The following is a 54,418-nucleotide window of genomic DNA, read 5'->3' as shown; positions in this document are numbered from 1 at the left end:
GCTCGATCCCGCCTTCGCCAAGGCGCTCGATCGGGCGGCCGATGCGGGGGTCGAGGTGCTGGTCTATGGCTGCGAGATGGGCAGCGAGGCGATACGGCTGTCCCGACGCATGGTCTGGAAGCGCTGAGAACGACAAGCGCGCCCTGAAATCCGCCCGCCACGGCGCGGCCCATCCGCGAGGGCGCATGGGGCCTTCCGTAAGGCGGACCTTTTAGAGGTCAGCCATAGCGTGGAAAGCGGAACGGCGGCTCTGGTTCTGCGCATTGCGATAGGAGACATTCCATCGATGCAGTGTTGCTCGACCCGACCGACCAATATAGACAGGCTGCGTCCTCGGGAGTTTTCGAAATGATCCAGCGTCACCGCTAAAGCGGCAAGAATTCACCCGCGGAGCAATCCGCCGACTGGACTTTGTTTCGAGATTATTATGCAACGACTAGATGGTAAGACATGCGTCGTCACCGGCGCTGCGCGTGGCATCGGCCGCGCAATAGCTGCCTGCTTTCATAACGAAGGCGCTACCGTCGTAGTTACCGATCTTGACGAAGCCGCTGGCGCGGCAACGGCCGCCGAGATCGGGTGCCAGTTCGAAAAGCTCGATGTGCGGGAGGAAGCTGATTGGCTACGGCTGGCTAGCCTCGTTCCAATAGCCGATGTTGTGGTCAACAATGCCGGCGTGACGGGGTTCGAGCAGGGCATGGTGGCCCACGATCCCGAACATGCCAGCCTCGAAGATTGGCGGGAAGTCCACCGGGTAAATCTCGATGGAACGTTCCTCGGTTGTCGCTACGCGATTGGCGCAATGAAGGGGAAAGGCACAGGCTCCATCATCAATATTTCGTCGCGCTCTGGTCTGGTTGGCATCCCTCTCGCGGCGGCCTATGCCTCGTCCAAGGCGGCTATCCGAAACCATAGCAAGACGGTCGCGCTCTACTGCGCGCAGCAGGGATGGAAGATTCGATGTAATTCGATCCACCCGGCCGCCATACTGACGCCGATCTGGGAGCCAATGCTGGGAACCGGCCCCGATCGCGACGCTAGGATGCAGGCGCTGGTCGCCGATACGCCCTTGAAGCGGTTCGGGATGCCCGATGAGGTCGCGGCGATCGCGGTCACTCTCGCATCGGACGAAGCAACCTACGTGACAGGCACGGAGGTGAATATCGACGGCGGGCTGCTAGCCGGGTCCGCGGCATCACCCGGCTGACAGGGCCCGCCCGCCCTTCTCAGTCCTCTTCCCAGTCCACGTCGCTCTTGTCGTACATCAGGTCCTCGGCGACGAAGTCCAGCGCGTCCTCGGGATCAGCGAACGACAGCTCCGACACCGTCTGGTCGCGCACCGACACCCCGGCCTTGTGGACGCTGTCGGGGTCGCCGGTCAGCAGCGGGTGCCAGCTGGGCAGGGTCTTGCCCTCGTGCAGCCGGCGATAGGCGCAGGACGGCGGCATCCATTCGAGGTTTTCGATATTGTGCGGCGTCAGCTTGATGCAGTCGGGTACGGTCTTGCGGCGGTTCGCATAATCCTTGCAGGTGCAGCGGTGCTCGTCGAACAGCTGGCAATGCACGCGGGTGGGGATGATCTCGCCGGTGTCTTCGTCCTCGAAGCGAACCAGGCAGCAAAGGCCGCAGCCGTCGCATAGACTTTCCCACTCGGGGACGGTCATCTGGATCAGGGACTTGGTTTCCCAGAAAGGTTTGCGCGCGGACATCGCGGCGTCCTAAACCCAAAACGCCGCCACCACAAACCTCGGCTCCAACGGGACCCCGCCACGACCGTGAACGACTGGACGCTGCCGCCCTACCGGTTCGACGACAAGCCGACGGGCCCAAAACCCGCCAGGCCGGGCGAGTCCGGGTCCGGGCCGCCGCCGCCCGGGCCGCCGCCGGGCCGGCCGGAGCCCGAGCCGGAGGAGCCGTTCCGCGCGGATTTGAAGCACGCCAGGGCCCTGGCCCAGGGGCGCCGGCGGCGCTGGATCCTGGTCGCCGCCCTGCTGGCCCTGCTGCTGCCGGCCATGCTCGCGGCCGGCGGGGCCGGCTATGTCTGGTGGAGATATCTGCGCGACACCCCGCCCCTGCCCTCGCGCGAGGCGTTGTTCGCGGTCAACCGCGCGCCCGGCATCCGCTTCGAGGATCGCAACGGCCAGGTGATCGCCAGCCGCGGCCCCCGCTACGGCCAGCGCATCACCCTGGCGTCGGTGCCCGACTACGTGCCCCTGGCCTTCCTGGCCGCCGAGGACAAGCGCTTCTACAAGCACGGGGCCATCGACCCCTACGGCATCGTCCGCGCCGCCTGGGTCAACCACCGGGCCGGCCGCACCGTGCAGGGGGCCTCGACCCTTTCCCAGCAGCTGTCCAAGGGCCTGTTCCTGACCCCCGACCGGACGATCCGGCGCAAGCTGCAGGAGATCGTGCTGGCCCACCGGCTGGAGCAGGTGCTGTCCAAGGACGAGGTGCTGGAACTCTATCTGAACCGGGTGTTCTTCGGGGCCAACACCTTCGGGGTCGACGGGGCCAGCCTGACCTATTTCGGCAAGCCGGCCAGCCAGCTGACCCTGTCCGAAGCCGCGCTGCTGGCCAGCCTGCCCAAGGCCCCCTCGCGCCTGGCCCTGACCCGCGACATGGGCGCGGCCCTGGCCCGCTCGCGCCTGGTCCTGGCCAATATGCGCCAGGAGGGCTGGATCACCGCCGAGCAGGAGCGCCAGGCCCTGGCCGACACCCCCCGCCTGTCGCCGACCGCGAGCCAGGACGAGGGCGACTACGGCTGGGCGCTCGACTACGCCACCACCGAGGCGGTGCGCATCGCCGGCCAGAACGCCCCCGACCTGGTGGTGCGCCTGACCATCGACCCGCGCCTGCAGCGGGCCGGGGCCCAGACGGTGCGCGAGGCGATCCGCATCGGCGGCGACAGCGCCGGGGCCGGCCAGGCCGCCCTGCTCTCGCTGTCGGCCGACGGGGCCGTGCGGGCCATGGTCGGCGGCGTCGACTATGACGACAGCCCGTTCAACCGCGCCGTCCAGGCCCGCCGCCAGCCGGGCTCGACCTTCAAGCCGTTCGTCTACGCCGCGGCCCTGGAGAAGGGGGTGCTGCCCACCGACATCCGCGTCGACGGGCCGGTGCGGTTCGGCGACTGGAAGCCCGAGAACTACGGCGGCGGCTATCGCGGGCCGATGACCGTGCAGGACGCCCTGGTCAATTCGATCAACACCATCGCCGTCAAGCTGGCCCAGGAGGCCGGCGGCCCGGCGATCGGCGACCTCGCCCGGCGCTTCGGCATCACCACCCTGCCGTCCAACCCCGACCTGTCGGTGGCGCTGGGGGCCTACGAGGTCAACCTTCTGCAGCTGACCTCGGGCTTCCAGGTGTTCCAGCAGGGCGGCCAGCGGATCGAGCCCTATGTGATCGAGAGCATCGCCACCCAGGACGGCCGGCCGATCTTCGCCCATGCGGCCGCCGCCCCGGTGGGGGTCTATGACGTCGTCAAGGCCAGCATGATGGTCAAGATGATGAAGCGGGTGGTCGAGGTCGGCACCGCCCGGCGCGCCGCCTTCGGTTGGCCGGCGGCCGGCAAGACCGGCACCAGCCAGAACTGGCGCGACGCCTGGTTCGTCGGCTTCACGCCCGACTATGTCACCGGCGTCTGGGTCGGCAATGACGACGACCGGCCGATGAACAAGGTGGTCGGCGGCGACATTCCGGCCAGCATCTGGCGGCGGTTCATGCTGACGGCCCACGAGGGCCTGGCGGTGCGCGACTTCCCGTGGCTGGTCGCCGACCCGGCCCCGCAATCCTCGCCCGACCCGCGCAACGGCTTCTACGAAACCCTGTCCGCCGAATTCGCCCGCGCCGCCGCGGAGCTGGAGCCGCCGCCTAACCCGGACGAGGCGCCGCCGCCGTCGCAGCCGCTGCCGTATTAGCGGCCAGCCCCCGTCTCCCGGCTGCTTTCACGCCGACGACGGTTCTGAGCCCTTACCGCCCCGCCGCCTTGCTGATCATGTCGAGGTCGTCGTCCAGGGCTCGCGTCGCCTGGACCACGGTGGCCACGGCGCGCTTGAAGAAGTCCTGCGGCAGGGTGTCGAAGTCGTCGGTGGGCTGGTGGTATTCGGGGTGGTCCTCGACGCCGAAATAGACCCACGGCACCCCCTGGGCGGCGAAGGCGCCCTGGTCGGACTGCAGGGTCCAGTTGTCGGCCTTGCCGGTCGCGTCAGTGTCGTGCCCCTGCTTCAGGGTGACCTGGGCGGTCCGGACCACCTGGTCCAGCACCGGCTTCAGATAGGGCTGCGGGCCGGCCCCGCTGACATAGAGCTCGCCCTTGGCGTTCTTGCTGATCATGTCGAAATTGACGTCCAGCCCGATGGTCGCCAGCGGCGCGGGCGGATCGGCGACCAGGGCCTTGGCGCCCTTCAGGCCGCTCTCCTCGCCGTCGAGGGCGACGATCAGCACCGTATGGGCGGGCGGCCGGGCCCTGAACGCCTCGGCCACGGCCAGCAGGCCGGCCACGCCCGAGGCGTTGTCGTCGGCCCCGTTATAGATCTGGCCGCCCTTGATCCCCAGGTGGTCGTAATGGGCCGTGACCACCAGCACCTTGTCGGAACTGGACGCCCCCGGGATGCGGGCGACCAGATTGACGCCCTGGACCGTCTTGCCCCACTTGGTCTTGAAGCTGAACGGCCGCTCGAACCGCCCGCCCTGCGGGGCCAGGCCGATCTGGCCGAAACGTTGCAGGATATAGGCCCGGGCCTTGGCGCCGCCCGGCGTGCCGACGCCCCGCCCCTGCATGTCGTCGGCCGAGAGGATGCGGACGTCGTCGAGAGCGTGGGCCCCGGGACCGGGCGCGACCGGGGCGGCGGCGGCGAGGCTCGAAGCCAGGGACACGGCGGCGGCGGACAGGAGAATCGAGCGCACGGAATCCTTTCGCGACGATTTGTCCGACCCTAAGTGCCGCGACAGCCCTGTCCCCGCAAGCGGAGCCGTGCCGGATCCCCGCCGCCGTACGCCCGTTCTTAAGGTTTACGCGGCATAGACGAGGGGGAGAGATTCGGAGTTTTCCGCCGTGCCCATGTCCTTTCCCGACCTCGAAGCCCGGCTGCACGCGGCCTTTCCCGACGCCGAGATCGTGCTGACCGACCTGGCCGGCGACGGCGACCACTATAAGGCCCGGATCGTCTCGCCCGCCTTTCGCGGCCTGAACCGGGTCAAGCAGCACCAGATGGTCAACCGCGCCCTGGCCGACGTGCTGGGCGGGGCCCTGCACGCCTTGGCGCTCGAGACCGCGGCCCCGGCGGACTAGGGCCGATGCGCTACCGTCCCTTCGGCGTCGCCGGCGTGGCGGTCTCGGCGATCTCGCTGAGGCTCGAGGACCAGCCGCGCCTGCGGGCCGAGGACTGGCGGGGCCTGGTCTATGCGGCGCTGGAAAACGGCATCAACACCTTCGAGATCGACGGCGCATCCCCGGCCCTGATCGACGGCGCGGCCCAGGCGTTCGGCTCGGTCGAGCGGCGGCTGCTGTTCATCAACTGGCGGCTGCGGGCCCGCGGCGAAACGCCGCTGAACGCCCAGGCCGTCCACGCCCTGATCGAACAGGCCCTGGCCCGCACCGGCCTGGGCTATCTGGACGTCGCCACCTGGGACGATCCCGACGCCAATCCCTGCTCGGCCAAGACGGTGGAGCACCTGAAGGCCCTGCGCGCGGCGCGGCGGGTGCGGCTGCTCGGCGTGGCCGGGGCCGGCGAGCGCTTCGACCAGTATGCGGCCACCGGCGTGTTCGAGGCCATGGCCACGCCGTTCAACCTCGCCTCGGGGTGGGGCGAGCGCAACCGCGTGCGGCTGGCCATGAGCCGCGAGATGGCGGTGATCGGTCAGGACTTCTGGCCCGAGGCCCTGCGCGACGACAAGCGGGCCTTCCTGCCCAAGCCGTCGCTGTGGCGCCGCCGGGTCGACCCGCTGGCCGGGGTCGGCGGCTACGACTTCCTGCGCAACACCCATGGCTGGACCGCCGAGCAGATCTGCCTGGCCTACGCCCTGACCGAGCCGTCCCTGGCCACCGTCCAGATCACCGCCGACTCGCCGGCCCAGATCGAGGCCCTGGCCGCCGTCGCCGAGCGCGAGCTGCCGACCGGCTGCGCCGCCCAGATCGAAATGGCCCGCTTTTCGGCCCAGCAGGCCGAGCGAAACCAGCGTCACGCTTGACCCAGGGGGTCGCGGCGCCTAGCTGAGAGACTACGCCAAGGATCGCCTCCCATGAACGACGTCGCCTCCACCCCCGCCCTCGACTTCATCGCCAAGACCGTGGCGGAAAATCCCGTGGTCCTGTTCATGAAGGGCGTGCCCGACCAGCCGCGCTGCGGCTTCTCGTCGATCACCGTCCAGATCCTCGACCATCTGGGCGTGTCGTTCGTCGGCGTCGACGTGCTGCAGGACGACGAGCTGCGCCAGGGCGTCAAGACCTTCACCGACTGGCCGACCATTCCCCAGCTCTACGTCAAGGGCGAGTTCATCGGCGGCAGCGACATCGTCCGCGAGATGTTCCAGTCGGGCGAGCTGAAGACCCTGCTGGCCGAACAGGGCCTGATCGCGGCTTGAGCCGGCCCGGGCGCGCCGGCGGCCGCCTGAGGCGGCGCGCGTGAGCCGGATCTTCGTCCCGGCCGGCGACGCTTTTTCGCGGACCTTCACGCCCACGCCGTCGGACATCGACGACAACGGCCACGTCAACAACGTGGTCTATCTGGCCTGGGCCCAGGACCTGGCCATCGCCCACTGGGAAGCCTGGGCCAGCCCCGGGGAGCGGGCCGGCTGGAGCTGGGTGGCCCGCCGCCACGAGGTCGACTACCGCCGCGCCCTGCTGCCCGGCGAGACCGCGACCGGCTACACCTGGGTGGGCGAGCTGAAGGGCCCGCGCTTCGAGCGCTATGTCCGCATCGACGGCCCCGACGGCGAAATGTGCGCCCAGAGCCGCACCGACTGGGTGCTGGTCGACATCGCCGCCAAGCGCCCGGCGAGGGTTCCCGACTGGATGGTCGAGCGGTTCACGCCGAAGGGGTGAGGCTAACGGTCTTCGCTTTCGATCGCTTTCGCCCTCATTTACAGCCGTCATCCCGGGCCTTGTGCCCGGGACCCATGGTTCAGCTGACGGTGAAGCAAAATGGCGCGCCTGCGCGCCACACCCCTGCCCTTGCGGCGGACGGATGGGTCCCGGGCACGAGGCCCGGGATGACGAGATCAAAGGGAAGCGAGAGGTCGAACTCACGCTGTGTATGAAGCCGGCTAACGCCCCTCCCCCACCGGATTGAGCACCACCAATCGCCCCTGTCCGGACACCCCCAGCTCCGCATAGCTGAAGGCCAGCACCGCCTCGCCGGTCTCGAGCGCGGGACAGACGTCCAGCCGCTTGCGGGCGAAGGCGATGGTCGGCTGGAGACCGGTGCGGTCGACATAGAAGGCGAAGTCGGCCTTGCGGGTGCAGCCGTGCGAGGCGACGCGGATCGTCAGGCCGGCGGCGTCGGCGGAGATCGCCTTTAGCGTTTCCAGCTCCCCCGGCCCGGTCGCCGTGGCGACCAGCCGCACCCCGCCCCGCCCGGCGCAGCCGCCCAGCCCCAGGGCCAGCCCGGCCGCCAGCAGTCCGCGTCGATCGAGGGTCATGAAAGCCTTTGGGCGCGCCGCGCCGAAAGGCGGCGCTCGGCCCTAGTTTGCGCAAGGCTTGGCCGCGCGCAACCTACCCCGCCGCCAGCGCCTCGCGCAGCCGGTTGGCGACGTCGCCGAGGGTGATGCGCGACAGGGCCGCCTCGACGTCCAGCGCGACGTCGTCGGCGGCGACCTGGGCCAGGCCGGCGGCGAAGTCGGTGATGGCGGTGATGTGCTGGGCCAGCATGTCGACCATGTGCAGCTCCTGCATCACCTGCATCCGCGCCTCTGGCGGCACGGCCTCCAGGATCTGACCCAGGGCGCTGTCGAGGTGGCCGCAGGCGACGGCGGCGATCGACATCTCGGCCGACAGGGCCTCCAGCACGGTCGCCAGGCCGGCGGCCGGCGGTTTGGTTTGCGGCAAGCTCATGAAGTTCCCCCAGGCGTTTCAACTGGATAACGCCTGGGGCCTTGTCGCATGGTTAAGGCCGCCGGCTCAATGCCAGGGTCCGGCCCGGCGATCGCGCTCGCCGCCGGTCGGCACGGCGGTGGCGACCCGGCCGCGCGTCGCCTGGGCGACGCCCAGCCGCAGCAGGGCCTCGACCCGGTTGCGGGTGGCCGGGTGGGTCGAGAACAGGTTGTCGGCGCCCTTTCCCGACAAGGGGTTGATGATGAACAGGTGGGCGGTGGCCGGGTTGCGTTCGGCCTCGTGGTTGACCGCCCCGCCGCGGGCATAGGCCTCGATCTTCTCCAGCGCCCGGGCCAGGGCCCGGCCGTCGCCGGCGATGCCGGCCCCCACCCGGTCGGCCTCGTATTCGCGCGAGCGGCTGATGGCCATCTGCACCAGCATGGCGGCGATCGGGGCCAGGATGGCCAGGGCGATTGTCCCGACCAGCCCGCCGGGCCGGTCCTCGTCGTCGCGCGAACCGCCCAGGAAGAAGGCGAAATTGGCCAGGGCCGAGATGGCGCCGGCGATGGTCGCCGTCACCGTCATGGTCAGGGTGTCGCGGTTCTTCACATGGGCCAGCTCGTGGGCCATGACGCCGCGGATCTCGTCGCGGTCGAGCAGGCCCAGCAGGCCGGTGCTGGCGGCGACGGCGGCGTGGTCCGGGTCGCGGCCGGTGGCGAAGGCGTTGGGCTGGTCGCTGTCGATGACGGTGATGCGCGGCCGCGGCAGGCCGGCCCGCTCGGCCAGGTCCTCGACGTCGCGGACATAGGTCCGCACCACCGGATTGGGGTCGGCGGCGTCGACCTCGACCGCGCCGTACATCCGCAGCACGATCTTGTCGGCGTTCCAGTACGAGAACAGGTTCATCCCCAGGGCGAACACCAGGGCGATCAGCATGCCGGTCGGGCCGCCGATCATGTAGCCGGCCCCGACGAACAGCGCCGTCAGGCCGGCCAGCAGGACGAAGGTCTTGAGGTGGTTCATGGTCCTATCGCTTGGCTTGGATCAGTCGAAGATGTCGAACAGGTCGAAGCGCTTCTTCTTGCCGTGATGGCCGCGGTGACGGTCGTCGTCGTAACGGTGGGAGGGCCGCTCGTCGCGACGCTCGCGGGGGCGGTCATAGTCGGGCAGGCGCGGCGGTGCGGCCTGGGCCTCGCCCCGCTCCATCGACATCAGCTTTTCCAGCTCGCCGCGGTCCAGCCACACGCCCCGGCACTGGGGACACATGTCGAACTCCACGGCCGCGCGCTGCACGGCCTGCATCGAAACATCGCAATTGGGGCACATCAGAAGCGGCATGGTCGGTCCCTGTCCTGTTGATGGACGGGTGTTCCCGACGCTGGATCCGGTACGAGGGAGGGGACAACCGGACCCAGACATCGAGAACACCCGATGCGGTCCGACATCACGAACGCCTGAGCGCTCGCCAGAGGGGCCCGGCCCGCGACTAGAATCTAGGACGGCCGCCGGGGCGTTCAAGGGCGCCGCGAACAGCCGGGCGCAAACAAAAAGGCCCCGGATCGCTCCGGGGCCTTTGATCGTCTCGAAAAGAACGCGTCTTACGAGGCGTAGAATTCGACGACGAGGTTGGGTTCCATCTTCACCGGATAGGGCACTTCCGACAGTTCCGGGATCCGGACGTAGGTCGCGCTCATCGCCTTGGCTTCGACGGTGATATATTCGCAGAAGTCGCGTTCCGACGAGGCCAGGGCCTCGATGACCAGGGCCATGTTGCGCGACTTTTCGCGGACGCTGACGACGTCGCCCGGCTTGACGCGGTAGGAGGCGATGTTGACGCGCTTGCCGTTGACCAGCACGTGGCCGTGGTTGACGAACTGGCGGGCGGCGAACGGGGTCGGCACGAACTTGGCGCGGTAGACGACGGCGTCCAGGCGCGATTCCAGCAGGCCGATCAGGTTTTCCGAGGTGTTGCCCTTGCGGCGGGCGGCTTCCTCGTAGGTGCGGCTGAACTGCTTTTCGGTCAGGTTGCCGTAATAGCCCTTCAGCTTCTGCTTGGCGCGCAGCTGCAGGCCGAAGTCGGAAACCTTCTGCTTGCGGCGCTGGCCGTGCTGGCCGGGGCCGTAGGACCGCTGGTTGACCGGCGACTTGGGCCGGCCCCAGAGGTTTTCGCCCATGCGGCGATCGATCTTGTACTTGGCGCTATGGCGCTTGGACATAAGTCACTCTTCATTCGATCCGGGCCGGCGCCCTCGAAAGGGTGCGATCTCAACGGCGGCGTCGGGTCATTCCGTCATGCGGTTTTCGCGCCAGCCGGCAAGCCGGTGGCGAGAAGGGGCGGTTTATGACGGAGGGGATGCGGGGAGTCAACGGCGGGAGACTCAGTCCGTTTGCTGAGCGCCATGGCGTATACGCACGATGACCACCGCCTCGGGCGTTACGCGATAGCGCAGAATGTAGGGCGGGATCGCCGTCAGCTCGCGCAAATCCGGTCCTGCGGATCGCGTCCGTTCCGGGTGCTCGTGCAGACTGTCGCCCGCTCGCTTGAGCCGCATGGCCATGCGCTGCGCGGCGAGCGGACTAAATTGACCGATATAGGCTCGAATGGCCGTCAGGTCCGACAGCGCGCGGCGAGTCCAGACTACTTGAACCACGAGGCGGGCGCGGGCTTTTCGTCGGGCGTTCCCCAGGTCTCAAGCCAGGCGGCGACGTCGGCGTGAGGAACGACCCGACCAGCTTCAAGATCCGCCAGACCTTGGGCGTCAGCGGCCGTTTCCGATTGGTCGTCGACCTGATCGAAGATGGAGGGTTCGGGGGTCATGGCGTTGAACCTACCACAGGCGCCAAGCGCCTCAAAGCCGGCCTACAGCCGTTCCGCGTGCCAGGCCACATGGTCGCCGATGAAGGTGGCGATGAAGAAGTAGCTGTGGTCGTAGCCTTCCTGGCGCCGCACCGTGATCTTCAGGCGGGCCTCGGCGCCGGCCTCCTCCAGCAGTTCGGGCTTCAGCTGGCTGTCCAGGAAACCGTCGGCCAGGCCCTGGTCGACCAGGATCTCGTCGAAGCTGGTCCCCGCCCCGTCCTCGACCAGGGCGACGGCGTCATGGCCCCGCCAGGCGGCGCGGTCGGGGCCCAGATAGGCGCCCAGCGCCTTCTCGCCCCATGGGCAGTTGGACGGCGAGACGATCGGCGAGAAGGCGCTGACCGACTTGAACAGGCCGGGGTTCCTCAGGGCGATGGTCAGCGCCCCGTGGCCGCCCATCGAGTGGCCGAAGATCCCGCGCCGGGCGGGGTCCAGCGGGAAGGCGGCGTCGACGGCCTGCAGCAGGTCCTTGGTGACGTAGGCGTACATGCGAAAGTGCGGCGCCCAGGGCGTTTGCGTGGCGTCGACATAGAACCCCGCCCCCTGGCCCAGGTCATAGGCCGGATCGTCGGCGACGGCATTGCCTTGAAGATCGGGTCCGCGCGGCGAGGTGTCGGGCGCCACAATGGCGATCCCATGCCGGGCCGCGTGGGCGTAGACGCCCGACTTGGTGGTGAAGTTGTCCTCGGTGCAGGTCAGGCCCGACAGCCAGACGAGGTAGGGAAACGGGCCCACCCCGTCCGGCGTCCAGACGGTGAACTTCATCGCCGTGCCGGTGCTGGCGCTGTCGTGCCGGCAGTAGCGCAGGGTCCCGCCCTGGGTCCGGTGGGCGGCGAGGGTTTCGATCATTTCGCCTCCGGCGACGGCGTGACGGTGCGCACGACCTTGCCCGTCGCATCGAGGAACTGGATCGTCGCCTCGCCTTCTGGCGTCACCGCCAGGATCAAGCGCTTGCGGCCTTCGCCGTCGCGCAGGGACAGTTGCGAGACGCCGTCGTCGGCGCGTCCCAGGAAGGCCCGCTGGACGCCGCCGAAATGGCCCGCCTTCAAGGCCGCAGGCCGGTCGGCCTCTGGGATCGCGTTCAGCCGACTCGGCAGGGTGAAATCCATCGGACCGTCGGGCCGGTCGGTGACGATCAGGCCCGCATGGCGATCGGGACCGTCTTCGTCGGAGATGATCTGGATCGTCTGATCCTGATGATAACGATCGAAGGTCAGGCTGCCGCTGTTGGTGCGGCGACCGTCCTTCTCGCGGCCGTCGAAGATCAGTCCGCCATTCTCGCTGCCTTCCTCGTTGAAGAACAGCAGGCCGGCGGTCTTGCGGTTGGGATGGGGATATTCGTGGCCCTTGATGATGAGCCCAGGCCACAGGGCTTGGTTCGAGATCACCATCCGCAAGACGCCGTCCGGCTCCCGGACGTTGATCCGCTGGACGTCGATCTCGGTGAAGGCGGCCTTGCCCGGCGCCCGCGCGGCGCCGGCGACCAGCAGGCCGACGACCACGGCGGTCAGGACCCCCGAATAGGCGATCAGAGCCTTCTGCGCATCGAACTTCATGCCACGCCTCCTCCCCTCCTGCGGGGATCAAATCAGAACGTCACCACCGTGCGGATGCTCTCGCCGGCATGCATCAGGTCGAAGGCCTTGTTGATGTCTTCCAGCGGCAGGACGTGGGTGATCATCGGGTCGATCTGGATCTTGCCGTCCATGTACCAGTCGACGATCTTGGGGGTGTCGGTGCGGCCGCGGGCCCCGCCGAAGGCCGTCCCGCGCCAGACCCGGCCGGTGACCAGCTGGAACGGGCGGGTGGCGATCTCTTTCCCCGCCTCGGCCACGCCGATGATGATGCTCTCGCCCCAGCCGCGATGACAGGCCTCCAGCGCCTGGCGCATCACCGTGGTGTTGCCGGTGGCGTCGAAGGTGTAGTCCGCCCCGCCGTCGGTCAGCGCCACCAGGTGGGCGACGAGATCGCCGTCGAGGGTCTTGGGATTGACGAAGTGGGTCATGCCGAACCGGCGGCCCCAGGCCTCGCGGTCGGGATTGAGATCGACCCCGACGATCATGTTGGCGCCGACCAGCTTCAGGCCCTGGATGACGTTGAGGCCGATGCCGCCCAGGCCGAACACCACGGCGTTGGCGCCCGGCTCGACCTTGGCGGTGTTGACCACGGCCCCCACCCCGGTGGTGACGCCGCAGCCGCAGTAGCAGGCGGTCTTGAACGGCGCGTCCTTGCGGATCCTGGCCACGGCGATCTCGGGCAGCACCGTGTAGTTCGAGAAGGTCGAGCAGCCCATATAGTGGTGGATGGCCCGGCCCTTGTTGGAAAAGCGGCTGGTGCCGTCCGGCATCAGCCCCTTGCCCTGGGTGGCGCGGATCGCCGTGCAGAGGTTGGTCTTGCCCGACAGGCAGCTTTTGCACTGCCGGCATTCGGGCGTGTAGAGCGGGATCACGTGGTCGCCGACAGCGACGCTGGTGACGCCGGCCCCGACCTCGACCACCACGCCGGCGCCCTCATGGCCCAGAATCGAGGGGAACAGGCCCTCGCTGTCCAGGCCGTCCAGCGTGTAGGCGTCGGTGTGGCAGACCCCCGTGGCCTTGATCTCGACCAGCACCTCGCCGGCCTTGGGGCCTTCCAGGTCGACCTCGACGATCTCCAGCGGCTTCTTGGCCTCGAAGGCGACGGCGGCGCGGGTCTTCATGGCGAGGTCTCCGGAATTGAGTCGGGCCGGACTTTGCCTTTGAGGCGGGACGGGGTCGAGCCCCTCTTCTCCTGGCCCTCTTCCGGCGGGAGAGGGCTACTCTTCTGACTTCGCCGCCTTGGCCGCCGCCAGCTTGGCCAGCACCCGGCCTCGGCCCTTGGACAGCGCCGTGACCACGCCGCGGAAGGTGCGCACCTCCTGCTCGGTCAGCCGGGCCCGGGCCAGGGGGGCGCGGAGATTGCGGACCATCGACGGCTTCTTCTCGGGCGGATGGTAGAAGCCGGCCTTGTCCAGCTCGTCCTCCAGGTGGGCGTAGAGGCCCAGCAGGCTGGACTGGTCGGCCGGCTCGGCGACATTGTACTCGAACCTCGACCACGGCCGGTCGTCGACCGTCATCTTCCATTCGTAGGCGTTGATCGACACCGCCTGGGCCAGGTTCAGCGACCGGAAGCGCTCGTCGATCGGGATGCTGACGATCGCCTGGCACAGGGCGATGTCGTCGGTCTCCAGCCCGGCCCGCTCGCCGCCGAACAGCAGGCCGACCGCCCGGCCCTGGGCGACGTCCGCCGACAGGTGGGCCGCGGCCTCGCGCGGGGTGTAGACCGGCAGGCGGGTCTCGCGCGGGCGGGCCGTGGTGGCGAACACCAGCTTCAGGTCGGCGATCGCCGCCGCCAGCGTGTCGAACACCTTGGCGTTGTCCAGCGGCCAGTCGGCGCCCGAGGCGCTGGCCCAGGCCCGCTCCTGCGGCCAGCCGTCGCGCGGCTTGACCAGGCGCAGGTCGGACAGGCCGAAATTGGCCATCACCCGGGCGACCGCGCCGATGTTCTCGGCCAGTTGCGGCTGGTTGAGGATCACGCAGGGCGGGGCGGGGTTCTGGCTCATCGCCTCCCTTTGCCGCCGGACGGCCGCGCGGCGCAAGCCCCCCGATGGCCGGCGGGCGTTTAACCGGATCCGGCGGTCACGACGGATTACGCGCCTGGATCCGCCAGCAGGCGGCGGTGAACCGCGCCGCGCCGTCCGACACATGGACGTCGAACGCCCGTCGAACCGCGGCGGCGACCGCGTCGCGTCTCTGCGGCTCAAGGTCGGGCAGCAGCAGGGCCACCGGCCCCATACGGGCGGCGTAGACGTCCAGGTCCGCCAGCGACAGGGTGCAGGCGACGTCGAGCGGGGCCAGGTCGATGTCGCCCCAGCCGGCCGCCGCCAGGATGGCGCGCACCCGCTCGGCGTCGGCGAAGGCGAACTGGCCGGGCGCGGCCGGATCGCGGGGCGGCAGCTCCGGCAGCAGCGGCGCGGCCGCCCGCTCGGCCGTGGTCATGAACGGGTTGTCCTCGGGGCCGCGCCAGGCGATCAGGGTCAGGCCGGCGTCCGGACGCATGGCCCGCCGAAGATTGGCGAAGGCGGCGGCCGGGTCGTCGAAGAACATCACCCCGAACCGCGAGATCATCGCGTCGAAAAGCCCGGGCTCGAAGGCGTGGCGCTGGGCGTCGGCGGCGATGAATCGGCTGTTGTCGAGGCCGGCGGCGCTGGCCCGGCGCCGGGCGGCCTCGATCATCGGGACGGACAGGTCAAGGCCGGTGCAGCGCCCCCGCCCTTGCAAGCTGCGGGCGACGGCCAGGGTGGTCGCCCCCGTCCCGCAGCCGACGTCGAGCACCTCATGGGCCCCGGCCGCCTGGACGGCCTCCAGCAGCGCCTGCTCGAAGGGCAGGAACAGGCGGTCCAGCATGGCCTGCTGCTCGACCCACGTCTGGCCCGCTCGGGCGTTCCAGAGCCGGGCCTGGGCTTCGTTGGGCTGGGTTTGGGGCTGCGTCATCGGATCCGCCTTGCTTTGCATCATCGCTGCGGGACAGGCTACGACTTCAAGTCAGGTTGAGGTCAATGGTCGAATTTCTCGATATTGCGGAGGTCGCCCGGCGCTCGGGCATGGCCGCCTCGCGGCTGCGGTTCTATGAGGACAAGGGGCTGATCGCCTCGGTCGGCCGGCGCGGGCTCAGGCGCCTGTTCGAGGCCGGGGTGCTCGACCGCCTGTCGCTGATCGCCCTGGGCCAGACGGCGGGCTTCTCGCTCGACGAGATCGGCGGCATGCTCGACGGGAACGGTCAGCTGCGTCTCGACCGCGGCCTGTGCGCGGCCAAGGCCGACGCCCTGGACACGATGATCCGGCGCCTGAGCGCGCTGCGCGACGGCCTTCGCCACGCCGCCGCCTGCCCCGCCCCCAGCCACATGGAATGCCCGACCTTCCGGCGGCTGCTGAAGGCGGCTATCGCCCGCGGCCGCGGGCCGAGGCGGAGGGCTGTCGGGAGGGCCTAGCGCATTCGCCACCAATATTGACCCACACTTCCGCTCATCCCGGCGAATGCCGGGACCCAGATGGAATGGCTCTGGGGCTGACGCCAAGGGCTTTGAGTCCGTCCAATCATCCTCGACGCCATAGGATCTGGGTCCCGGCATTCGCCGAGATGAGCGGAGATTTGACTTCGCGCCTGCTCAGCCGACGAAGGCCCTAGGAGCTGTGGACAGTTAGGCGTTTGGCGGCGGTGGGTGAGCCCTCGTCCTTCGACAGGCTCAGGATGAGGGCTATTGGCAGCGCGGTTCAGTAGAATTCCTCATCCTGAGCCTGTCGAAGGACGAGGAATTCGGCCCAAGATCGTCAACTGTCCACAGAGCCTAGCGGGCGAACAGCAGGTCCGACCACCGCCATCGGTCCGAGCCCAGGGCCAGGCGGACGCCGCCGGGCGAGTCGTTCAGCGAGATCAGCACCAGGCCGCGCACCGGATCGGTGCGGCACGCCTTGGGCGCGAAGGCCACCTCCAGGATGATCGCCTCGCGCAGGCCGGCCAGGCCCTTGCCCTCCTGGCCCGGGCTCTTCACCCAGTCGCCGTTCCACAGCATCACCGCCTTGCCCGAGGCCACCGCGCCCGGATGGGCCTGGACGACGGCGGCGCGGACCCGCGGGTTCTTGCGCAGGGCGTCCTGCAGCAGGCGGACCATGTCGCAGGCCCCGCCGCCGCCGGCTCCGGAGCCATAACCGCCGCCGCCCCCTGCAGTGGTCGCCCCGACCAGTTCGGCCTCGCCCAGCCCGTCGGCCAGGGGCGGCGCGGGCGTGTCGCTGGCCGCCAGGGTCTCGACATCGGGCGGCGGCGGGGTGCGCGGCGGCCGCAGCTTCGGGCGCGGGCGGTTCTTGACCGGGGCGGCCTTGGCCACGGACGCCTTGGCGGGAGCCGGCGGCGCAGGCGCGGCGGGGGCCTCGACCTTGGCCGGCGGGGCCGGGGGTAGCGGGGGCGGCGGCGGCGCGACCAGGGCCACGGTCATCGGCACGGATTCGGGAACCTTTGGCGGCTCGACATGAGCCGACAGCAGGGCCAGCAGGACCAGGGCGTGGCCGATCACGCTCAGCGGCCCGGCCAGCAGACGGCCCGGCGAACGTCGCCGGCGGGGGGCCGGCGCGCCGCTATGCGGTGCGCTTTGCTGCGGTCGCCGGTTCATCGCACTCCACAAGCTTACCCATACACAGCGTCCTGAAGACCATCCGCCCGCGTCAGGAACGTGGCGGTGGTCTTGAGAAATGTGGCGGGCCGGCGCCCGTCCGCCCTACTCCGCCGCCGGAACCGCCGGCTGGCCGCGCCGGGTCCGCACCCGGGCCAGGGCTTCGATCAGCTGGGCCGGGCGCATCGGCTTGGACAGGTGCAGATCGGCCCCGACCGCCTTGGCGGCGGCGACGTGCTCCTCCATGGCGTTGGCGGTCAGCATGATCAGCAGCACCGGCGCGGCGCCGGCGGCCGCCTCGCGCTCGCGGATCAGCCGGGTGGCGGTCAGGCCGTCCATCACCGGCATCTGCATGTCCATCAGCACCACGTCGAAGGCCCCGGGCGCGAAGGCCGCCAGGGCCGCCTGGCCGTCGTCGACCATGGTCAGGACCACGTCGAAGGGCTCGAGCACGATCCGCACCACCTTCTGGTTGGTCGGGTGGTCCTCGGCGACCAGCACCCGCAGGCCCTCCAGCGACACCGCCTCGCCGTCGTCCTCGGCCTCGGTCTCGACCGCCTGGACCCGCGGCAGCGGCAGGTCGACCCGGAAGGTCGCCCCCACCCCGACCATGGCCCGGGCGTCGATGCCGCCGCCCATCATCTCGGCCAGGGCCGCGCAGATCGACAGGCCAAGGCCCGTGCCGCCGAACTGCCGGGTGATCGACTGGTCGGCCTGGACGAAGCGCTTGAACAGCCGCTGGCGCACCTCCTCGTCGAAGCCGACGCCGGTGTCCCTGACCGTGAAGCCCAGCCCGCGCTCGCCGCTGTCGACGGTCAGGCTGACGCCGCCCAGGCTGGTGAACTTGACGGCGTTGGCCAGCAGGTTGTTGAGGATCTGGCTGATCCGCCCGGCGTCGCCCAGATAGGTCCCCTCCAGGCCGGGCTCCAGCCGCCAGTGGAACTCCAGGCCCTTGGCCTCGGCCGCGGCCCGATGCAGCTCGGCGACCCCGGCGACCAGCCGCGCCAGGTCGAACGGCGCGGGGGTCAGTTGGAACTGGCCGGCCTCGATCTTGGAGACGTCGAGGATGTCGCCCAGCACCTGCTCCAGCAGCCGGCCCGACGAGGTGACCAGGGCGGCCAGCTCGCGGCGGCGCTCGGGATCGGCCTCCTCGGCCAGGCGGTCGCCGATGGCGATCACCCCGTTCAGCGGCGTGCGCAGCTCGTGGCTCATATTGGCCAGGAACAGCGACTTGGCCTGGTTGGCGCGCTCCAGCTCGACGGTGCGCTCGGCGACGCGCTCCTCCAGCGAGCGCAGCAGCTCGACATTGCCGTCGCGCTGGCGGCGCAGGGTGCGGGCCAGGGCCCCGATCTCGTCGGTGCGGGCCTCGATCGGTCCGGCCTCGGCGAGATCGCCGGTGCGATGAGCGTCGGCCAGCACCCCCAGCGGCCGCTCAACCGTCAGGCGCATCACCCGATAGAGCAGCGCCACCTGCACGACCACGCCCAGCACCCCGAACAGCAGCACCCAGGAGGCGGTCTTGACCGCCGCCCACACCAGGTCGCCGGACGGGAAGCTCATCAGGAAGTACCAGTTGGGCTCGCTGAGCCGGCCATAGGCGATCACCCGGTCGCGGTGGCGGATCGCCCCGGCGTCGTCGCCGCGGGCCCGGATCCGGGCGACCAGCTCGGACACCCCCTCGCGGGCCTGGGCCCGGGCCAGGGCCCCGGCGTCGACCACCCCGTCGCGGGCCAGGCCGGGGGCGGCGATCAGCTCGCCGTCCGAGGTGGCGATCATGTTGCGGCCGCCCGGCAGGGCGTCCTCGATGGCGCGCAGCAGGTAGGAGTCCAGCGACAGGCTGGTGCCCCAGGCCCCCAGCTGCCGGCCGCGGAAGTCGAACGGCGTCACGCAGGCCGCGTTCAGTCCCCGGCCGCTGGGGTCGGAGATCAGCTTGCGCAGCTTGGTGCACTTCATCACCCGCTTGGGATTGGTGGCCGGCAGGGTCAGCTGGGCCATCTCCTCGTGACTGATGTCCAGGGTCGGAGGGGCGTTGTGGCGGTAGTAGGTCAGCCGGTCTGGCCGCCGCGGCCCGAACATCACCAGCCGGGTGTCGGGCGTGAAGAAATAGAAGTTGTCATAGCGGTTCAGCTCGGCCTCGCCGGTGTGGGCCACCACGTGGGCGGCGGCCACGAACATCATCTTCTGGGCCGGGGTCAGTTCGGCCTCGTGCTTCAGATAGCCGCCGATGCCGTAGGTGTAGGTCCCGTCGACCACGCCGCCGTCATAGAGCTCGTCGCTGGTGCGCCGGGTGCCGTCGCCGCGGCGCGGAAACAGGGCGTCGAAGCCCTGGTCGACCTTGGCCGGGTCCAGGGCCGCCATCCGCCGGGCCAGGGAATCGGACGCCGCCTCGTGCACCTTGACGAGGTCCGAGAACAACCGGTCCTCGGTCTTGACCCGCTCGGCGGCGTATTCGGTCAGATGGCTGATCTGGGCGTCGGCGGCGCTGCGCTGGACGAAGACGAAGGTGACGGTGGTGGCCACGCCGGTCACGGCGATCGACAGGAGGGCGACGATGGCCAGCAGCCGGCGGGCCAGGGGCGAGGTCACCTCGGTTATGGCTCGTCGACTCTCCACGCCCGTCCCTACTCCACAACCCCCGATACGCTAGCACGCGGATCGTCGCACCCCTCGGAAATCGGCGCCGGCGCGCCTCGCCTTTCCCAGCGGGCCGCAACAGTCTATAGCCACGCCGTCCGCGCCGCTCCTTGGCCCTGTGCGCCAAAGAGTCACAGGCGCGCCACCGCCAGAGGAAAGCCCCCGCAATGGCCAAGATCAAAGTCGCCAACCCCGTCGTCGACATGGACGGCGATGAAATGACCCGCATCATCTGGAAGCTCATCAAGGATAAGCTGATCTTCCCGTACCTTGACCTGGAGCTCGACTATTTCGACCTCAGCGTCGAGAACCGCGACGCCACCAACGACCAGGTGACGATCGACGCGGCCGAGGCGACCAAGAAGCATGGCGTCGCCGTCAAGTGCGCGACCATCACCCCCGACGAGCAACGGGTCGAGGAGTTCAAGCTCAAGAAGATGTGGAAGTCGCCGAACGGCACGATCCGCAACATCCTGGGCGGCGTGATCTTCCGTGAACCGATCATCTGCCAGAACGTGCCGCGCCTGGTGCCGGGCTGGACCCAGCCGATCATCGTCGGCCGCCACGCCTTCGGCGACCAGTACAAGGCCACCGACTTCCTGTTCCCGGGCAAGGGCACGCTGTCGATCAAGTTCGTCGGCGACGACGGCCAGACCATCGAGCACGAGGTGTTCAAGAGCCCGTCGGCCGGCGTGGCCATGGGCATGTACAATCTCGACGAGTCGATCCGCGACTTCGCCCATGCCAGCTTCGCCTACGGCCTGGGCCGCGGCTATCCGGTCTATCTCTCCACCAAGAACACGATCCTGAAAGCCTATGACGGCCGCTTCAAGGATATCTTCCAGGAGATCTACGACGCCGAATACGCCGACAAGTTCAAGGCCGCCGGCATCCACTACGAGCACCGCCTGATCGACGACATGGTGGCCTCGGCCCTGAAGTGGTCGGGCGGCTATGTCTGGGCCTGCAAGAACTATGACGGCGACGTGCAGTCGGACATCGTCGCCCAGGGCTTCGGCTCGCTGGGCCTGATGACCTCGGTGCTGATGACCCCGGACGGCAAGACCGTCGAGGCCGAGGCCGCCCACGGCACCGTCACCCGCCACTACCGCCAGCACCAGAAGGGCGAGTCGACCTCGACCAACTCGATCGCCTCGATCTTCGCCTGGACCCGCGGCCTGGCGCACCGCGCCAAGCTCGACGACAACCAGGCCCTGGCCGACTTCGCCCACACCCTGGAGAAGGTCTGCGTCGACACCGTCGAGAGCGGCTTCATGACCAAGGACCTGGCCCTGTTGGTCGGCGACAAGCAGTCCTGGCTGACCACCGAGGGCTTCCTCGACAAGATCGACGAGAACCTCAAGAAGGCGATGGCGGCCTAAGCCCCCTCTCCTTTCGACGATCCGCGAGCGCCTCTCCCGCCAGGGAGAGGCGTTTTGCGTTGCAGGGACCGTTCAGTGGGCGGCCGTCCTGTCGCGGTTCTGCGCGTCCAGCGCGGCGATCTCCGGCGTCAGCAGCTCGCCGAAGTCGGCGGCCTCGAACACCGGGCGGATCTCCAGCTCGCTCGGGCCCGGCATCGGGTTGGGGCAGCGCTTGGCCCAGGCCACGGCCTCGGCCATGTCCTTGACCTGCCAGAGCCAGAAGCCGGCGACCAGCTCCCGCGTCGCGGCGAACGGGCCGTCGATCACCGTGCGGTTCGGCCCGTCGAAGGCCACCCGCTTGCCCTTGGCCGAGGGGTGCAGGCCCTCGCCCGCCAACATGACGCCGGCCTCGATCAGGGCCTGGTTGAACCTGCCCATCGCCTCCAGCAGCTCGCTCGTCGGCATCACCCCTTGTTCGCTGTCCGTCGTCGCCTTCACCAGAACCATCACGCGCATCGGTCTTCTCCTCTGATCGCCGAGGCGCGGAGCGGCCTCGTTGAGCCAAGGACGCACGGCGCAGGCGGAACCCGACATTGGCGCGAGGATTACAACCGTCGAGCGCCTCGCCCCCGGTCCCGAGGCGCGAACGGTCTTGCCGAGGGCTCGCGAATAGGCTGTCTAGAGCATCGCGCGGAAAAGTGGACACCGGTTTTCCGCAACAGCGATGCGAAAACACAAACCTAGAGCCGGTCGCGCGATAGGAATCGCACGACCGGCTCTAGGCGGGGATGGCCAATCCGGGGACGACGATGAGCGTTCAGAAGCGGTTGTGGGACCTGGTGGTGCTGGCCATCGTGATCTTCGCCGCCGCCTTCGCCGCCGCCCCCTGGTTCGCCTTCCGCGCCCTCAAGGCCGCCGCCCAGGACGAGGACGTGCAGGCGATCGGCGAACTGGTGGATTTCCCGGCCGTGAGGGCCAGCCTGACCGGCCAACTGAAGCCCCCGCCGCCGGCCGGGGCCGCCGCCGAGCCGCCGTCGATCTGGCGCGATCCGCTGGGGGTGTTCCGGCGGGCCGTGGCGCCGATCGCCCCGCCCGAGCCGCGGGTCGACCGCTACCTGACCGTGCCCGGGCTGGCGGCCCTGACCGCCGGCTACCGGCCCGGCGCGGTCCCGCCCGTCCCCGCCGAGCCGCCCACGACGGCCGAGCGGGTCCGGCAGGCGGTGACCGGCCCCTATCCGACCATCGCCTATTGGGACCCCAACCGGGTGCGCATCGCCGTGCGGCGGCCCGGCCACCCGGCCAAGGTGACGCTGTTCACCTTCCGCCGCGACGCCCTGTTCACCTGGAAGCTGGCCCATGTGCGCCTGCCGCCGGACGAGCGGTGAAACCCCATGGTCAAGCCTGGCCCTGGACCGGCCGCCCGCCGCAATGGTATCGACGGCGCGCCCCGGTGGGCGGAGATCGCCGCTCTGTGTCATCGTCCCGTAGCTTCGTGGTAGCGCCGTGATCCCGCTTCTGCTCGATGTGCCGCAACGCGTGCTGCCGTTCTTCCTGCTGGTGGGGATCGGCGTGAGCCTGGCCCGCCTGCGCCTGTTCGACGCGCGGATGTCGACCGGCCTGTCGGCCTATGTCTACTGGATCGGCTTTCCGGCCCTGCTGCTGCACGCCCTGTCGCGGGTCGGAACGCCCGACCGCGCCCTGTCGCTGGGCCTGGCCGCCTACGGGGCCTGCGCCCTGGTGGTGGTGGCGCTGATGGTCGGCATCGGCGTCGCCGCCCGCTGGACCCGCGAGGAGCGGGCCGGCGCGGCCCTGTCGGCCAGCCTCGGCAACAGCGCCTTTCTCGGCCTGCCGATCGCCGCCGCCGTGCTCGGGCCCGAGGCCGCGCGGCTGTCGGCCGGCGTGGTGGCGGTGGACTTCGTGGTCGTCGCCGCCATCGGCGTCGGCCTGCTGGGCTGGGCCGGCGGCCGCTCGACCTGGCGGTCGCTGATGCAGGCCCTGCGCAACCCGATCGTGCTGGCGGCGATCACCGGCACCGCCCTGGCCTTGGCCGGCCTGGCCCTGCCCGGGGTGCTCGACCGCGCCGTGGCGGCCGCGGCCGCCTCGGGCAGCCCAGTGGCCCTGGTCGCCCTCGGCGTCGCCCTGGGCCAGACCGGCGTGCCCGCCGCGGGCGTGCCCTGCGACCCGCCGGCCGAGCCGCCGGCCCCGATACCGCCCTGGCCGCCGATCCTGGCCGCCGCCTTCGCCAAGCTGGTGCTGATGCCGGCCGGGGTCTGGATCGCCGCCGGCCTGGTCGGCGCCCCGCCGGCCTTCCGCCTGGGCGCCACCCTGCTGGCCGCCACCCCGACGGCGGTCAATGTCTTCATCCAGACCAAGGCCTACAGCGTGTTCGAGCGCGGCGGCGCCCGCACCGTGGCCCTGACCACGGCGCTGTCCTGCCTGACCCTGTCGGCGATCGCCATGGCCTTGGCCGGGATGGCGGATTAGGCGTCCGCCACCGACCCACACTTCCGCTCATCCCGGCGAATGCCGGGACCCAGATCCTATGGCGTTGAGGATGATTGGATAGGCTCGGCGCCGTTGGCGTCAGCCCCACAGCCATTCCACCTGGGTCCCGGCATTCGCCGGGATGAGCGGAGATTTTTGTGTTCGCGCCTGCTCATTCGACGAATGCTCTAGCGGCGGCGGCCGTCACCCCGCCAGCGCCGCCTTGATCGCTTCCAGCCCGTCCTGGGCCTTGGTGGCGTCGGGGGCGCCGCCCTGGGCGAAGTCGGCCTTGCCGCCAGCCCCCTGGCCGCCCATGGCCAGGACCGCGGCCTTGGCCAGGTCGGCGGCGCTGAACTTGCCGACCAGGTCGGCGGTCACCGCCACGGTGACGGCGGCCTTGCCGTCGGTGGTGCCGACCAGGGCGACGACGCCGCTGGCCAGCTGCTTCTTGAACTCCTCGGCCACGCCGCGCAGCTCCTTGCCGCCGACGCCGTCCAGGATGCGGGCGATCAGGGCGGTGCCGGCGATGTCCTCGGGACCCGAGGCCGCGCCGGAGCCGCCGCCCAGGGCCAGCTGCTTCTTGGCCTCGGCCAGCTCCTTCTCCAGGCGCTTGCGGTCGGCGATCAGGGCCTCGACCCGGGCGCCGACCTCGCCGACCGGGGTCTTGAACTGTTCGGCCAGGGCCTTGGCGACGCCGGCCTGGTCGAGCAGGAAGCGGCGGGCCGCCTCGCCGGTCAGGGCCTCGATGCGGCGGATGCCGGCCGCCACCCCCTGTTCGGAGACGATCTTGAACAGGGCGATGTCGCCGGTGCGGGCCACGTGGGTGCCGCCACACAGCTCGACCGAATAGGCCTTGCCCTCGTCGGTCAGCGAGCGGCCCAGGGTCAGGACCCGGACGCTGTCGCCGTACTTTTCGCCGAACAGCGCCACGGCCCCGGCCTCGATGGCCTCTTGCGGTGCCATCTCCTGGGTCTCGGCCGGGACGTTCTGGCGGATCACCGCATTGACCTCGGCCTCGATGCGCTCGATCTCGTCGGCGGTCAGCGGCGCGCCGTGGCTGAAGTCGAAGCGCATGCGCTCGCCGTCGACCAGCTGGCCCTTCTGCGCCACGTGCGGGCCCAGCACATGGTGCAGGGCGGCATGGACCAGGTGGGCGGCCGAGTGGTTGGCGCGGGTGGTGGTGCGCTTGGCGGCGTCGACGCAGGCCACGACCTGGTCGCCGACCTTCAGCGGCGCGGCCAGCTCGACGCGATGGACGTGCAGGTCGCCGGCCTGTTTCTGGGTGTCGAGCACCCGGCTCTCGACGCCATGGGCCTCGATCACCCCGGTGTCGCCGGCCTGGCCGCCGCTCTCGGCATAGAAGCTGGTGCGGTCGAGCAGGACCTCGACGGTCGCCCCGGCCTCGGCCGACGCGACCTCGGCGCCGTCCAGCACGATGGCCTTGACGGTTCCGGTGGTCTCGGTGGTGTCGTAGCCGACGAAGTCGGTGGCCCCGGCCCGCTCCTTGATCGCGAACCAGGCCGCGGCCGCGCCCTGCTGGCCCGAACCGGCCCAGTTGGCGCGGGCCATGGTCCGCTGGCGGTCCATGGCCACATCGAAGCCGTCGGTGTCGACCTTGATGCCCTTGGCGCGCACGGCGTCCTGGGTCAGGTCGAGCGGGAAGCCGTAGGTGTCGTAGAGCTTGAAGGCGGTCTCGCCGTCCAGCACGCCGCCGGCCGACAGATTGGCCGTGGCCTCGTCGAGCAGGCCCATGCCGCGGCCGAGGGTGACGCGGAAGCGCTCCTCCTCCTGGCGCAGGGTCTCGACGATCGAGGCCTCGGCCCGGCGCAGCTCGGGATAGGCCTGGCCCATCTCGGCCACCAGGGTCGGGGCCAGGCGGTGCATCAGCGGCTCGCTCGCGCCCAGCAGATAGGCGTGGCGCATGGCCCGGCGCATGATCCGGCGCAGCACATAGCCGCGGCCTTCGTTGGAGGGGGTGACGCCGTCGGCCAGCAGGAACGAGGACGAGCGCAGGTGGTCGGCGATCACCCGGTGCGACGGGGCCTGGTCGCCCTCGGCCTTGACCCCGGTCAGCTCGACGCTGGCGGCGATCAGGGCCTTGAACAGGTCGATGTCGTAGTTGTCGTGCACGCCCTGCAGCACGGCGGCGACCCGCTCCAGCCCCATGCCGGTGTCGATCGACGGCTTGGGCAGCGACACCCGCTCGCCGCCGGCCAGCTGCTCGAACTGCATGAACACCAGGTTCCAGATCTCGATGAACCGGTCGCCGTCTTCATCGGGGCTGCCGGGAGGGCCGCCGGCGATATGGGGGCCGTGGTCGAAGAAGATCTCCGAGCACGGGCCGCAGGGGCCGGTGTCGCCCATCGACCAGAAATTGTCGCTGGTCGGGATGCGGATGATGCGGCTGTCGTCCAGCCCCGCGATCTTCTTCCACAGGTCGGCGGCCTCGTCGTCGGTGTGATAGACGGTGACCAGCAGCTTGTCCTTGGGCAGGGCGAAGTCGCGGGTCAGCAGAGTCCAGGCGTGAAAGATCGCCTGTTCCTTGAAATAGTCGCCGAACGAGAAGTTGCCCAGCATCTCGAAGAAGGTGTGGTGGCGGGCGGTATAGCCGACATTGTCCAGGTCGTTGTGCTTGCCGCCGGCCCGGACGCACTTCTGCGACGAGGTGGCGCGCGGATGCGGCGGGGTCTCGGCGCCCGTGAACACGTTCTTGAACGGCACCATGCCGGCGTTGACGAACAGCAGGGTCGGGTCGTTCTGCGGCACCAGCGGCGCCGACGGCGTGATGGCGTGATCGGCCGCCCCGAAATAGTTCAGGAAGGTGGCGCGGATCTCGTTCAGGCTAGGTCGGCTGGTCATCGGCGTCTCGGGTGGTTGCGGCGTCGGGTCCGGGGAAACCGGAGGTCGGCGCTGCATAGCGCGGTTTCAAGCGGAGAGGAAACCGAGTCGGTGTTCGTTGCGCTTTGGGGGCGGCGGGCGGCGGTGGAGTCCTGGTCGAGGCGATGATCGGCGAGGCTGCCTCGCGGTTGCGGTCGACGCCCTGCGGCCCCGCCGGCGGAACCGCCGCGCGGTGCGCCGCCCACGCTCTGCGATCCTTCCCGCGAAGGCTCGATCTTCGCCGCGTCGCCCGCGGATCGACGGGCGCCAATCCCCCCAGCCCCTTCTCTCTCCCCCTTTCTTACCTTCCCTCCCCCTCGTGGGGAGGGTGGCCCTGGCAGCGCCAGGGTCGGGTGGGGCCTGCTGAGCCGGCCGGCCGAACGCCCTGCACTGGGCCCCACCCGACCCCTTCGGGGCCACCCTCCCCGCAAGGGGGAGGGAAAGAAAGGGGAGGGAGGGCTCTTCCGGGTCAGTAGTCACCCGCATCTCCGGCGAAGGCCGGGGATCCGGATTCAGTCGTCGTACTGGCCGCTTGTCCGAAACGCACAGCCCTATGATCTGGGCCCCGGCCTTCCCCGGGGAGACGGGGGTGGGATGCACCGGGACCTGAAATCCAAGCCCCCCCAAACGAAGTCGGACGCCTGGCATGGGGTCCAGGCGTCCGGGGATCGCGGCCGGCCGTGGCGGGGTGCACGGCGGGCTATGAGGCGGGGTCGCCCGCTGTGGGCGGCGGCCGCGAAACCTGTGTCAGGCGGGTCAGGCCTATTCCTCGTCGCCCTCTTCGGGACCGCCGACCAGCAGCTCTTCCTCGATCTTCTGGGAAGACTTGCGCACGGCCAGCTCGATCTCGTTGGCCATGTCCTTGTTGGTCTTCAGGAACTCGCGGACATTGTCGCGGCCCTGGCCGATGCGCTGGCTGTTGAAGGAGAACCACGAGCCGGCCTTGTCGATCACCCCGGCCTTGACGCCCAGGTCGATGATCTCGCCCAGCTTGGAGATGCCCTCGCCGTACATGATGTCGAACTCGACCTCGCGGAACGGCGGGGCCACCTTGTTCTTGACCACCTTGACCCGGACGTTGTTGCCGACGATCTCGTCGCGGTTCTTGACCGAGCCGGTGCGGCGGATGTCCAGGCGCACCGAGGCGTAGAACTTCAGGGCGTTGCCGCCGGTGGTGGTTTCCGGGCTGCCGTACATCACCCCGATCTTGTGGCGGATCTGGTTGATGAAGATGACGATGGTGTTGGTCTTGTTGATCGAGCCGGTCAGCTTGCGCAGGGCCTGGCTCATCAGCCGGGCCTGCAGGCCGGGCAGGCTGTCGCCCATCTCGCCCTCGATCTCGGCCTTGGGGGTCAGGGCCGCGACCGAGTCGACGACCACGATGTCGACGGCGCCCGAGCGCACCAGGGTGTCGGTGATCTCCAGGGCCTGCTCGCCGTTGTCGGGCTGCGAGACCAGCAGATTGTCGAGATTGACCCCGAGCTTGAACGCATAGCCGGGATCCAGGGCGTGCTCGGCGTCGACGAAGGCGGCGGTGCCGCCGGCCTTCTGGACCTCGGCCACCACGTGCAGGGCCAGCGTCGTCTTGCCCGAGCTTTCCGGGCCGTAGATCTCGATGACCCGGCCCTTGGGCAGGCCGCCGATGCCCAGGGCGATGTCCAGGCCCAGCGAGCCGGTGGAGACCGACTCCATCTCGACCTTGCCCTTGTCGCCCAGCTTCATCACCGAGCCCTTGCCGAACGCCCGGTCGATCTGCGCCAGCGCCGCCTCGAGGGCCCGCTGCTTGTCGCCTTCTTCTTTGCCCACGAGTCTCAAAGCCGCCTGGTTGTTCATGAAGATGCGCCCTTATTTCATGATTCCGACCATCGGATCGGAGGTTCGCGGCCGGCGCGTCCATCCGCCTGTGGAATGATCAAGGCGTACATGGTTTGTTCCACGTTCGCAAGATGTTCTTTTTCGCCTTCCCGGCAAAACCGCGTTCCAAGCGCAACCGGTCCTTAAGATCGGCCTGACATGGTGGTTTCTTCGAGGGGGACTCCATCTTGTCGATCGATCCACGCCGCCTTCTGGGCCTGGCCTTCGCCAGCGCCGACCTGTTGCTCGAGGTCGAGGACGGCCGCGTGACCCTGGTCCTGGGCGCGGCCCAGCGGATCATGGGCCAGGACGACCACGCCCTGATCGGGCGCGCCTGGCGCGAGCTGTTCACCGAGGCCGACCGGCCGATGATGGACGCGGCGCTCAGGACGCTGGACGACGGCTCCCGGCGCGGCCCCCTGACCGCCCACATGGCCGGGCCGCCGGCCCGCCACGTCAGCCTGACCCTGCGGGCCCTGCCCGAGAACCGCGGCCGGGTCTCGGTCTCGGCCACCTCGGCCGCCGCCCCGGCCGGAACCCTCGACGCGGTCGGCCTGCGCTCGCGGGAAAGCTTCGAGGACATCGCCCGCGGCCTGCTGGAGGTCGCCCGCACGACCGGGCTGGAGCTGGAGCTGGCGATGGTCGACTTCGCCGGCCTGGACCTGCTGCGCGAGCAGCTGTCGCCCAACGAGGCCCAGGCCCTGGACGCCCGGCTGGCCGGGGCCGTGCGGGCCGAGTCGCATGGCGGCGACGTGGCCACCCGGCTGTCGGCCGAACGCTACGCCCTGGTCCGGCCCCGGGCCAACGGCCCCGACGACATGGCCCGCCGCCTGACCCGCGCCACGACCATGGAGGCCAGCGCCCACGTCGTGCCGATGGACGGCGGCTTCACCCCGGCCCGCGGCCTGAAGGCCCTGCGCTACGCCCTCGACGACTTCCTGCGCGAGGGGCTGAAGGACGGCGCGCCCAACACCCTGTCCGAAGCCATGAACCGGTCGGTCAAGCGCACCCTGGCCCGGGCCGGCGCCCTGGGCGTGGCGGTCAGCCAGCGGCGCTTCACCCTGGCCTACCAGCCGGTGGTCAACCTGGCCAACGGCCTGGCCCACCACTACGAGGCCCTGGTCCGCTTCGAGGACGGGGCCAGCCCCTTCGCCCTGATCCGCATGGCCGAGGAGTTCGACCTGATCGAGGAGCTCGACCACGCCATCGCCGAACAGGCGGTCAAGCGGCTGGTCAGCGACCGCGGCGGAGCGCTGAAGCTGGCGATCAACATCTCGGGCCGGACCATCGTCAACGAAACCTTCGTCGACCATATCGACCGGCTGCTGGCCCGGCACGACACCGCCAAGGGCCGGCTGATCTTCGAGATCACCGAGAGCAGCGCCATCGACGACCTGCCCCGCGCGAACCAGCACATCCAGGCCCTGCGCGGCCTGGGCTCGCTGGTCTGCCTGGACGACTTCGGGGCCGGGGCGGCCTCGTTCGCCTATCTGCAGGAACTGAACCTCGACATCGTCAAGATCGACGGCCGCTATGTGCGCGAACTGGCCGGCAACGGCCGCGACGGGGCCATGGTCCGCCGGCTGGTCGAGCTGTGCCGCGACCTCAACATCCGCACCGTCGCCGAGATGGTCGAGACGGTCGAGGTCGAGGACGTGGTCCGCCGGGCCGGGGTCGACTTCGCCCAGGGCTGGCTGTTCGGCAAGCCCAGCGAACAGCCGCAACCGGCCCTGAAGATCGCCGCCGCCGTGACCCCCGCCGCCCGGCGGGTGGGGGTGTCGGAGGGCTGGGCGTAGGACGACTTCCCTTCTCCCGCAAGGGGAGAAGGGAGCAGACGTCTACTTCCCCGCCTTGGTGTCGGCGATGTAGGTGTCGATCACCCGGTCGAGCACCGTCAGCGGGGTCATGCCCGACAGCAGGCCCGCGTCGTGGAACTTGCGGATGTCGAACTTGCTTCCCAGCGCCTTCCTGGCCCGGTCGCGGGCCCGCAGCCAGGTGATCTTGCCGACCATGTAGCTGCAGGCCTGGCCCGGCCACACGCAGTAGCGCTCGATCTCGGTGGTGACGCCGCTTTCCTCGTCGCCCATGGTCTCGGCCATGTACTTGATCGCCTGCTCGCGGGTCCACTGCTTGTGGTGCATGCCGCTGTCGACCACCAGCCGCACGGCGCGGAACAGGGCGTCGTGCAGCATGCCGATATGGCCGAAGGGGTCGTCCTTGTAGACGCCCATCTCCACCGCCAGCTGCTCGGTATAGAGCGCCCAGCCTTCGGTGTAGCCGGAATTGCCGATCGTCTTGCGGATCAGCGGCAGGCCCTGGGCCTCGTTCGACAGCGACAGCTGCAGGTGGTGGCCCGGCACGCCCTCGTGCACCGTCAGGGTGGTCAGGGTGAAGCGCGGCTGCTCGGCCGTGTCGCGCAGGTTGATCCAGTAGATGCCCGGCCGCTTGCCGTCCAGCGAGGGCGAATTGTAGTAGCCGCCCGGGGCCCCGGCCTCGATGGCCTTGGGCACGCGGCGGATTTCCAGCGGCGCCTTGGGCAGCTGGCCGAAATAGGCCGGCAGCTGCTTTTCGATCCATTTGACCTTGGCGTTGAGGTCGGCGATCAGCTGTTCCTTGGCCGCATCGGTATTGGCGTAGATCTGCTTGGGATCGGTGCCCAGGGCCCGCATCCGCTCGCCGACCGAGCCCTTGGTCATGCCCTGCGACTTGAAGATCTTGTCGGCCTCGGCCGAGATCGACTTGACCAGGTCCAGGCCCAGCTGGTGGATCTCGTCGGGGGTGATGGTCGCGGTCGTGTAGTTCTTCAGCGACACCGCATAGTAGTCGGCGCCGTCCTTCAGCCGCCAGACGCCGGCGTCGTGCGTGGCCTTGGGCCGGACGCTTTCCAGCAGGGCGATCTGGCGCTTGAGGGCCGGCAGCACCGAGCCCTCATAGAGCTTGGCCGCCTCGCCCGCCCAGTCGCCGGGGATGTTCTTGTCCTTGGTCCGGCGGGCGACCGACAGCACCAGCGGGGCCTGGGCCGTGGGCGTGCCGGCGAAGGCCTTCATCTGGATCAGGGCCTTGTCGAGGATGAAGTCGGGCGGGACCACGCCGTCGGCGAAGTCGCGCTGGGCGATCGCCGATTCCTGGTCCATCAGCCGGGCGAAGGCCTCCAGCCGGGCCAGATAGGCGTCGGCGTCGGCCTTGGTCTCGATCGAATGCTGGGTGTCGAGGAAGTCGGGATAGGACTGATAGGAGCCGGTCAGCTGGCTGAGCACATAGGGCGCGCCCGAGCCGCCGCCGGCGTAGCTGAATTTCTGATTGCCTTCGTCCTGCACCGCCAGGGTGAACTCGACGGTGTCGTAGTTGACGGCGTCCATGCCCGACAGCGCCTTGCGATCGAGGGCGCGCAGGTCGGCCAGCTGCTGGCGGGTCTGGGCGACGCCGGCGGCGATGGCGGCCTGCGAGCGGTCGGTCAGCAGGGCCTTGGTCCAGGCCAGGTCGCCGACGTCGAGGCCCAGGCCGGTGGTCGATTCCGGCTGCTGGCGCAGCTGCTTGGCCATGATGGCGTCGAACAGGGCGTTGAGCTTGGCGGCCTCGCCGCTGGCGGCGGCCGGGGCGTTCTGGGCCGAAGCCAGGCCCGGGGTCGAGGCGGCCAGGCCGGCGGCGACGGTGGACAGCAGCATCTGACGACGATTTTGCAAGGCCTGGGCCCCCTTCCCAAAGTTCGGTTGGCCCAGGCGTAGAACCCCTTGCCGGGCGCGGCAACCGGGCGGGGATTAATTCTCCGTCATCTTGCCGCGCTTGAGCACGTTCATGCGGCGAGAACGCCTAGCCGAGGGTCACGAACAGTTCGGATTCGATCAGCCACTGGCCGGTGACCTTCCTCCACACCGCCAGATAGGCGCCGCTCTGCGGACCGGCCGTGCGCCAGGTCCCCACCCAGGTCCCGCGTTCGGCGGCCCGGGCCCCCTCGGCGTCGAGCTCGACGCCGGTGGTGGTGCGCACATAGGCCACGAAGTCGGGATCGGCGAACTGGCCGGCGAAGGCGGCCAGGACGTCGGCGGCCCCGAGGATCAGCGACCCGTCGCCGGCGATCACCTTGACGTCGGAGGCCAGGAACGGGGCCAGGCGGCGGGCGTCCTTGCCGGCGATGAGGCGGTTGGTCAGCTTGCGGCGGGCGGCGATGGCGTCCTGCGGCGTGGTCATCGGGACAGGCTCAAGCTGTGGCTGGCTGAGGGGACGATCGCCGGTATAGGCTGACCGCGCCGCCCGCCGCAAACAGGGCGACCGCAAATGGATGCCTCGCCCTTGTCCCTGCCCGTCCTGACCACCGCCCGCCTGACCCTGACGGCGCCGGCCCTGTCCGATTTCGAGGACAGCGCGGCGATGTGGAGCGATCCGCTGGTCACCCGCCATATCGGCGGCCGCACCTCGACCCCGGAGGAGAGCTGGGCCCGGCTGTTGCGGGCCCGCGGCCTGTGGGCCCTGCTGGGCTACGGCTACTGGGCGGCGCGCGAGACGGCCACCGGCCGCTATGTCGGCGAGGTCGGGTTCGGGGACTTCCGCCGCGCCCTGACCCCGTCGATCGACGGGGTCCCCGAAATGGGCTGGGTCCTGGCCGCCTGGGCCCACGGCAAGGGCTTCGCGTCGGAGGCCGTGGCCGCCGGCCTGGCCTGGGGCGAGGGCCAGTGGGGCGCGGGCCCGGTGATCTGCATCATCGACTCGAACAACGTCCCGTCGCTGAAACTGGCCGAGCGGATGGGCTTCAGCCTGATGGCGCGAACCACCTACAAGGACACCCCGACGCTGCTGCTGCGGCGGGGGTGAGGAAGGGTCGAGACGACTACCCCCCGCTTCCCCCAATCCGATCACCCCCGCGAAGGCGGGGGTGATCGGGGATGGGCTCAGTCCGCCGCCAGCATGTCGATCAGCTGCAGGCGGAACACCATCACGCTGTTGGGCGGGATCGGGCCGGCCGGGCGGTCGCCGTAGCCGAGGGAGGCGGGCAGGTAGAGGGTCCACTCGTCGCCGACATGCATCAGCGGCAGGGCCTCCATCCAGCCGGGCACCAGGCCGTCGGCGGGCATGATCGCCGGCTTGCCGCGCTCGAACGAGCTGTCGAACACCGTGCCGTCGAGCAGCTTGCCCTCGTAATGGACCTTGATGATGTCGCCGACCTTGGGCGACTTGCCGGTCTTGGGACCGCTCTTGACCACCTTGTACTGCAGGCCCGAGGCGGTGGTGACCACGCCCGGCGCCTTGGCGTTCTGGGCCAGGAAGGCCTGGCCCTCGGCCAGGGTCTTGGTCGAATCGACGGCGGCGACCAGCTGCGGCGGGGCGGACGCCTCCTGGGCCAGGGCCGGGGTCGACAGCAGGAAAAGGCCCAGGGCCAGGCCGGCGATACGGTTCATCGGAAACTCACAGTCGAATTTGAAGCGAAAGACATCCGGTCGGACGCCTCCTGGCGGGGCGAAGCGTGAAGCTTGGGTTGTCTTCCACGGAACCGATGGCGGCATCAAGACCGCCGGTTCGCAAAATGGGAGGACGCCAGGGCCGCTGGAATCGTCGCGGTGGCCAGGGGCGAGAGCACCGTCCAGCCGAGCCTGGCGTAGAGGCTGCGCCCTTCTTCGGTCGCAACAAGCAGCGGCGTCGCCGCGGGCGAGGTCCTTGTGGATCCGAGCGCCGCCATCACCACCGCGCCCAGCCCCTTTCGCCTGTGCTCCAGGGCCGTCTCGATGCGATCATAGACGAAGGCGGCCGCGGTTTCCGCAGCCTGCCCGCTTGCCGCCAGCTCGCCGTCCCGCGCGAGGATGCGAACCTGGGTCACAGGTCCGGATTGTTGAAGCTCGAGCCGATATCCGTCCGCCAGGGGCTTCGGGTCGAAGACGATGTCCGTCGCCGTCATGAGATAGGCCGCGGGCTGGATCTCCCAACCCGGCGGGAGCGCACCTTGCAACGCGTCCTCGTCGCCGCACAGCTTCAGATAGCACCCCGGCTCCGTGACGCTGCAAGCGACGGCGTGCAGGCCGCCACAGGGTTGTGGAAACACCCAGCGCATCCGCTCGTTTTCCGAACGGGTATCGACCCGGAAGCCGCCGTGATCGTGAACCGGAGGCGGGGCGCCGCGCGCGACCGAATGCGCTTCTTGCCAAGCGAAGACCAAGGCTGGATCGACACGGGCGCTGGTCATTCTGGCTCGCAAGGGGTTCTGGGTTGCGCAGGGTCGCTGGCCTGTCCGACATGCATGACGGGTGCGCCAGGACCGGACGCAACGGCCTTCGCCGACAGCGAGAAGGCCGCCGACGTCTCCGCCGGCGGCCCCTTCACCGTCTCTGGCTCGAACGCCTATTTCCGCGCCGCCAGGATGTCGTCCAGCCGCGCCGGCGTGCCCTCGATCCGCTCCAGCCGCGGGTAGCGCGCGCCGCCGGTGTAGTCGATCTTGACCGTGCGGTAGCGGTCGCCGTCCTTGACCAGCAGCTCGATCGGTGCTGCACCGGCCTTGGCCGTGGCCTTGACCGCCTCCTTCAGCAGGTCGTCGGAATAGGCCGTGCCGTTGACCGCGACCAGGGTTCCGCCCGCCGTAAGGCCCGCCTTGAAGGCGGGCGTGTCCCAGTTGACCACCGACAGCGCGCCGCCGGTCCCGACTGTGAAGCCCAGGGAATAGTTGAAGACCAGGCTCTTGCTCTTGGTCTCCAGGCCCTTGAAGTATTCGGTCGGGGTGTCGGTATAGACCAGTTTGTAGCCGCCGCGGGTCAGGCCATCGAGCGGCGCATGCTCGGACAGGCCCTCGACCCGGGTCTTCAGGAAGCTCGCCCAGTCGTTCTCGACCACGCCGTTCAGCGTCTTGACCACGGTGTCGAAATCATAGGTCAGCGGCACATAGGAGCCGTTCTCGACCCCGAAGAAGGCCTTGGCGAAGTCGTCCAGCGACTTCTTGCCGCCGGTCTTCTCGCGGATCAGGGTGTCGGCGTCGAGCCAGATCAGCTGGCCTTCCGAATAGTAGTCCTCGCTGCGCTGCCAGCTCAGCCAGGAGGCCGGCTTGCGGTTGGCGATGATCGGGTCGTTGGTGGTGTCGAGCACGTTGCGCCAGCGGCGGCCGGCCCGGGTGTCGTAGAGGGCGGCGGTGGCGGCGATCGAGTCCAGGGTCTGCTGCTTGGTCATCAGGCCCGAGCGGGCCGACAGCACATAGCCCCAGTACTGGGTCTGGCCCTCATAGACCCACATCAGGCTGTCGCGCATCGGCTCGTTCAGCGTCGGGGTGTAGAGGTCGGCGGCGCGGCGGAACTTGCCGTTCCACGAGTGGGTGTATTCGTGGGCCAGCAGGTCGCGGCCGGCGAAACCCTTGTCCCAGTCGGTGAAGTACTTGGGCGGCACGCGGTTCTCGCTGGAGCGGTGATGCTCCAGGCCGATGCCGCCGAGGGTGTCCGACAGCGCCACCAGGAAATCGTAGTGATCGTAGTGATGCGAGCCGTAGAGCTTGTAGGCCTGCTGCACCAGGTTCTTGTGGATCTGCAGCTGCTCGGGCTTGATCTCCAGGTCCTCGGGCCGGTCGGCGACCAGGTTCAGCCGCACCGGCGCCGGGCCGCCCGGGTCCAGCTCGACCTGCTTGTAGTAGCGGCCGGCGAATATCGGCGAATCGACCATGGTCTCGAAGGTGGTGGTCTTGAAGGTGGTGACCTGGCCGGCGGTCGAGGCCTTTTCCAGGGCGGTGCCGAAGCCCCAGCCCTCCGGCAGCTTGACGCTGGGCTCGATCTGCACGCCGCGCAGGTAGTAGCCGGCCGGGTAGAAGCCCAGCTGCAGCCACTGCAGGTTCAGCATGTCGGGCGTCACCTCGATGCGGCCGACGTCGGGCTTCACCGCGGTCAGGAACTGGTAGCTGAGCTCGACCTGGGTCGCCCCGGCCGGCACCTCGAAATGGAAGGCGTGGACGGCGACCGGGTCGCGGGTCCAGGGCAGGGTCTGGCCATTGGCGGTGATCACCAGGCCGGCCAGCTTGTCCAGGTCGTTGCGCGGCGAGTGGCCGCCGGGCACCCATTCCGGATAGAGGATGGTCATCGGACCGGCCTTGGCGACGGGGATCGTCTCGCGGACCTGGAAGATCTTGCGGTCGAGGTCGGTGGTGTCGACCGACAGCTTCAGCACGCCCGGATAGGGGACGTCCTGGGCGGCGGCGATGGCCGGGGTCGGCGGGGCCTGGACCGGGACGCGGTCCTGGGCCAGGGCGGCGCTCGAGGACAGGACCGCCAGCGACAGGGCGGCGGCGGAGACGGAGAAGAACAGCGTTTTCAAGAAACGACCCCAGGACGACGCGCGGGCGGGCTCCCGCCGCGAAAGAGGGGGCAACTTCTCCGCTAAAGCCGCGGTTGTCGAGATCGTCTTTCGCGCCGGGGCGCCTTTCCCGCCGACGCCCGTCGGCTGGGCGCCGCCGCTTCAGGCCGCCGCCATCGGCCCGGCGCCGAAGCGCGCCTCCAGCGCCCGCACCGCCCCCAGCAGGCCGGCCGGCGAGATCGGCTTTTCGAGGCGGGCGTCGCCGCGCTCCTCGTCGGTCAGCAGATGCTCGTCGCGGGCCGAGGCCAGCAGCACCGCCGTCCGCGCGCCGCGGCGCAGGCGCACGGCCTTGATCAGGTCGCCGCCGCTCATCCGCGGCATCAGGAAGTCGGTGATCAGCAGGTCGGGATCGAAGGCGTCCATGGCCTCCAGGGCCTGCTGGCCGTCGCGGCAGACCAGCACCTCGAAGCCCGCTTCGCTGAGGGTGATCTGGTGGATGGCCGCCAGCAGGGCGTCATCTTCCGCGACCAGAATCTTACGCACCATCCGCCCCATCCGACATGCTTAACAACCCGTGAACCGGCTTAGCGCGGCCGGGCGGGCGCCGTCGCCGTGCGCTATCGTCGCAGGTCGCAACCCAGAATTCGCCGCCTCCGGAGACGAACCCAGGCGTGCGCCGGGAACGCGCCGGAAGGCCTTGCATTTGCAAGTCGTTCTCAAGTATGAGCGACAAGCTGCGCCCTGCTCCGCTCCCGCCCCCGGATCCCGTGAAACCCGCCCCCGACCAGCATCGCCGCTCGTTCTGGCTCAAGCAGCTGCACCAGTGGCACTGGATCAGCGCCGCCGTCAGTCTGGTGGGCATGCTGCTGTTCGCGGTCACCGGCTTCACCCTCAACCACGCCGACCAGATCGAGGCCAAGCCCAGGGTCGTCGACCGCAAGGCGACCCTGCCCGCCGACCTGCTGGCCCTGCTGGCTAAGGGCCCGCAAGAGGGCAAGCGGCCGCTGCCGATCAAGGTCGAGGCTTGGCTCGACAAGGCGGTGGGCGCCGACATCGCCGGCCGCGAGGCCGAATGGTCGCAGGACGAGGTCTATGTCGCCCTGGCCCGGCCCGGCGGCGACGCCTGGATCAGCATCGACCGCCAGACCGGCGCGGCCGAGCACGAAAAGACCACCCGCGGCGCGATCTCGCTGCTCAACGACCTGCACAAGGGCCGCAACGCCGGACCGGCCTGGGGCTGGTTCATCGACCTGTTCGCCGGGGCCTGCACGATCTTCGCGGTCACCGGCCTGATCCTCCTGCAGTTCCACGCCCGCTCGCGGCCGCTGACCTGGCCGCTGGTGGCCGGCGGCCTGGTGGTCCCGCTGCTGCTCGTCATCCTGTTCGTCCATCTGTGAGGCGCCCCGCCATGAAGCATTCCCCCACGAAGCTTTCGATGTCCCTGCTGACCTTCTCGGCCCTCGGCGCCGGCGCCGCGGTCGCCAACCCCGCCCTGGCCTCTGACCTCAACGTCAGTTTCGACGTGCCCCGCCTCTCGGTGGCCGAGTATCACAGCCCCTTCGTCGCGATCTGGATCGAGAACACCGCCGACTCCAGCGCCGCCGGCACGCTTTCGGTCTGGTACAAGCCCAACCACGAGAAGTGGCTGAAGGACCTGCGCCAGTGGTGGCGCAAGGCCGGCCGCGAGATGAGCTTCCCGGCCGACGGCCTCACCGGCGCGACCCGCGCGCCCGGCCCCCAGAAGCTGACCTTCAGCGGCGCCAAGGGACCCCTGAAGGACCTCAAGCCTGGGCAGTACGCCCTGGTGGTCGAGGCCGCCCGCGAAGCCGGGGGCCACGAGTCGGTCCGCGTGCCGTTCACCTGGACCGGCCCGGGGGGCAAGCCCGGCAAGCCGGCCTCGGCCAAGGGCTCGACCGAGCTGGGCCTCGTCACCGTCTCCGTCAAATGAGCAGGAAGATCGCGATGGCCTTCAACAAACGCCTGATCGCCGCCGCCCTCGCCGCGGCGGTCATCGTCCCGGCGACGGCCCAGGCCGCCCGCAGCTGGGTGGTTCCGTCGACCACCGTGCTGTCGGGCTCCAACGCCTGGGTCACGGTCGACGCCGCCAGCTCCGACGACCTGTTCTTCCCCGATCTTCGCCCCCTGCGCCTGGAGACCATCCAGGTAACCGCCGGGGACGGTCAGGCCGATGCGCCCCAGAACGGCGCCAACGGCAAGTTCCGCTCGACCTTCGACGTCCAGCTGACCAAGCCGGGCACCTACAGGATCGCCTCGGTGTCGACCATGGTCCTGGCCAGCTGGACCGAGAACGGCGAGGTCAAGCGCTTCCGCGGGGCCGGCGAGGAGTTCGCCAAGCAGGTCCCGGCCGGGGCCGCCGACCTCAGGACGATCCGGATGCTCGGCCGCTACGAGACCTTCGTCACCCGCGACAAGCCCACCGTGGAGGCGTTGAAGCCCTCCAACCAGGGACTGGAGCTGGCGCCGATCACCCACCCCGCGGACATCGTCGCCACGGAGCCGGCCCGCTTCAGGTTCCTGCTCGACGGCAAGCCGGCGGCCGGGCTCGACGTGGTCTTCGCGCGGGGCGGCGACCGCTGGCGCGCCAAGCCGGTGGAGGTCACCGCCAGGACGGGCGCCGACGGTGCGCTGTCGGTCACCTTGCCGGAAGCCGGGATGTGGTGGCTGAGCGCCGTCGTCCAGACCGGCGAGACCGGCCGCGGTCCCGGCGGGCCCGGGGGTCCGAACAGCCCGCCGCAGCCCCTGGCCGGCGACGGCTACAGCGCCAGCTACACCGCGACGATCGAAGCCCAACTGCCCTGAGGTCCCATCCTGTCGCCGCTTCCCGGCGGCGACAGGTCTCGCCCATGACCCGCGTCCTCGTCCCCCTGCTGGCCCAGCCGCCCGCCCGCCCGATCGGCGGCGCGGTGCTGGCGCTTGGCGGACGGAGCATGGGCGCGACCTGGTCGGTGAAGCTGGTCGCCCCGCCCACCGCCTCGGCCGAGGCCCTGACGGCCATGGTCCAGCGCGAGCTCGACACTGTGGTGGCGCAGATGAGCCCCTGGGAGCCCGGGTCCGACCTGTCGCGCTACAACGCCGCCGCGGCCGGAACCTGGACCGCCCTGCCCGCCGCCTTCGCCCAGGTGCTGGCCTGCGCGATCGACGTGGCCGAACGCACCGGCGGGGCCTTCGACCCGACCCTGGGAGCGCTGGTTTCGCTCTGGGGCTTCGGCCCCCGGCCGTTCTCCGGCGGCCCGCCCGCGCCGGCGGCGATCGCCGGGGCTCGCGCCACCGCCGGCTGGCGGCGGCTGGTCCTCGACGGCGACCGGCTGCTGCAGCCCGGCGGCCTGCACCTGGACCTCAACGGGATCGCCAAGGGCTTCGCCGTCGACCAGGTCGCCGCCGCCCTCGACCGGGCCGGGGCGCGGTCCTATCTGGTCGAGGTCGGCGGCGAGCTGCGCGGCCTCGGCGCCAAGCCGGACGGCCAGCCGTGGTGGGTCGAGCTGGAGCGGCCGCCCAGCGCCGACCACGCCCCCGCCCCGCGCACCCTGGTCGCCCTGCACGGCCTGGCGGTCGCGACCTCCGGCGACTACCGGCGGTTCTTCGAGCATGACGGCCGCCGCTACGCCCACACCCTCGATCCGGCCACGGCGGCGCCGGTCGCCGACGGCGCAATCAGCGTCACGGTGCTGGACGAAAGCTGCATGCGGGCCGACGCCTACGCCACCGCCCTGACGGTGATGGCCCCCGACGCCGCCCTGGCCTTCGCGACCGACCATGGCCTGGCGGCCCTGATCCTGACGCCGGGTCCCGACGGCCTGGAGGAGCGGCTGTCGCCGGCCCTGGCCGCCATGCTCGACCCATGAGCGGCTGGCCGTCCCCGCCGCCCGAACGCCTGTGGGCCGCCGTCCTGGTCGCCGGCGCCTACGCCCTGTTCTGCCTGGCCATCGCCGCCCGCGAGGCCCTGCGCCGCCGCCGCGCTCGGCGCGAGGCCCAAGCCCTGGCGGCCGGAACCGGCGCGCCGATCCTGCTGGCCTACGCCAGCCAGACCGGCTTCGCCGAGGAGCTGGCCCTGGCCACCGCCCGGCTGCTGGGCGAGGCCGGCGCGCGCGTGACCCTGAAGCGCCTGGCGGAGGTCGCCGCCGCCGACCTGGCGACCGCTTCGCAGCAGGGGGGCGGCCGGGCCCTGTTCGTGGTCAGCACCACCGGCGAGGGCGACGCCCCCGACGACGCCCGCCGCTTCCTCCGCGACGTCATGGCCGCCCGGCCCGACCTCAGCGGCCTCGGCTATGGCCTCCTTGCCCTGGGCGACCGCGGCTACGACCGGTTCTGCGCCTTCGGCCGAACCCTGGACGCCTGGCTGGCCCATCAGGGCGCCGCGCCGCTGTTCGACCGGGTCGAGGTCGACGACGGCGATCCGGCCGCCCTGCGCCACTGGCAGGCCCATGTCGGCCTGCTGGCCGGCGTCACCGACGCCCCCGACTGGACCCGTCCGCGCTATGGCCGCTGGCGGCTGGCCGAGCGCCGCCTGCTAAACCCTGGCAGTCCCGGCGGCGAGGCCTTCCATCTGCGGCTCGAACCGCTCGACGGTCCGGTGAGCTGGGCGGCCGGCGACATTCTCGAGGTCGGGCCGCGCAACGCCCCGGCCGAAACCGCCGCCCTGTTGGCCCGCCTGGGGCTGGACCCTGCGGCCCCGGTCGCGGCCGAGGACGGCGCGACCCTGGCCGAGGCCCTGTCCTGGCGGCGGCTGCCGCACGATGCCGCGCCGCCGCCGCCGACGCCCCAGGCCCTGGTCGACGCCCTGCCGCCCCTGCCCCACCGCGAATATTCCATCGCCTCCCTGCCCGCCGACGGCGGGGTCGAGCTGCTGGTCCGGGCCATGCGGCGGGCCGACGGCCAGCCGGGTCTCGGCTCGGGCTGGCTGACGCGCCACGCCGCGCCAGGCAGCGAGATCGCCGCCCGGGTGCGGACCAATCGCAGCTTCCACGGTCCCGAGGACGATCGGCCGCTGATCCTGATCGGCAACGGCACGGGCCTGGCCGGCCTGCGCGCCCACCTGAAGGCCCGGGCCGCAGCCGGCTTGCATCGCAACTGGCTGGTGTTCGGCGAGCGGACGGAGGCCCACGACTATTTCCATGGCGAGGAGATCGAGGCCTGGCGGGCCGCCGGGGTGCTGGCGCGGCTGGACCTGGCCTTTTCGCGCGACCAGACCCGCAAGCTGTATGTCCAGCACCGGCTGATCAAGGCCGCCGACACCCTGCGCGCCTGGGTCGCCGACGGCGCGGCGATCTATGTCTGCGGTTCGCTGGACGGCATGTCGGGCGAGGTCCATGCGGCCCTGGTCTCGGTGCTGGGGGCCGAGACGGTGGAACGGCTGAGCGACGAGAGCCGCTATCGGCGGGATGTCTACTGACCCTGTCGAATGACGAGGACGAATGTGGCGAGCATGAACGATGACGCCCGGGCGCCGCAGACGCCGGGCGCGATCCGCAAGGCGGGCTTTCCGGCCGTCGTCGACGCACAGACCCGGGTGCTGGTGCTGGGCAGCCTGCCGGGCGACGCCTCGCTGGCGGCCGGCCAGTATTACGGCCATCCGCGCAACGCCTTCTGGCCGCTGATGGAGACGGTGCTGGCGACGCCGCTGGTTTCCCTGCCCTATGCGCAGAGACTGGCGGCCCTGCTGGCCCGGGGCGTCGGGCTATGGGACGTGGTGGCGCAGGCGCATCGGCGCGGCAGCCTCGACGCCGCCATCCTCGATCCGGTCGCCAATGACCTCGTCGCCCTGGTCCACACCCTGCCGCGCCTGCGGGCCGTGGCCTTCAACGGCGGGACGGCCGCGAAGCTGGGCGGCCGGCTGCTGGCCCCGGTCGCCGACCGCCTGGCCCTGCTGCCCCTGCCCTCCTCCAGCCCGGCCCACGCGGCGCGGTCGTTCGACGAGAAGGCGCAGGCGTGGGCGGCGATCAGGGCGTGGCTGGACTAGAGCCCTTCGCCTTCGGGCGTGTCGGTCAGTCCGCCAAACACACGTTTTGGCCGGGCGGACGGCGGCGGCATGGGCACGAGGCTGGCCACCGGCTTGCCATCTACCGTGATGACGACTTTTCCACCCGCCTCGACTTCAGCGACCAAGCGCTCGAAATCGGCTTCGGCTTCCTGGACGGTGACGACGGTCATCTGACCTCGCTGAGTTAGGGTCCGCGACAAGACAATCGTCCCATCCTGGCCAACATTACGCGTTTTTCATCTGCGCCCGGGCGTCAACTGAGGCAGCATCCCCGCTTCAAGGGGAGCTTTCCACATGCGCATCGTCCTGCTGGCCGCCGTTTCGGCGCTGAGCCTGTCCGCCGCCGCCTGGGCCGCCGAGCCGATGAGCGCGCCGGCCGGCAAGCCGATGTACGGCGCCTGGGGCGTCGACCTGACGGCCGGCGACGCCACGGTCTCGCCCGGCGGCGACTTCGACCGCTACGCCAACGGCGCCTGGGCCGCGCGCACGACGATCCCCGGCGACCAGGCCTCGGCCGGGGTCGGCTATGACGTCTACAACCGCGCCCAGGACCAGCTGCGCAGCCTGATCGAGACCGCCGACGCCAAGACCCCCATCGGCGCCCTCTACAAGAGCTTCAGCGACGAGGCCAAGGTCGAGCAGGTCGACGACAGGCCGCTGAAGGCCGACCTGGCGGCGATCGCGGCGATCAGGACCAAGACCGCCTTCGCCCAGGCCCTGGGCCGGGCCCACGGCGGCTTCGGGGCCGACATCTTCTCGCTGGACATCTATCCCGACGCCAAGAACCCGGAGGTCAACATCCTCTATATCGGTCAGTCGGGCCTGGGCCTGCCCGATCGCGACTACTACCTGACCGACGGCTTCAAGCCGCAGCTGGCGGCCTATGCCGCCTTCGTCGAGCGGGCCCTGAAGATGGCCGGCTACGCCGATCCGGCCAAGGCCGCCGCCGAGGTCGTGGCCTTCGAGACCGCCATCGCCAAGGTCAGCTGGGAGGCCGACAAGCGCCGCGACGTCGTCGCGACCTACAACCCGGTCACCGCCGCCGAGCTGGTCGCCTACGCCCCGTTCCCGTGGTCGGACTACCTGGCCGCGGCCGGCATGCCGGGCCGGGCCAAGGCGGTGCTGGGCGAGAAGACCGCGGTGCGCGACATCGCCAAGCTCTATGCCGACACCCCGCTGGAGACCCTGAAGGCCTGGCAGGCCTTCCACCTGGTCGAGGAGGCCTCGCCCTACCTGTCCAAGCGCTTCGTCGACAGCCGCTTCGCCTATGTCAAGGTGCTGACCGGCCAGGAGACCATCCGCCCGCGCTGGAAGCGCGGCGTCCAGCTGGTCGACGGCAGCCTCGGCGAGGTGGTCGGCCAGGCCTATGTCGCCCAGTATTTCCCGCCCTCGTCCAAGGCCCAGATGGTCGACCTGATCGCCCACCTGAAGACCGCCATGGCCGCCCGTATCGACCAGGCCGCGTGGATGAGCCCGGCCACCAAAACCGAGGCCCAGACCAAGCTCTCGAAGATGCAGGTGATGGTCGGCTATCCCGACAAGTGGCGCGACTATTCGGGCCTTAAGCTCGAGGCCGGCGACCTCTATGGCAACGTGCTGCGCAGCCGGGCCTTCGAATGGGCCTATACGCTGAGCGACCTGGGCAAGCCGGTCGACCATGGCAAGTGGGGCATGACCCCGCAGACGGTCAACGCCTACAACGGCGGGCTGGAGAACAAGATCGTCTTTCCGGCCGGCATCCTGCAGGCGCCCTATTTCGACCCGGCCGCCGACCCGGCGGTGAACTATGGGGCGATCGGCGCGATCATCGGCCACGAGATCAGCCACGGCTTCGACGACCAGGGCCGCAAGATCGACGCCGCCGGCGCCCTGCGCGACTGGTGGACGGCCGAGGACGCCAAGCGCTTCGAGGCCCAGGCCGACACCCTGGGCCGGCAGTACGACGCCTATGAGCCGGTGCCCGGCTCGCACATCAACGGCAAGCTGACCATGGGCGAGAACATCGCCGATCTGGCCGGGCTGCAGGTGGCGCTGGACGCCTACCACGCCTCGCTCGGCGGCCGGCCGGCCCCGGTGATCGGCGGGCTGAGCGGCGACCAGCGATTGTTCCTGGCCTTCGCCCAGGCCTGGCAGGACAAGACCCGCCCCGACTCCCTGAAGCAGCAGATGGCCTCGGACCCGCATTCGCCCTCGGCGTTCCGGGTGATCGGTCCGACCCGCAATGTCGACGCCTGGTACGCCGCCTTCGCGGTCAAGCCGGGCGACACCTACTATCTGAAGCCGGAAGACCGCTCGCGGGTCTGGTGACGGCAAACGACCCGCGTCGCCGTGCCGATGGGGGCGGCAGGCGGCGCGGGCCCGGGCCGTCAGGCGATCGCGATCAGGCGATCTTCTTGACCGGCACGTGCTCGACGTGGGTGTTGAGGTAGTTGAAACCGCCCGAGCCGTTCCAGGCCTGGTCCACCGACAGGGCGGCGGTGAACCGCGCCAGGAACGAGCCGATGGCCGGGGGCGGCACGCTGTAGACGAACTCGCCGGCCAGCGACACCAGCTGGTGGTTGGGGCCAAAGCCGGTCTGATAGATCTGGCCGTTGACCGGGAAACGGTGCTGACCGCCGACGATCGCCTGGTTGATCTCGGCGATGCCGCTGACATGGCCCGAGGCGGCCTGCACGGTCAGGGCCAGATTGACGATGGGCGCGCCGGGCGTGCCGACATTGCCGACCACCGCCTTGACGAAATAGAGGCCGATCTCTTCGCCGGCCTTCTGGGTGTGAAGCGTACCGATGTCGTCCGCCATGGGGCGTCCTCCTGGTGCTGACGACCCTGCTGGTCGCCTTGCGGGAGAGTGATACATCCACAGGTGGGCGCCGCCCAAGGAAACCTCAGCGCGCTATCCGATTTTCTATCTACCTATGCGCGCAATCGATCCGCAGGCGTCGCGTCGGCGGTTGCGGACTCCAGAGACGACAAGGCCCGGCGACGGCGAACGCCGCGGCCGGGCCTCGTGGAGCGATTAGAATAATTCCGGTCCGTCGCTTCGGCGGCTACTCGCCGGCGGCGATCTGGCCGCGGGCCATGGCCAGCAGCTCGTCCATCTTGCGACGGACCTCGCCCTCGCTGACATTGACGCCCGAGCCCTTGAGGTCGCCGGCGACCTTGCGCAGCACGTCCTCGTCGCCGGGCTGCTCGAAGTCGGACTTGACGACGGCGCGGGCGTACTCGTCGACCGTCGCCAGGCCCATCAGCTCGGCCGCCCACTCGCCCAGCAGGCGGTTGCGGCGGGCGGTCGCCTTGAATTCCTGCTCCTGCTCCAGGGCGAACTTGCGCTCGAAACCCTGTTCGCGTTCGTCGAAGGTGGTCATGAAAGCCCCAATAGTCTCTGAGCGGGCTGCATATCCCGTGGCGAGCCGCCGCACAATCGCAAGCAGCGCCGCAGCGCCTCCGAGGCGGTCACAATCGCGAGGCCGCGCCGCCGCCGTTTGCGCCGGGGCCCGCCTTCAGCTAGTTTCCAGGGGACATTTTTCGTGAGCGGCCTTGAGTCGAACGCCGCGCGCAGCTATCCGCCGCGCGCGCTTTTCGTTTCTTCGGGTCTTCGGAACATCTTCCGGGGAAATCGGCGCTCGCAACCAGAAGGGCCTCGACGAGAGCCATGACCACCCGCCGCAAGAAGATCTACGAAGGCAAGGCCAAGATCCTGTACGAGGGCCCCGAGCCGGGCACCCTGATCCAGTATTTCAAGGACGACGCCACCGCCTTCAACGCCCAGAAGAAGGCCGTGCTCGAAGGCAAGGGCGTGATCAACAACCGCATCAGCGAGTACATCATGACTCGCCTGAACGGCATCGGCGTGCAGAACCACTTCATCCGCCGCCTGAGCCTGCGCGAGCAGCTGATCAAGGAAGTCGAGATCATCCCGCTGGAGGTGGTGGTGCGCAACATCGCCGCCGGCTCGATCGCCACCCGCCTGGGCCTGGCCGAGGGCACGCCGCTGCCGCGCTCGATCATCGAGTTCTACTACAAGGACGACAAGCTCGGCGACCCGATGGTCTCCGAGGAGCACATCACCGCCTTCAACTGGGCCGCCACCCAGGAGATCGACGACATGATGGCCATGGCCCTGCGGGTGAACGACTATCTGTCGGGCCTGTTCAGCGGCGTCGGCATCACCCTGGTCGACTTCAAGATCGAGTTCGGCCGCGTCTATGAAGGCGACTTCAGCCGGGTGATCCTGGCCGACGAGATCAGCCCCGACAGCTGCCGGCTGTGGGACTCGACCACCAACGAGAAGATGGACAAGGACCGGTTCCGCCGCGACCTGGGCAATGTCATCGAAAGCTACACCGAGGTGGCTCGCCGCCTCGGCATCATGAAGGAAATGCCCACCGTCATCCAAGGCGGCGTGCATTAGCCTTAAAACCCCTTCTCCCAGCGGGAGAAGGAGGGGCCCGCGCGCCGCTCGGCGCGTGAGAGGATGAGGGGTTAAGCCTCGTCCGGAAGCCCCGCACCCCCTCACCCTCCCATGCTGCGCATGGGCCCCTCCCTCTCCCCCTGGGAGAGGGTGAAGAAGGTCAGGACGACGAAATGAAAGCCAAGGTCCAAGTGTTCCTCAAGCCCGGCGTGCTCGACGTCCAGGGCAAGGCCGTCGAAGCCGCCCTGCACGGCCTGGGCTGGGCCGGCGCCTCGCAGGTGCGGGTCGGCCGCACGATCGAGTTCGACCTGGCCGAGACCGACCCCGCCAAGGCCGAGGCCGAGGTCAAGGCCATGTGCGACAAGCTGCTGGCCAATACGGTGATCGAAAGCTACCGCGTCGAGATCGCCTGAAGATCAAGGTCGACCCAAGATCAGGCGCCCTCCCCCTGGAGCGGCGCTTTTTCTTCGTGTGACGCCTTCCGCTCCCGCTTGGCCGCCCCATGTTCGGTGGACACGGAGGGACCCCCATGAGCGCCAAGTTTCATCTGGCCCAGGTCAATATCGGCCGCCTGCGGGCCCCGGTCGACCACCCGATGATCAAGGACTTCGTCGACAATCTCGACCGGGTCAACGCCCTGGCCGACGCCTCGCCCGGCTTCGTCTGGCGATTGGTTGGCGAGGGCGACAACGCCACCGACCTGGCCCCCTACGAAGACCCGCTGATCGCCATCAACATGTCGGTCTGGACCGACATCCCCTCCCTGGGGGCCTTCGTCTATCGCGGCGACCACGTGCAGATCATGCGCCGCCGCCGCGAATGGTTCGAGCACATGGACGTCTACATGGTGCTGTGGTGGGTCCCGGCCGGCCACCGCCCGACCATCGACGAGGCCAAGGCCCGGCTGGCCCGGCTGGAGGCCCATGGCCCGACCCCGGAAGCCTTCACCTTCAAGGCTCCGTTCCCGGCCCCGGACGCGGTTCCCGTGGAGCCGGTGCTGGACGAATGCGGGGCGTGATCTCCACCGCCCCGTGATCCCCCGCCCCGTCATCCTCGGACTTGTTCCGAGGACCCCTGCCGCAGCTGTGAAGAAGGAAGATCCGTGGAGCGGCGAGGTCGCGGACAAACTCGGTCCTCGGAACAAGTCCGAGGATGACGAGCGTAGTGGGTTCGCTGCGCTTGACCGCTGACATCCCCCGCGAACGGTGCTACAGGCCCGCGCCATGAAAGCCGCCGTCGTCGTCTTCCCCGGTTCCAATTGCGATCGTGACTGCAAGGTCGCCATCGAGCGCTCCGCCGGCGCCCGCGTCGAGATGGTCTGGCACCAGGAGACGGCCCTGCCCGACGACCTGGACCTGATCGTCCTGCCCGGCGGCTTCTCCTATGGCGACTACCTGCGCTGCGGGGCCATGGCCGCCCAGAGCCCGGTGATGCGCGAAGTGATCGCCGCCGCCAACAGCGGCGTCGCCGTGGTCGGGATCTGCAACGGATTCCAGGTGCTGTGCGAGGCGGGGCTGCTGCCCGGCGCCCTGCTGCGCAACGAGAAGCTGAAATATGTCTGCAAGCCGGTGGCCCTGGACATCGTCAACGGCCAGACCCGCTTCACCGCCAGCTATGGCGAGCAGCGCCAGGCGGTGATGACGGTCGGCAACGGCGAGGGCAACTTCTTCGCCGACGCGCAGACCCTCGACCGGCTGGAGGGCGAAGGCCAGGTGGTGTTCCGCTACCAGGACAATCCCAACGGCTCGGCCCGCGACATCGCCGGCATCGTCAACGCCGGCGGCAATGTCCTGGGCCTGATGCCCCACCCCGACCGCTCGTTCGACCCGGACCTGGGCTCGGAAGACGGCGCCCTGCTGTTCCGCAGCATCTTCGCCAGCGCCTGACCGCGAAGGGGCTAGGATGGGTCGCCAGCTGATCGTCGCGGCCGCCCTCCTCGCCAGCCTGTCGGCCTCCAGCGCCTGGGCCCAGGAGGCGTCGGCCCGCTGCGACGAGGGCGGCTTCGTCGAACGGGCCCAGGACAGCGGGGCCGAGGCCTATCGCGTCGCCGTCCCCGGCCGTTCCCATTTCCGCCAGGACGGCGAGGGCTGCCCGGCCGCCGCCGCCTGCCAGCTGAAAAGCTATCTGGTCGAAAAGGACCCGGTGCTGGTCAGCCAGGTCGAGAACGGCTGGGCCTGCGCCTGGTACAGCGGGACCCCGCGCGACACCGTCGGCTGGCTGCGGGCCGCGGACCTGGCCAGGATCCCGGCGCCGCCGACGACCCAGGCCGACTGGCTGGGCCGATGGTCGTTCGGCGAAGACACCACCGTCACGATCACCCGCGACGCCCGCGGCGGCCTGCAGGTCGAGGGCGACACGGTCAATACGGGCCGCCCCTCCCCGCCGACCGGCCATTTCGCCGGCGCCCTCTTGGTGGACGGCCCCAGCGGCCGGTTCTCCGATTTCGACGCCGAGGCGGCCGCCCAGTACAAGGCCCAGTTCCCGGACGCGCCGCCGCCGCCCCACTGCGCCGTCCGGTTCCGCCGCGTCGACCGCTACCTGGTGGTCAACGACGGCGACGCCGACAGCCCCTGGGGCTGCGGCGGCATAGGCGCCAGCTTCCTGGGCGTCTATCGCCGTTAGCCCCCGCCCCGTCTCCCTGGCGAAGGCCGGGGAGACGGATGAAAGAAGGATTCAGCCCTCAACCACGGCGCTCCAGACGCGGAACCATGCCGAGCGCTGTTATATTATAGCGCCGCTCAAAAACCGCCCCTAAGGTGACTCCACCCTAGGGAGCCCTTCGATGAGTCTTGCCTCTTCCCTGCGCGCCGGCCTGCTGGCCGCCGCCGCCCTGACCGCCTTCGCCACCGTCGCCCACGCCCAGGCCGCCGGGCAGACCCCGCCCCTGACCCCCGACATCGACGGCAAGTATGTCGCCCCCAAGGTCGGCTACGACTACGACAAGCGGGTGGTGATGATCCCGATGCGCGACGGGACCAAGCTCTACACGGTGATCGTCGTGCCCAAGGGGGCCAAGAACGCCCCGATCCTGCTGACCCGCACCCCCTACAACGCCGCCAAGCGCGCGGCCCGCAACGACAGCCCGCACATGCTGGCCGCCCTGCCGCAGGGCGACGAGGTGTTCGTCCAGGACGGCTATATCCGCGTGTTCCAGGACATCCGCGGCAAGTACGGCTCCGAAGGCGATTATGTGATGACCCGCCCGCTGAAGGGGCCGCTGAACAACAGCGAGGTCGACCACTCCACCGACGCCTACGACACCATCGACTGGCTGACCAAGAACGTGCCCGAGAGCAACGGCAAGGTCGGCATGCTGGGCAGCTCCTACGAGGGCTTCACGGTGGTGATGGCCCTGGTCCATCCGCACCCGGCCCTGAAGGTCGCCGCGCCGATGAGCCCGATGGTCGACGGCTGGATGGGCGACGACTGGTTCCACTTCGGGGCCTTCCGCCAGGTCAATCTCGACTATTTCACCGGCCAGACCACGGTGCGCGGGGCCGGCGACGACGTCGTGCGCCAGGGCTATGACGACTACGACAACTTCCGCCGGGCCGGCTCGACCGGCGACTACGCCAAGACCAACGGCCTGGACCAGCTGCCGTGGTGGAAGAAGCTGACCGAGCACCCGGCCTATGACAGCTTCTGGAGCGAGCAGGCCCTCGACAAGACCATGGCCAAGCAGCCCCTGACCGTGCCGACCATGTGGATCCAGGGCCTGTGGGACCAGGAGGACATGTGGGGCGCGGTCCACGCCTACGCCGCCACCGAGCCCAAGGATACGGCCAACGACAAGAGCTACCTGGTGCTGGGCCCCTGGCGCCACAGCCAGGTCAATTATGACGGCTCCAGCCTGGGCCCGTTCAAGTGGGACGGCGACACCGCCCTGCAGTTCCGCCGCGACGTGCTGCTGCCGTTCTTCGACCAGTACCTGAAGGACGGCGCGCCCAAGGCCGACACCCCGCCGGTGCTGATCTACGACCCCGGCCAGAACCACTGGGACCGCTACAAGTCCTGGCCGCAGGGGGGCGCCAAGCCGCTCTATCTGGCCCCGAACGGCGGGCTGTCGTTCAGCGCCCCGGCCCCGGCCAAGGGCGCGGCGGCCTATGACGAATATGTCTCCGACCCGGCCAAGCCCGTGCCCTACGTCCCGCGCCCGGTGCGCTTCGGCGACAGCGACCGCTGGAAGCCCTGGCTGGTCACCGACCAGCGGGCCGTGGCCGACCGCACCGACGTGCTCTCCTACGTGTCCGAGCCCCTGACCGCGCCGCTGAAGATCGCCGGCGTGCCCAAGGTCAACCTGACCGCCTCGACCAGCGGCACGGACAGCGACTGGGTGGTCAAGCTGATCGACGTCTTCCCCGACGAGGTCCCCAGCCAGCCGGAGCTGGGCGGCTACCAGCTGGCCGTGGGCATGGACATCTTCCGCGGCCGCTACCGCGAGAGCTTCAGCGCCCCCAAGGCGCTCAAGCCTGACACGCCGCTGAAGTACCAGTTCATCCTGCCGACCGCCAACTACACCTTCCAGCCGGGCCACCGGATCATGGTCCAGGTGCAGTCCAGCTGGTTCCCGCTCTACGACCGCAACCCCCAGACCTTCACGCCCAACATCTTCTTCGCCAAGCCGGCCGACTACGTCAAAGCCACCCAGCGGGTCTACCACGCCGGCGACGAGGCCAGCTTCATCGAGCTGCCGGTGGTGGGGCGGTAGGGGCTGTTCCGAAGCTTTTCTAACCCAAACCCGTCATCCCGGGCCTCGTGCCCGGGGCCCATCTGTCCGCCGCAAGGGCGGCGAAGTGGCCCACCTACCCCGTCTCCCCGGCGAAGGCCGGGGCCCAGATTCAGCCGTCGCATTGGACGCTTATCCGAAACACACAGTCCTGTGATCTGGACCCCGGCCTTCGCCGGGGAGACGGGTGAAGGGAAGCGAGGGGTGGAGCTCAGGAGCCCTTGGCGGCCTTGGCCGCTTCCTTGGCCGCATAGTCCTGGGCCGCGCGCAGCACCCGCAGCACGTTGCCGCCCCAGATCGCCGCCACGTCGGCGTCGCTGTAGCCGGCGGCCTTCAGGCGGGCGGTGACCTTGGGCAGGTCGGCGACGTCCTCGAAGCCGATCACCCCGCCGCCGCCGTCCCAGTCGGCGCCGATCCCGACATGCTCGGGGCCGACCAGCTTCAGGGTGTGCAGCAGGCTGGCCATGAAGTCCTCGAACGAGGCCCGAACCGGCGGGAATTTGGCGTCGACCTGGGCCCGCTTCTGCAGATAGGCGACCATCTCGGCCTCGGTCGCGGTCTCGCTGTCGGGCGCCGTTCCCAGGGCCTCCAGCGCCGCCTTGCGCTCGGGACTGGCCTTGGTGTCCTTCAGATAGACCGAGTTGATGCAGATCACCCCGCCGGCGTCGGCGATCTTTTTCAGCCGGCCGTCGTCGAGATTGCGGGGGTGGTCGAAGATGGCCCGCGCCCCCGAATGCGAGGCGATGATCGGGACCTTGGACAGGACCACGGCCTGGTCGACCACGTCGTCGGAGGCGTGGCTGACGTCGATGACGATCCCCAGGCGGTTGGCCTCGGCCAGCCAGCGCAGGCCCAGCGGCGAGAAGCCGTGCCAGATCGGCTTGTCGGTCGAGCTGTCGGCGAACTGGTTGTTCTTGAAGTGGACCGGTCCAGCCAGCCGCACGCCGGTCTGGTGGAAGGTCTGCATCAGGGTCAGATCCTCGCCCATCGGCCAGCTGTTCTCGATGCTCTGGAAGACGAACTTCTTGCCGGCCTTGTTGATCCGCTCGGCGTCGTCGGCGGTGTAGGCCAGCTCGAACTGGTCGGCATGGGCCGCGACCATCTCGCGGATCTCCGTGGCCCGCTCCAGGGCGAAGTCGCGGGCGAAGCGGTAGCCCTCGGCGGTCAGCGGCCCCTGGGCGGTGTAGATCACGAAGAACCCGCCATCCAGCCCGCCCGCATTCATCCGCGGCAGGTCGACCTCGGTGCCGTCGACGGCGACCGCATGGCGCTCGACCATGCTCCAGCCCTGGCGGGCGAAGTGCTCGGGGGTGTCCAGGTGGGTGTCCAGGGTCAGGACCCGCTCGTGCAGGGCGCGGTCAGCCTTGGAGACTTCGGCCTTGGAGACGGGCGCCTCGGCGGCGTGAGCGGAAGGGACGGCGGCGAACAGGGCGGCGGAGCCGAGCAGGACGGTCAGCAGGCGGGACATCGGGGCTCCGAAGTTTGGCGAGCGGCCACGCTCGGAGATTGTGGGGGAACGGTCAAGGCGTGGCGGGGTGGGAGTCTGCCGGTTCCTGACGGTGGGGATCTGAAGGTCCGCTGGCCGGTAGCGCGCCGATGGCGAATCTCGACCCATGTAAGACATCGGCCAATGCGACATTTTGCTCTACTTCGACCGGTCTCCTGGTTTCAGGTGAGGCCTATATATTACTCGCTTGGCGCTTGGACCTACGTCTTCAAGTTTGAATTGAGCGTATACTTGGCTGCTTAAAGCGACGAAATCGTTCGCGAACGTTGTCCACTGGCCCGCTGCATCCCGCAGTTCTTGAGGGAGCATGTAGAGTTCCAATAGCTCGGACGATCCTCCCTTTTTGGGAGGGATATATCGCCGGAACCGCATAGCTGCGTCGCCAGCGCCTGTGACATCGAATGAGCAGAAGCCATGGGTAAGGAAGTGCCTGACCTCTTCAAACCGCTCGAATTCGGTCAGGGCGATCTCAATTTGCCCTTTGAAAGAGTCCATCGAGGTTCCGAATTCGAGCAGCTCGCGAAGTGCGGCAAGCCTGTTTCCAACGCCCATGGGAATAGGGCGTCTTAGAGATACGAATTCCGGCAGCTCCCATGCCCTGCACACGATGTCTCCTAGGAGAAACTCGACCTGAGCAAATGAATTTATCAACCAACCTCTGAGTTGTTGGCATTCTTCAATCAGCGGCTTGAATCTTTGTACGAGGTTCTCTTCGTTCATCGATTCTCAAGCCCCCAGATCGATAAAACAGCGAGAAGCAGCTCTTGCGCGGCTGTATGCTAACCAGCACAAGCTGACGCTTCCACTGTCCGCCCTTGGCGGCCAGGGTCAAGGTCCGCCTTCGGCGCCTGCGCCAATTTCCGGATACGACCCAAGTCGGATGTTCCGAAGATTCTCCGCCATTAAATTGATCCGTCATTCCCGCCCTTGTGGCACGGCTGTCCGGTTCACGCTGTCATCAAGTCGAGAGAGAGTTGTCGTGGGTCGTGGGCTGGAGTTGGCGGGGGCTTGAGGAGCTGATCGAGAGGTCTGCGATGCATGAGATTGGCTCGAACGAGTCTTGAGAAGGCCAGGACGCCGTGGGTGATCTTGACGGCGTCATTGGCCAGGCGCAGCAGCAGGTAGGCGATGAGGGCGATGGCGACCTGGATGCGGACGGCGTTCTCGGAGCGGCCCAGGAAGTGCTTGATCTTCAGGGTCTGCTTGACCCAGCGGAAGAACAGTTCGATCGCCCAGCGGCGCTTGTAGA

General features: G+C 69.5%; 57 protein-coding genes and 1 pseudogene (1 of these 58 cut by a window edge). 26 read left to right on the top strand and 32 right to left on the bottom strand.

Going from position 1 to position 54,418, the window contains the following annotated elements; translation table 11 throughout:
* Both sfsA and ACIPQB_RS04590 read left to right on the top strand, forming a co-directional pair.
* Positions 1 to 127, top strand: the 3' portion of a protein-coding gene (gene sfsA, locus ACIPQB_RS04595) for a DNA/RNA nuclease SfsA (RefSeq protein ID WP_446484036.1). Its footprint begins 575 nt before the window's first position; the window shows 127 of its 702 coding nt (coding positions 576–702); the start codon falls outside the window, past its left edge; its stop codon occupies positions 125 to 127.
* A 300-nt stretch (positions 128 to 427) separates the two neighbouring features.
* Positions 428 to 1,207: an SDR family oxidoreductase gene (locus ACIPQB_RS04590; protein WP_446484035.1), complete on the top strand. Its 780-nt coding sequence runs from the start codon at positions 428 to 430 to the stop codon at positions 1,205 to 1,207.
* A gap of 19 nt (positions 1,208 to 1,226) precedes the next feature.
* Here ACIPQB_RS04590 and ACIPQB_RS04585 read toward each other — a convergent pair whose 3' ends face one another.
* Positions 1,227 to 1,709, bottom strand: coding sequence for a YcgN family cysteine cluster protein (locus tag ACIPQB_RS04585; RefSeq protein WP_446484034.1), 483 nt, complete (start codon positions 1,707 to 1,709; stop codon positions 1,227 to 1,229).
* A 66-nt stretch (positions 1,710 to 1,775) separates the two neighbouring features.
* Here ACIPQB_RS04585 and pbpC point away from each other — a divergent pair, with 66 nt between their 5' ends.
* Positions 1,776 to 3,914 (top strand): multimodular transpeptidase-transglycosylase PbpC, encoded by a 2,139-nt coding sequence (pbpC, locus tag ACIPQB_RS04580; protein ID WP_446484033.1) that lies wholly within the window; start codon positions 1,776 to 1,778, stop codon positions 3,912 to 3,914.
* A 52-nt stretch (positions 3,915 to 3,966) separates the two neighbouring features.
* Here pbpC and ACIPQB_RS04575 read toward each other — a convergent pair whose 3' ends face one another.
* Complete coding sequence (locus ACIPQB_RS04575) at positions 3,967 to 4,902, bottom strand: M20/M25/M40 family metallo-hydrolase (protein WP_446484032.1); 936 nt, start codon at positions 4,900 to 4,902, stop codon at positions 3,967 to 3,969.
* A 148-nt stretch (positions 4,903 to 5,050) separates the two neighbouring features.
* On the opposite strand from ACIPQB_RS04575, the gene ACIPQB_RS04570 reads away from it, so the two are divergent.
* From ACIPQB_RS04570 to ACIPQB_RS04555, 4 genes are read left to right on the top strand one after another with little or no spacing between them, the layout of a single operon-like run.
* Positions 5,051 to 5,287: a BolA/IbaG family iron-sulfur metabolism protein gene (locus tag ACIPQB_RS04570; protein WP_446484031.1), complete on the top strand. Its 237-nt coding sequence runs from the start codon at positions 5,051 to 5,053 to the stop codon at positions 5,285 to 5,287.
* Positions 5,288 to 5,292: 5 nt separating this feature from the next.
* Entirely contained in the window at positions 5,293 to 6,186 is an 894-nt protein-coding gene (locus ACIPQB_RS04565; protein WP_446484030.1) for an aldo/keto reductase, read from the top strand.
* Between the two features lie 51 nt (positions 6,187 to 6,237).
* Positions 6,238 to 6,579: a Grx4 family monothiol glutaredoxin gene (gene grxD / locus ACIPQB_RS04560; RefSeq protein WP_446484029.1), complete on the top strand. Its 342-nt coding sequence runs from the start codon at positions 6,238 to 6,240 to the stop codon at positions 6,577 to 6,579.
* A 40-nt stretch (positions 6,580 to 6,619) separates the two neighbouring features.
* Entirely contained in the window at positions 6,620 to 7,039 is a 420-nt protein-coding gene (locus tag ACIPQB_RS04555; RefSeq protein WP_446484028.1) for an acyl-CoA thioesterase, read from the top strand.
* 221 nt (positions 7,040 to 7,260) lie between these two features.
* Here ACIPQB_RS04555 and ACIPQB_RS04550 read toward each other — a convergent pair whose 3' ends face one another.
* From ACIPQB_RS04550 to ACIPQB_RS04495, 12 genes are all read right to left on the bottom strand, one after another.
* Complete coding sequence (locus ACIPQB_RS04550) at positions 7,261 to 7,635, bottom strand: hypothetical protein (protein WP_446484027.1); 375 nt, start codon at positions 7,633 to 7,635, stop codon at positions 7,261 to 7,263.
* A 73-nt stretch (positions 7,636 to 7,708) separates the two neighbouring features.
* Complete coding sequence (locus tag ACIPQB_RS04545; protein ID WP_446484026.1) at positions 7,709 to 8,047, bottom strand: hypothetical protein; 339 nt, start codon at positions 8,045 to 8,047, stop codon at positions 7,709 to 7,711.
* Positions 8,048 to 8,113: 66 nt separating this feature from the next.
* Positions 8,114 to 9,049, bottom strand: a complete 936-nt coding sequence (gene htpX / locus ACIPQB_RS04540; protein ID WP_446484025.1) for a zinc metalloprotease HtpX — start codon at positions 9,047 to 9,049, stop codon at positions 8,114 to 8,116.
* Between the two features lie 21 nt (positions 9,050 to 9,070).
* Positions 9,071 to 9,364 carry a TFIIB-type zinc ribbon-containing protein gene (locus ACIPQB_RS04535; protein ID WP_446484024.1) on the bottom strand — a complete coding sequence of 98 codons (294 nt, stop codon included), beginning with the start codon at positions 9,362 to 9,364 and terminating at the stop codon, positions 9,071 to 9,073.
* Positions 9,365 to 9,624: 260 nt separating this feature from the next.
* A complete protein-coding gene (gene rpsD / locus ACIPQB_RS04530; RefSeq protein ID WP_446484023.1) occupies positions 9,625 to 10,242 on the bottom strand; it encodes a 30S ribosomal protein S4 in 618 nt (205 codons plus the stop codon).
* Positions 10,243 to 10,404: 162 nt separating this feature from the next.
* Positions 10,405 to 10,677: a type II toxin-antitoxin system RelE/ParE family toxin gene (locus ACIPQB_RS04525; protein WP_446484022.1), complete on the bottom strand. Its 273-nt coding sequence runs from the start codon at positions 10,675 to 10,677 to the stop codon at positions 10,405 to 10,407.
* The gene (locus ACIPQB_RS04520) at positions 10,665 to 10,844 is read right to left on the bottom strand and encodes an antitoxin (RefSeq protein WP_446484021.1); all 180 of its coding nucleotides are present in this window, start codon (positions 10,842 to 10,844) and stop codon (positions 10,665 to 10,667) included. Before ACIPQB_RS04520 ends, ACIPQB_RS04525 begins: the two co-directional genes overlap by 13 nt.
* 42 nt (positions 10,845 to 10,886) lie before the next feature.
* Complete coding sequence (gene fghA, locus ACIPQB_RS04515; protein ID WP_446484020.1) at positions 10,887 to 11,732, bottom strand: S-formylglutathione hydrolase; 846 nt, start codon at positions 11,730 to 11,732, stop codon at positions 10,887 to 10,889.
* Positions 11,729 to 12,439, bottom strand: a complete 711-nt coding sequence (locus tag ACIPQB_RS04510; RefSeq protein WP_446484019.1) for a hypothetical protein — start codon at positions 12,437 to 12,439, stop codon at positions 11,729 to 11,731. The genes fghA and ACIPQB_RS04510 overlap by 4 nt, the downstream gene beginning before the upstream one ends.
* Before the next feature lie 32 nt (positions 12,440 to 12,471).
* Positions 12,472 to 13,581, bottom strand: a complete 1,110-nt coding sequence (locus tag ACIPQB_RS04505; RefSeq protein WP_446484018.1) for an S-(hydroxymethyl)glutathione dehydrogenase/class III alcohol dehydrogenase — start codon at positions 13,579 to 13,581, stop codon at positions 12,472 to 12,474.
* Between the two features lie 96 nt (positions 13,582 to 13,677).
* A complete protein-coding gene (locus tag ACIPQB_RS04500) occupies positions 13,678 to 14,463 on the bottom strand; it encodes an RNA methyltransferase (RefSeq protein ID WP_446484017.1) in 786 nt (261 codons plus the stop codon).
* Between the two features lie 76 nt (positions 14,464 to 14,539).
* Complete coding sequence (locus ACIPQB_RS04495; protein ID WP_446484016.1) at positions 14,540 to 15,394, bottom strand: class I SAM-dependent methyltransferase; 855 nt, start codon at positions 15,392 to 15,394, stop codon at positions 14,540 to 14,542.
* Positions 15,395 to 15,459: 65 nt separating this feature from the next.
* Here ACIPQB_RS04495 and ACIPQB_RS04490 point away from each other — a divergent pair, with 65 nt between their 5' ends.
* Positions 15,460 to 15,891 (top strand): helix-turn-helix domain-containing protein, encoded by a 432-nt coding sequence (locus ACIPQB_RS04490; protein WP_446484015.1) that lies wholly within the window; start codon positions 15,460 to 15,462, stop codon positions 15,889 to 15,891.
* Between the two features lie 236 nt (positions 15,892 to 16,127).
* On the opposite strand, the pseudogene ACIPQB_RS04485 reads toward ACIPQB_RS04490, so the two are convergent.
* From ACIPQB_RS04485 to ACIPQB_RS04475, 3 genes and pseudogenes are all read right to left on the bottom strand, one after another.
* Positions 16,128 to 16,219 (bottom strand): annotated as a pseudogene (locus ACIPQB_RS04485) (hypothetical protein); the annotation flags it as partial.
* A 29-nt stretch (positions 16,220 to 16,248) separates the two neighbouring features.
* Positions 16,249 to 17,067, bottom strand: a complete 819-nt coding sequence (locus tag ACIPQB_RS04480) for a hypothetical protein (protein WP_446484014.1) — start codon at positions 17,065 to 17,067, stop codon at positions 16,249 to 16,251.
* Positions 17,068 to 17,172: 105 nt separating this feature from the next.
* Entirely contained in the window at positions 17,173 to 19,680 is a 2,508-nt protein-coding gene (locus ACIPQB_RS04475) for an ATP-binding protein (RefSeq protein WP_446484013.1), read from the bottom strand.
* Between the two features lie 188 nt (positions 19,681 to 19,868).
* On the opposite strand from ACIPQB_RS04475, the gene ACIPQB_RS04470 reads away from it, so the two are divergent.
* Positions 19,869 to 21,083, top strand: a complete 1,215-nt coding sequence (locus tag ACIPQB_RS04470; RefSeq protein ID WP_446484012.1) for an NADP-dependent isocitrate dehydrogenase — start codon at positions 19,869 to 19,871, stop codon at positions 21,081 to 21,083.
* Between the two features lie 72 nt (positions 21,084 to 21,155).
* Here ACIPQB_RS04470 and ACIPQB_RS04465 read toward each other — a convergent pair whose 3' ends face one another.
* Complete coding sequence (locus ACIPQB_RS04465) at positions 21,156 to 21,578, bottom strand: YciI family protein (protein ID WP_446484011.1); 423 nt, start codon at positions 21,576 to 21,578, stop codon at positions 21,156 to 21,158.
* Positions 21,579 to 21,871: 293 nt separating this feature from the next.
* Here ACIPQB_RS04465 and ACIPQB_RS04460 point away from each other — a divergent pair, with 293 nt between their 5' ends.
* Positions 21,872 to 22,447 carry a DUF2939 domain-containing protein gene (locus ACIPQB_RS04460; protein ID WP_446484010.1) on the top strand — a complete coding sequence of 192 codons (576 nt, stop codon included), beginning with the start codon at positions 21,872 to 21,874 and terminating at the stop codon, positions 22,445 to 22,447.
* A 118-nt stretch (positions 22,448 to 22,565) separates the two neighbouring features.
* Positions 22,566 to 23,546 (top strand): AEC family transporter, encoded by a 981-nt coding sequence (locus ACIPQB_RS04455; protein WP_446484009.1) that lies wholly within the window; start codon positions 22,566 to 22,568, stop codon positions 23,544 to 23,546.
* Positions 23,547 to 23,750: 204 nt separating this feature from the next.
* Here ACIPQB_RS04455 and alaS read toward each other — a convergent pair whose 3' ends face one another.
* Entirely contained in the window at positions 23,751 to 26,405 is a 2,655-nt protein-coding gene (gene alaS / locus ACIPQB_RS04450) for an alanine--tRNA ligase (RefSeq protein WP_446484008.1), read from the bottom strand.
* Between the two features lie 780 nt (positions 26,406 to 27,185).
* A complete protein-coding gene (gene recA / locus ACIPQB_RS04445) occupies positions 27,186 to 28,256 on the bottom strand; it encodes a recombinase RecA (RefSeq protein WP_446484007.1) in 1,071 nt (356 codons plus the stop codon).
* 209 nt (positions 28,257 to 28,465) lie between these two features.
* Here recA and ACIPQB_RS04440 point away from each other — a divergent pair, with 209 nt between their 5' ends.
* Positions 28,466 to 30,073, top strand: coding sequence for an EAL domain-containing protein (locus ACIPQB_RS04440; RefSeq protein ID WP_446484006.1), 1,608 nt, complete (start codon positions 28,466 to 28,468; stop codon positions 30,071 to 30,073).
* 42 nt (positions 30,074 to 30,115) lie between these two features.
* Here the strand turns inward: ACIPQB_RS04440 and ACIPQB_RS04435 are convergent, their stop codons facing one another.
* Positions 30,116 to 31,960 (bottom strand): DUF885 domain-containing protein, encoded by a 1,845-nt coding sequence (locus ACIPQB_RS04435; protein WP_446484005.1) that lies wholly within the window; start codon positions 31,958 to 31,960, stop codon positions 30,116 to 30,118.
* Positions 31,961 to 32,087: 127 nt separating this feature from the next.
* Positions 32,088 to 32,465 (bottom strand): nuclear transport factor 2 family protein, encoded by a 378-nt coding sequence (locus ACIPQB_RS04430; protein ID WP_446484004.1) that lies wholly within the window; start codon positions 32,463 to 32,465, stop codon positions 32,088 to 32,090.
* Positions 32,466 to 32,567: 102 nt separating this feature from the next.
* Here ACIPQB_RS04430 and ACIPQB_RS04425 point away from each other — a divergent pair, with 102 nt between their 5' ends.
* Positions 32,568 to 33,086, top strand: coding sequence for a GNAT family N-acetyltransferase (locus ACIPQB_RS04425; RefSeq protein ID WP_446484003.1), 519 nt, complete (start codon positions 32,568 to 32,570; stop codon positions 33,084 to 33,086).
* A 77-nt stretch (positions 33,087 to 33,163) separates the two neighbouring features.
* Here ACIPQB_RS04425 and ACIPQB_RS04420 read toward each other — a convergent pair whose 3' ends face one another.
* From ACIPQB_RS04420 to ACIPQB_RS04405, 4 genes are all read right to left on the bottom strand, one after another.
* Entirely contained in the window at positions 33,164 to 33,670 is a 507-nt protein-coding gene (locus tag ACIPQB_RS04420) for an FKBP-type peptidyl-prolyl cis-trans isomerase (RefSeq protein ID WP_446484002.1), read from the bottom strand.
* A 104-nt stretch (positions 33,671 to 33,774) separates the two neighbouring features.
* Entirely contained in the window at positions 33,775 to 34,449 is a 675-nt protein-coding gene (locus ACIPQB_RS04415) for a GNAT family N-acetyltransferase (RefSeq protein WP_446484001.1), read from the bottom strand.
* A gap of 155 nt (positions 34,450 to 34,604) precedes the next feature.
* The gene (locus tag ACIPQB_RS04410; RefSeq protein WP_446484000.1) at positions 34,605 to 36,548 is read right to left on the bottom strand and encodes a M61 family metallopeptidase; all 1,944 of its coding nucleotides are present in this window, start codon (positions 36,546 to 36,548) and stop codon (positions 34,605 to 34,607) included.
* A gap of 141 nt (positions 36,549 to 36,689) precedes the next feature.
* Positions 36,690 to 37,070, bottom strand: a complete 381-nt coding sequence (locus ACIPQB_RS04405) for a response regulator transcription factor (RefSeq protein WP_446484725.1) — start codon at positions 37,068 to 37,070, stop codon at positions 36,690 to 36,692.
* Between the two features lie 224 nt (positions 37,071 to 37,294).
* Between ACIPQB_RS04405 and ACIPQB_RS04400 the strand changes: the two genes are divergently transcribed.
* The 6 genes from ACIPQB_RS04400 to ACIPQB_RS04375 are packed head-to-tail and all read left to right on the top strand — an operon-like array spanning position 37,295 to position 42,504.
* Positions 37,295 to 37,924, top strand: coding sequence for a PepSY-associated TM helix domain-containing protein (locus ACIPQB_RS04400; RefSeq protein ID WP_446483999.1), 630 nt, complete (start codon positions 37,295 to 37,297; stop codon positions 37,922 to 37,924).
* Between the two features lie 11 nt (positions 37,925 to 37,935).
* The gene (locus ACIPQB_RS04395) at positions 37,936 to 38,475 is read left to right on the top strand and encodes a DUF2271 domain-containing protein (RefSeq protein ID WP_446483998.1); all 540 of its coding nucleotides are present in this window, start codon (positions 37,936 to 37,938) and stop codon (positions 38,473 to 38,475) included.
* Positions 38,476 to 38,489: 14 nt separating this feature from the next.
* A complete protein-coding gene (locus ACIPQB_RS04390) occupies positions 38,490 to 39,347 on the top strand; it encodes a DUF4198 domain-containing protein (RefSeq protein WP_446483997.1) in 858 nt (285 codons plus the stop codon).
* 44 nt (positions 39,348 to 39,391) lie between these two features.
* Positions 39,392 to 40,390 (top strand): FAD:protein FMN transferase, encoded by a 999-nt coding sequence (locus tag ACIPQB_RS04385; RefSeq protein WP_446483996.1) that lies wholly within the window; start codon positions 39,392 to 39,394, stop codon positions 40,388 to 40,390.
* Positions 40,387 to 41,937 (top strand): sulfite reductase subunit alpha, encoded by a 1,551-nt coding sequence (locus ACIPQB_RS04380; RefSeq protein ID WP_446483995.1) that lies wholly within the window; start codon positions 40,387 to 40,389, stop codon positions 41,935 to 41,937. The genes ACIPQB_RS04385 and ACIPQB_RS04380 overlap by 4 nt, the downstream gene beginning before the upstream one ends.
* Positions 41,938 to 41,970: 33 nt before the next feature.
* Positions 41,971 to 42,504 (top strand): DNA-deoxyinosine glycosylase, encoded by a 534-nt coding sequence (locus tag ACIPQB_RS04375; protein WP_446483994.1) that lies wholly within the window; start codon positions 41,971 to 41,973, stop codon positions 42,502 to 42,504.
* On the opposite strand, the gene ACIPQB_RS04370 is transcribed toward ACIPQB_RS04375, so the two are convergent.
* Positions 42,501 to 42,695 carry a type II toxin-antitoxin system Phd/YefM family antitoxin gene (locus ACIPQB_RS04370; RefSeq protein WP_446483993.1) on the bottom strand — a complete coding sequence of 65 codons (195 nt, stop codon included), beginning with the start codon at positions 42,693 to 42,695 and terminating at the stop codon, positions 42,501 to 42,503. The two genes, ACIPQB_RS04375 and ACIPQB_RS04370, sit on opposite strands and share 4 nt — an antisense overlap.
* 124 nt (positions 42,696 to 42,819) lie before the next feature.
* On the opposite strand from ACIPQB_RS04370, the gene ACIPQB_RS04365 reads away from it, so the two are divergent.
* Positions 42,820 to 44,832 carry a M13 family metallopeptidase gene (locus ACIPQB_RS04365; protein WP_446483992.1) on the top strand — a complete coding sequence of 671 codons (2,013 nt, stop codon included), beginning with the start codon at positions 42,820 to 42,822 and terminating at the stop codon, positions 44,830 to 44,832.
* Positions 44,833 to 44,905: 73 nt separating this feature from the next.
* Here ACIPQB_RS04365 and ACIPQB_RS04360 read toward each other — a convergent pair whose 3' ends face one another.
* Positions 44,906 to 45,325, bottom strand: a complete 420-nt coding sequence (locus ACIPQB_RS04360; protein ID WP_446483991.1) for a DUF1842 domain-containing protein — start codon at positions 45,323 to 45,325, stop codon at positions 44,906 to 44,908.
* 247 nt (positions 45,326 to 45,572) lie between these two features.
* Positions 45,573 to 45,890, bottom strand: a complete 318-nt coding sequence (locus ACIPQB_RS04355; RefSeq protein WP_446483990.1) for a DUF1476 domain-containing protein — start codon at positions 45,888 to 45,890, stop codon at positions 45,573 to 45,575.
* A gap of 287 nt (positions 45,891 to 46,177) precedes the next feature.
* Here ACIPQB_RS04355 and purC point away from each other — a divergent pair, with 287 nt between their 5' ends.
* The 6 genes from purC (at position 46,178) to ACIPQB_RS04325 (ending at position 51,644) form a co-directional block, all read left to right on the top strand.
* On the top strand, positions 46,178 to 46,936 hold the full coding sequence (gene purC / locus ACIPQB_RS04350) for a phosphoribosylaminoimidazolesuccinocarboxamide synthase (protein WP_028040001.1): 759 nt from the start codon (positions 46,178 to 46,180) through the stop codon (positions 46,934 to 46,936).
* A gap of 173 nt (positions 46,937 to 47,109) precedes the next feature.
* Positions 47,110 to 47,349, top strand: coding sequence for a phosphoribosylformylglycinamidine synthase subunit PurS (gene purS / locus ACIPQB_RS04345; RefSeq protein WP_446483989.1), 240 nt, complete (start codon positions 47,110 to 47,112; stop codon positions 47,347 to 47,349).
* 116 nt (positions 47,350 to 47,465) lie between these two features.
* Entirely contained in the window at positions 47,466 to 47,954 is a 489-nt protein-coding gene (locus tag ACIPQB_RS04340; protein ID WP_446483988.1) for a DUF3291 domain-containing protein, read from the top strand.
* A gap of 205 nt (positions 47,955 to 48,159) precedes the next feature.
* Entirely contained in the window at positions 48,160 to 48,822 is a 663-nt protein-coding gene (purQ, locus tag ACIPQB_RS04335) for a phosphoribosylformylglycinamidine synthase subunit PurQ (protein ID WP_446483987.1), read from the top strand.
* Between the two features lie 16 nt (positions 48,823 to 48,838).
* On the top strand, positions 48,839 to 49,558 hold the full coding sequence (locus ACIPQB_RS04330; RefSeq protein ID WP_446483986.1) for a hypothetical protein: 720 nt from the start codon (positions 48,839 to 48,841) through the stop codon (positions 49,556 to 49,558).
* A gap of 160 nt (positions 49,559 to 49,718) precedes the next feature.
* Positions 49,719 to 51,644 (top strand): CocE/NonD family hydrolase, encoded by a 1,926-nt coding sequence (locus ACIPQB_RS04325; RefSeq protein WP_446483985.1) that lies wholly within the window; start codon positions 49,719 to 49,721, stop codon positions 51,642 to 51,644.
* 229 nt (positions 51,645 to 51,873) lie between these two features.
* Here ACIPQB_RS04325 and ACIPQB_RS04320 read toward each other — a convergent pair whose 3' ends face one another.
* From ACIPQB_RS04320 to ACIPQB_RS04310, 3 genes are all read right to left on the bottom strand, one after another.
* Positions 51,874 to 53,130 carry a dipeptidase gene (locus tag ACIPQB_RS04320; protein WP_446483984.1) on the bottom strand — a complete coding sequence of 419 codons (1,257 nt, stop codon included), beginning with the start codon at positions 53,128 to 53,130 and terminating at the stop codon, positions 51,874 to 51,876.
* Positions 53,131 to 53,307: 177 nt separating this feature from the next.
* Positions 53,308 to 53,889 (bottom strand): hypothetical protein, encoded by a 582-nt coding sequence (locus ACIPQB_RS04315; RefSeq protein WP_446483983.1) that lies wholly within the window; start codon positions 53,887 to 53,889, stop codon positions 53,308 to 53,310.
* Positions 53,890 to 54,116: 227 nt separating this feature from the next.
* A partial coding sequence (locus tag ACIPQB_RS04310) for a transposase (protein WP_446483982.1) occupies positions 54,117 to 54,418 on the bottom strand: 302 nt, incomplete at its 5' end.

Source organism: Caulobacter sp. LARHSG274 (assembly GCF_052871235.1).
The sequence above is the reverse complement of the archived record's forward strand: the minus strand, read 5'-3'. Positions and strand labels throughout refer to the sequence as shown.

Coding starts and splice junctions, on each gene's coding strand:
- ACIPQB_RS04590 (WP_446484035.1), top strand. CDS start 428: ATGCAACGACTAGATGGTAAGACATGCGTCGTCACCGGCGCTGCGCGT.
- ACIPQB_RS04585 (WP_446484034.1), bottom strand. CDS start 1,709: ATGTCCGCGCGCAAACCTTTCTGGGAAACCAAGTCCCTGATCCAGATG.
- ACIPQB_RS04565 (WP_446484030.1), top strand. CDS start 5,293: ATGCGCTACCGTCCCTTCGGCGTCGCCGGCGTGGCGGTCTCGGCGATC.
- grxD (WP_446484029.1), top strand. CDS start 6,238: ATGAACGACGTCGCCTCCACCCCCGCCCTCGACTTCATCGCCAAGACC.
- ACIPQB_RS04550 (WP_446484027.1), bottom strand. CDS start 7,635: ATGACCCTCGATCGACGCGGACTGCTGGCGGCCGGGCTGGCCCTGGGG.
- ACIPQB_RS04545 (WP_446484026.1), bottom strand. CDS start 8,047: ATGAGCTTGCCGCAAACCAAACCGCCGGCCGCCGGCCTGGCGACCGTG.
- htpX (WP_446484025.1), bottom strand. CDS start 9,049: ATGAACCACCTCAAGACCTTCGTCCTGCTGGCCGGCCTGACGGCGCTG.
- ACIPQB_RS04535 (WP_446484024.1), bottom strand. CDS start 9,364: ATGCCGCTTCTGATGTGCCCCAATTGCGATGTTTCGATGCAGGCCGTG.
- rpsD (WP_446484023.1), bottom strand. CDS start 10,242: ATGTCCAAGCGCCATAGCGCCAAGTACAAGATCGATCGCCGCATGGGC.
- ACIPQB_RS04520 (WP_446484021.1), bottom strand. CDS start 10,844: ATGACCCCCGAACCCTCCATCTTCGATCAGGTCGACGACCAATCGGAA.
- fghA (WP_446484020.1), bottom strand. CDS start 11,732: ATGATCGAAACCCTCGCCGCCCACCGGACCCAGGGCGGGACCCTGCGC.
- ACIPQB_RS04510 (WP_446484019.1), bottom strand. CDS start 12,439: ATGAAGTTCGATGCGCAGAAGGCTCTGATCGCCTATTCGGGGGTCCTG.
- ACIPQB_RS04505 (WP_446484018.1), bottom strand. CDS start 13,581: ATGAAGACCCGCGCCGCCGTCGCCTTCGAGGCCAAGAAGCCGCTGGAG.
- ACIPQB_RS04500 (WP_446484017.1), bottom strand. CDS start 14,463: ATGAGCCAGAACCCCGCCCCGCCCTGCGTGATCCTCAACCAGCCGCAA.
- ACIPQB_RS04495 (WP_446484016.1), bottom strand. CDS start 15,394: ATGACGCAGCCCCAAACCCAGCCCAACGAAGCCCAGGCCCGGCTCTGG.
- ACIPQB_RS04490 (WP_446484015.1), top strand. CDS start 15,460: ATGGTCGAATTTCTCGATATTGCGGAGGTCGCCCGGCGCTCGGGCATG.
- ACIPQB_RS04480 (WP_446484014.1), bottom strand. CDS start 17,067: ATGAACCGGCGACCGCAGCAAAGCGCACCGCATAGCGGCGCGCCGGCC.
- ACIPQB_RS04470 (WP_446484012.1), top strand. CDS start 19,869: ATGGCCAAGATCAAAGTCGCCAACCCCGTCGTCGACATGGACGGCGAT.
- ACIPQB_RS04465 (WP_446484011.1), bottom strand. CDS start 21,578: ATGCGCGTGATGGTTCTGGTGAAGGCGACGACGGACAGCGAACAAGGG.
- ACIPQB_RS04460 (WP_446484010.1), top strand. CDS start 21,872: ATGAGCGTTCAGAAGCGGTTGTGGGACCTGGTGGTGCTGGCCATCGTG.
- alaS (WP_446484008.1), bottom strand. CDS start 26,405: ATGACCAGCCGACCTAGCCTGAACGAGATCCGCGCCACCTTCCTGAAC.
- recA (WP_446484007.1), bottom strand. CDS start 28,256: ATGAACAACCAGGCGGCTTTGAGACTCGTGGGCAAAGAAGAAGGCGAC.
- ACIPQB_RS04430 (WP_446484004.1), bottom strand. CDS start 32,465: ATGACCACGCCGCAGGACGCCATCGCCGCCCGCCGCAAGCTGACCAAC.
- ACIPQB_RS04420 (WP_446484002.1), bottom strand. CDS start 33,670: ATGAACCGTATCGCCGGCCTGGCCCTGGGCCTTTTCCTGCTGTCGACC.
- ACIPQB_RS04415 (WP_446484001.1), bottom strand. CDS start 34,449: ATGACCAGCGCCCGTGTCGATCCAGCCTTGGTCTTCGCTTGGCAAGAA.
- ACIPQB_RS04395 (WP_446483998.1), top strand. CDS start 37,936: ATGAAGCATTCCCCCACGAAGCTTTCGATGTCCCTGCTGACCTTCTCG.
- ACIPQB_RS04390 (WP_446483997.1), top strand. CDS start 38,490: ATGGCCTTCAACAAACGCCTGATCGCCGCCGCCCTCGCCGCGGCGGTC.
- ACIPQB_RS04385 (WP_446483996.1), top strand. CDS start 39,392: ATGACCCGCGTCCTCGTCCCCCTGCTGGCCCAGCCGCCCGCCCGCCCG.
- ACIPQB_RS04380 (WP_446483995.1), top strand. CDS start 40,387: ATGAGCGGCTGGCCGTCCCCGCCGCCCGAACGCCTGTGGGCCGCCGTC.
- ACIPQB_RS04375 (WP_446483994.1), top strand. CDS start 41,971: ATGAACGATGACGCCCGGGCGCCGCAGACGCCGGGCGCGATCCGCAAG.
- ACIPQB_RS04370 (WP_446483993.1), bottom strand. CDS start 42,695: ATGACCGTCGTCACCGTCCAGGAAGCCGAAGCCGATTTCGAGCGCTTG.
- ACIPQB_RS04365 (WP_446483992.1), top strand. CDS start 42,820: ATGCGCATCGTCCTGCTGGCCGCCGTTTCGGCGCTGAGCCTGTCCGCC.
- ACIPQB_RS04360 (WP_446483991.1), bottom strand. CDS start 45,325: ATGGCGGACGACATCGGTACGCTTCACACCCAGAAGGCCGGCGAAGAG.
- ACIPQB_RS04355 (WP_446483990.1), bottom strand. CDS start 45,890: ATGACCACCTTCGACGAACGCGAACAGGGTTTCGAGCGCAAGTTCGCC.
- purC (WP_028040001.1), top strand. CDS start 46,178: ATGACCACCCGCCGCAAGAAGATCTACGAAGGCAAGGCCAAGATCCTG.
- purS (WP_446483989.1), top strand. CDS start 47,110: ATGAAAGCCAAGGTCCAAGTGTTCCTCAAGCCCGGCGTGCTCGACGTC.
- ACIPQB_RS04340 (WP_446483988.1), top strand. CDS start 47,466: ATGAGCGCCAAGTTTCATCTGGCCCAGGTCAATATCGGCCGCCTGCGG.
- purQ (WP_446483987.1), top strand. CDS start 48,160: ATGAAAGCCGCCGTCGTCGTCTTCCCCGGTTCCAATTGCGATCGTGAC.
- ACIPQB_RS04330 (WP_446483986.1), top strand. CDS start 48,839: ATGGGTCGCCAGCTGATCGTCGCGGCCGCCCTCCTCGCCAGCCTGTCG.
- ACIPQB_RS04325 (WP_446483985.1), top strand. CDS start 49,719: ATGAGTCTTGCCTCTTCCCTGCGCGCCGGCCTGCTGGCCGCCGCCGCC.
- ACIPQB_RS04320 (WP_446483984.1), bottom strand. CDS start 53,130: ATGTCCCGCCTGCTGACCGTCCTGCTCGGCTCCGCCGCCCTGTTCGCC.
- ACIPQB_RS04315 (WP_446483983.1), bottom strand. CDS start 53,889: ATGAACGAAGAGAACCTCGTACAAAGATTCAAGCCGCTGATTGAAGAA.